The organism is Fictibacillus arsenicus (assembly GCF_001999465.1).
GTDB lineage: Bacteria > Bacillota > Bacilli > Bacillales > Fictibacillaceae > Fictibacillus > Fictibacillus arsenicus.
In genome coordinates this window covers 173,015-230,685 of the sequence record NZ_MQMF01000003.1, presented here as the reverse complement: position 1 = coordinate 230,685, position 57,671 = coordinate 173,015, and the positions used below count along the sequence as shown (strand labels likewise).

Sequence of the window (57,671 nt, the reverse complement as noted above, 5' to 3'; positions counted from 1 at the left end):
TCTTTCTATTGATGAAGAAATATGGGCTACTAATGGTCGTTATGGGATTGATTTCCCGATTGAAAAGATAGACAAATATAAGAAAGAAGCAGAAAGTAAATTGTGCAATCGTTTAGTAAAGTTAATTCAAGATAAAAAACAGGTGGTAATTGACTTCAGTTTTTGGAATCGCGTAAGAAGGAACAAATATAAACAACTTATTGAAAAGTCAGGCGGTAAATGGAAACTAATTTATTTAAAAGTTCATCCTGATGATTTGCGTAAACGGCTGAAAATACGAAATAAACGTTTTGATGCAAATGCCTTCCCAATAACAGAAGAACTTTTAACTTCCTACCTTAATGGTTTTGAAGTACCAAAAGGGGAAGGAGAAATTGTGATTGAAAATTAGGCTTATCAAATAATTAATGGGATGAGAAAAAGACCAAACAAGAATCTGGTCTTTTTTCTCTTCCAAAAGAGAATCCTTTAAGTTAATTGGCAACCTTTATTTATCATATTAAAAATATCGCAACAATGGTTGTAACGACTAAGCCGATTGTAACAGGCTTCAGGTTTCTTCTTGCAAGCTCAAATGGATCTACACCGCATATTGCGGCTGCAGGAATTAATGCCCATGGCACCAAAGTTCCTCCGCCAACCCAAATTGCTGCAATCTGTCCTAATGCTGTTAAAGTTGCAGCACCAGCTCCGATTGCTGTGCCAAAGATATTAGCTACAGAGCCAGCTAATGAAATACCCGAAAAACCTGACCCATCCAGTCCAGTAATTGCACCGACTGCTGTTAATGTAACAGCTCCAATCTCTTTACTTAATGGAACAACAGAAGCAAGCGCTAAGCCTAGATCGTTAACAATACCATGTGAAGTTTTCGGTAGGACTTCACCTATTATTTTTGTGAAACCAGAATCACCTAAATAAAAGAATGCAGCGATGGGTATTACAGGGCCGAAGACTTTGAAACCAAATTGAAAACCGTCAATCATGTAGGAAGTTGTCTTTTCGAGTCCCTTATTTTTATGGCTGACCATTGTAATTAGTATAAGGATAAAAACAGATGTTCCGCCAATTAATGCTGTCGCATCACCACCTTGAAGCTTTAGAATGGACATTGCAGCTACATCAAGTGCGAACATAACTGGGATAAATAGAGCGAAGAATTTTTTCTGACGATCAGATAAAAGATTCTTTTTTTGATCAGACCCAAGTTCTTTTACTGATTCATCTGTCACTCCAGTTGCCGCTGTAAGTTTCCCCGTTTTCATATCCCGTCTTAAAAAATAAAAGGCAGCGACTGTTGTAACTAACCCCATTACAAAAACAAGCGGAATGCTGGCACTGATTACCTCGTTTACTGGAAGTCCCGCTGCATCAGCTGTTAATTTAGGAGCTGCTTGAATGATAAAATCACCCGATAAAGCTATACCATGCCCAAATAGGTTCATAGCCATCGCTACTCCAAGTGCAGGCAGACCTACTCGAATGGCTACAGGAAGAAGAACTGCACCCATGAGCGCAACTGCGGGCGAAGGCCAGAAAAACCACGAGATTACCATCATTAAAATCCCGATCGTCCAATAAGCAAGTGCAGGAGTGCGAATCAACTTAGAAAATGGCGAGATCATTACATCGTTAATACCTGTTGTAGTTAAAGTTCTGCTCATAGCAACAATAATAGATATAACAAGTATTGTTGGAAGAAGCTCTGTAATAGCATAAATAAAACTATTAAAAATACTGCTGATCGAACCGCTTAACGAACCTGTTGCTGCTATAGCAATTAAGAAAATACCTACAATGCAAATTAGAGTCGTATCACGCCTTTTAACCATAAAACCAATGATTAAGCCTATAAACACAACATAAATCCAATGAAGCGCTGTTAGTTCAACGCCCATTTAAATACCTCCCCTTTGAATGGGTAATTAGCCCTTTCGTAATGTAATACAGAATATGTTGGGAAGGGGAAGTGGTGAGAGCGTTTAAAAAAGCTTATTAATGATTGAGACTGTAAAAAGCTTTCGTTAGATTGGCGACTCGTGAATAAATGGTAAAAACTTTTGGATTTAAGGCTGAAATTTTTGGATAGGAGCAACAAACCTTTGGATTCAGACTCTCAGCTTCTTGATTTATTATTCTTTTAATTCCTTTTTAACGATCTGAAGAGAATGATAGGTGTAATAAGAAATAATAAAAATAAGAAAGGTATAGAATAAGTTCCAGATTAAATTCTCTGATAGCAGCTGTTTAATATCTAAATATTTTAATACGTTATTAAACAGGTCCAAGAAAAACACATGGATAATATAAATGCCAAGCGCATTACCGCCAACTTTTGTAATCCACACTCCTTTACCAATCTTTTTATTATTCAGAGCAAAGAAGAATAGAAAAGCAGTAACAAGAATCGTTGAAAAAAAGTATTCACCATGGCTGCCATCTAACACTTTATCTAACAAATATCCTTCCATCACTTGAATGACCGTACAGATAATCGCTAAACCGAGATAGGTTATCCCGCTTATTTTCCTTAGTTTTTTCAAATGTATATTAATTGAGAAAACCACTCCTAATGTTGTATAAAACAAACCAAAGAAAAGAGCATCGCGTGTAGTGCTGACAGGCAATTCAAAGAACATCGTATATGCCTGCCCTAAAAGACCAAATAAGTTTAAAACAATACTTAGGACAAACAAAACACCTATTTTTTTAAATTTAATGAATAAGTAAACAATGATGGTGCTCCAAATTAACGCCGTTAGGAACCAAAGCTGATACCCGCTAGTTCCTTTGCCATAATAAAATAAATTTAATAACGTAAATTTATCAAAGTATTTATTAAGATCTTCCAGATTATCATTGCCTTTTAGAAGTATCAGAAGAACATCATATATAGCATAAAAGACCAGCCAGACGAGATAGATTTTCGTCAGCTTCATGATATAGCTTTTTAAATATAAAAAGGATGACTCCTTTTGTATCATTTTCTGTGCAAAGAAATAACCTGAAGCAGCAAAGAAAAAGGGTACAGCGAACCTGGCGATATTATCAATAATAAAATAGCCTGTAAAACCATCTAACGGAAAAATATGAATAATTACGACTGCCAATATGGCAAAAAACTTAATAAAGTCTATTGAATAAATGCGATCCATCCATTTAATTCCTCCTACTACTTACGGTGAACTTTATCATTATTCACCAAACCTCCTATCTTCAAAATCCTCACAGTTATAAAAATAGTAAATAGTGACACATTTTAGCAGTTACTGTAAAATAATGACTATCATATTTTTATAAATTCTAAGAGATAACGACTGTTATCTCTTTTCTTTTTCATACATACATTCAACAAAGGGGTTATAAGGGGGATACATAATGGATGAGCCTAGATTTATCAGGGATTTAAATGCGCTGAAAAAAGGCGGATATATCAAAGAAAAAGACTACCTGACAGTAGTGGATGGATATCGTAGATATGCAGATGATCTAAAAATAAAGGAAACTTTAATAAAAGCTGAACCGATAAATCATAAACCCGTTCAGCCAAAACCAGTAAAACCAGTTGTTAAGCCAAAAACTAAAGTTGAATTAACACCTGAGCAGAAAAGAGAAAAGAACATAACTTCATTAATGGCAGCTGGTGTTATCCTCCTATTGTTAGGCGGATTAACACTTGCAACAAGTAATTGGGAAGTATTCAGTTCACTTACTAAAACAATGCTTGTAGGCGGAATCGCTATTTTATTTGGAGGTTTGGGAGCACTTTCGGAAAAAGTGCTAAAGATAAGAAAAACAGCTTTTACTTTTTTTGTTTTGTTTGCATTGTTCATTCCGATTACAATTTTGTCTGCTGGATATTTTGAGTTGTTTGGCAGCTGGCTTAGTTTTTACGGAGAAGGAAGATATGTTCTAGGAGTCCTCACAACCGTATTATGTGTTCCGGTCTATTTTGGATTCGGCCGCTATTTTCATTCAAAACTGTTTAGCTGGATTACTTTTATTGCGAGTTCGATAGGATACGCTTATGTATTATTAGCTATTGGCCTTACAAAGCATGCCTTCTATTTTGCTTACGCTTTTGGTAATGTCGGATTTATCGCACTTTATCACATGAACCGATCGAAACAGCAAATTGTATTTATCAAGACACTGCCAGTCTTTATTCAAGCAAACTTGATTTTATCGACTGTATTAATTCTTGTTTTATTCAATAATCAGCTTTACCAAAGCTTTAATATTATCCTGACAGCTATTCTTTATTTAGCAATGAGAATGGTTAATCAGAGGAAAGAATACGAATTTATATTCATTGGATTCATTTCGTATGGACTGTTTCAGCTAATACAAAATTCTTTCCTATTAGATTACAGCCTATTATTGGTCGTCATGATCCCGATTGTTTTACTATTTGTAGGCAAGTTTTCGGATAATCATCTAACCAATTACTATCAATTGGCAAATGCAGCAATATCGGTACTTGCATTCATTTTTATTACCGTTAACGGAGTTTTGTTATCCATTGGTGACGGCAGCATTTGGCTCTTTTTAGGGTACTTAGTTCTTTCCGGAAACTTTATTTATTTAAGCTATCATACTGCATTTTCTTTCTTTAAATACTTAGCACCTTTTTATGTAATTTGTACATTTATGGAATTGTATCATTTGATAGAGAGTTCTTTAAGTGAATACTGGGGGTTAGCAATTGGAATATCCTCTGCTTTAACATATGGAGTAGGGCAGTTCCTCAAACCACTGCAAAGATCTAGCCTGATCGTCGGAGGGGGAGGTATACTTCTAAGTTTTCTATTTACCTCTTTAATTCAACTTTATTTACAGACAGCTATTATATCCTTGCTTTTGGTAGGTTTGGCACTGCGCCATTTCTTTATCGAAAGTGGTCAAAAGAAAAGAATTTCAGCTTGGTTAACTTCTGTGTTTCTATTTAGTTCAGTATTTTATGCAGGAATGGAATTTTTGCAGGAGTCTAAGCTTTCTTTATCGATCGGATTAGGGAGTATCATATTGCTTGGTTTGTACATTTGGAAAAAAAATCATGTAATACTTTCTGAAGTTTTTATTTCTGTTGCAGTGATTTCTGCGATTGTTAATTTCATTGTTGCACCTTTTGTTGGTAGCTTAACTTGGGTTAAATTGTCCTCTTCACTACTAATAATGGCAGCATTGTGGTTTGCTACACAGCATTTCAAAGTCAAAGCCGGTTATGCTGGTATACAGTTTGGTTTATTTTTCGCATTGCTTTATATAGCAGATTTAGCAGGACTTTCGTTAACAGATAGAAGCTCGGTTTATATTTATATAGGAATTGCTTTTCTTTTATTTGTAAGCGGCGAACTTTTTAAAGGGGTAGAAGCAAGCTGTGAATACCCGGTTAAAGCAGTTTCTCATTTTTTCTTAATATTAACAATTGGTTTTTCGGTATTGGTGTCACAAGACGTATTGCCGTTTACACTTTTAGCCATTCTTTATGGGATGTATATGATCCGAACGTTACAAGAATATGAATTTAGATTTTACTTTTATTCAGGTTTAACAATGCTCGCTGTAGCTTTTCATTATTTTATATTCGAATGGCTGCCACATGAGGGGCAAGTTATCTTTAGTGTCCTGCTCGCTGGATTATATTTCATTTTGAAACCGCATTGGAAAGACAGAATTGTTATTTATATTGTTCCGTTTTCTCTGTTCTTTCTTGGTGAATACATGCTAAGCAGAGGACTTAATCCTGCATACTTATTTTTACATGCAGGTGTTCTTATCGGATTTATCCTTTTCTATCAATCTTTGAAGGGCTATTGGAAGTATGCCACTTCTATCATTCTCGTTTATTTAATGGTCGACATAGAAGAAATGTTTATATTGTATGCGATTCAACCAGGAAACAAAGCATTGATTTGGTTTACCGCGGGATTAATCACCTCTTTGGCCGGACTGTTCTACAATAAAAAGTTACTTTCAAAAATGCCTAAGTTTTCAATGGATGTGTTTGCGGTATTTGGAGTCATTTATGTTTCTGCTGGACTTACTTTATCACAAGGATTCCTATCTACGGCGGGACTATTATTGCTCACGATCCTATTTTATCTTCACACTAGACGATTAGTAGAATTTGAAACGCTAAAGAAAGTACTGCTGACCATTTCAAGTTTGTTTGCAATGTTTGCGTATTATTCCTTTATCGATCAATTCGAGGTGCCTGGAATCATACAAGCTGAACTTAATGTTTTACCTTGGATTTTATTAAGTTATGTGATAACAAGAAAGACCTGGAACCTTTCTGATAAGATGGCAGCGTCCGTTCAATACTCTTTGCTAGGGCTTATTGCTGCTTTATTAATGATTGATGCCATGCAAAGCTATAAAGTAATGGATGCAATCATTCTTGGTACTTTGTCATTTGTGAGTATTATTTATGGTTTTATATCCAGACAAAAAAGCTATTTTTTTATAGGGATGGTTGTTCTATTATTGAACGTCTTAATTCAGACACGTCCTTATTGGGGCAATATGCCATGGTGGGTGTATCTGCTGTTAACAGGTATATTGCTTATAGGTTTTGCTAGTTTCAATGAGTTCAAGAAGCAGAAAGGAATCGAGACACCTCCGTTAAAAGAAGTTCTTTTAAAGAGATGGAATCATTGGTTTGGGGAATGGAAATAACTCGAAAGTTTATCAGAATAAAGTAATAATCAAATTAAGAAATATAAATAGATTAGTAAAAAAGGAGATGTTTTTTCATGTGTGGGATTTGGTACTAAATTGGATGAAAGAGACTTAAAGCTTCCACTAGTATTAGAAAAAATGAAGCAAGCGATCTTACGTGACTTAACGGAAGATCCAAATATATTAGCTTTCTTTTATGGTGGGTCTGTTGCTAAAGGAAATGAGGATCTATATTCAGACTTGGATCTACGTATTGTAGTGAAAGATGAACACTTTGAAAAGTATAGAAGAAACAAAAAAGAAAGAGCAAGAAGGTGGGGAGAGGTTTTATTTTACGAAGATTTCCCCTGGGCTGCCCATTCCGTTGCTCATTACACTTATTTTGTTAAAGTTGATTCCTTTTATTATAAGAAAGATGATCTAAAACCGTCTCTGTATATTAAAGAGGAAACCAAAATCATTTATGATCCTCATAAAATTGTGGGAAGAGTCGTTCAGGAGTCCCAATCAATTTCCTATCAATTAACAGAAGAAGATTTTGAGATATGGCGAGGGAAATTTTTTGCCCATATGCATGAAGTTTATAGAAGAGTAAAGAGAGATGAATTATATTACGCCTTAAGCTCTTTAGATATGATGCGGTGGTCGATTGCAGCCGGATGGGATATGGAAGCAGATAGGAACCCTAACCAAATGGGAGTTTGGTCTAAATATGAAGGGAAAAGAAGCGATTTTGGCCATGCGCAACTTTCCCTTTTGGAAAGCTGGCATAGCGACCGGAATCCCGCACGAATATTGGCTGTAATCACATTAATCATCCCAGAATTTAAGAGGCTGCATTCAAGTCTTTGCAATAAACTATCTTTAGAAGAAGATGATGCATGGGTTGATGAAATTATCAAAAAAGTCATCTGACATACGTATTCAAAGAGGATAACGAACAGCGTTATCCTCTTTTTTTATTTAGCTCTTTTCTAAAAGATTGTTGCTTTTAATTATTTTGTTCAATCCCTTCACTGACAAGTTGATTGGAGTGGAAGTTGCGTGCCTACCACATGAAAAGCTTCTTGCTAGGCATGCGACGAGGAAGCTCACATCGGTAGCACTTACTTGTAGACGCAGGAGCAAGGATACTTCCATATCGCGGTCAGGTGAGACCACTCAAAGGCGCAAAGCGGCGAGGGGGCTCACCGCACGCCCCGCGGAAAGCGAAGCAACCTGGAACGGAAATCAACTACTTACAAGAGCAACAAAGTTTGCGAAAACTCCCTTTTTATATTGAGTATTACCATCAACCGTTTTTCAAGTACAGGTTATGGGTATTATAAAAATATTTACTTCTTAAATTCTTAATACATAAGGGGAATCGATCAAATGACAAATTTACCAGATCAACGTATCACTTTACACGGATTTAATAACCTTACAAAGTCATTAAGTTTCAATATGTACGATGTTTGTTTTACAAAAACACGGGAAGAGCGGGAAGCTTATATAGAATATATTGATGAACAATATAACGCGGAAAGACTAACAAATATACTTCAGACTGTTTCTGACACAATAGGTGCTCACGTGCTGAACGTAGCAAAGCAAGATTATGTTCCTCAAGGAGCTAGTGTTACCCTCCTTGTCTCTGAAGGCCCGGTCGTTGAGGTACCAACAGATTCATTTGATGATTCTGCAACTGCGATGCCTGAATCTGTTGTTATGCAACTGGACAAAAGTCACCTTACTGTCCATACGTATCCAGAATTTCATCCAGAAGAAGGGATTAGTACATTTCGTGCAGACATTGATGTATCCACTTGTGGTGAAATTTCACCTTTGAAGGCATTAAATCATCTTATTAATTCTTTTGATACGGATATTGTTACAATGGATTACCGGGTACGCGGCTTTACGAGAGACATAAAGGGGCACAAATTATTTATTGATCATGATATTAACTCCATACAGAATTATCTTTCAGAAGATATTAAAAACATGTATGACATGATAGATACCAATATCTATCAAGAGAATATCTTTCATACAAAATGCCGATTAAAAGAATTTGATTTAAACAACTACCTATTCGGCTACACAAAAGACACACTAGATTCAAGAAGTGTTGAGGAAATATCAGATCGCATTAAATCAGAAATGGATGAAATTTTTTATGGAAGAAATATAAAAAAATAGTCTGAATGTATACTTAGGACTCCTGATTTTTTTACAGGAGTCTTTTTTTGTCCATGAACTTTATGAACAAAAAGCTCATTATGCAGTTAAACTTCTTTTTTAAATAAAGCGTGTTAGGATTATAAAAAGAGAAATGAAAGCGCTACCAAAAGGAGGATACATATGAAAAAAGTAAATTGGAAAAATTGGCTCTTAGCAGGAATTCTTATTCCTTCATTAGCAGCATGCAGTACGTCAGGAACAAGCAGCAATAATGCTGGAGATTCAGATTACCCTAAAAAATCTATTACCGTTGTTGCTCCATCTGGTGCTGGAGGCGGATGGGATTTAACTGCACGCTCCCTTACTAAGGTACTTGGGGAAACTAAATTAGTTGACCAAACTATGACAGTTGAAAACAAGCCAGGCGGCGGTGGTGCGGTTTACTTAGCCGAATACGCCACACAGCATAAAAAAGATGATTATAAACTTTATGTAAATTCACCTCCTATCTTGATTAATAACCTCAAGAAAGAAGGAAACAGCCCATATGGCTATAAAAACACAACGCCGCTCGCTCAATTAACAAAAGATTTTGGAGCCATTGTAGTAAAAGAAGACTCAAAATATAACAGTTTAAAAGAGCTTATGGATGCTGTTAAAAAAGATCCTAAATCAGTTACTGCAGCAGGCGGATCTGCACCTGGATCAATGGATCATCTGGTAGCTGTACTGCCAGCTTATAAATCTGGAGTAGATCCTAAAACAGTAAAATACGTTTCCTATGATGGAGGCGGGGAAGCTATTGCAGCTTTATTAGGCGGCAATGCAGATTACATCGCTACAGATGCTTCCGCCGTAGGTGAATATTTAAAAGCGGGTAAAGTTAAGGTTCTTGGTATATCTTCTACTGAGAGATTAAAAGGAGATTTAGCAGAAGTTCCAACTTTTAAAGAAGAAGGTATTGACGCTGATTTTACGATATGGAGGGGTATCTTCGGTCCGAAAGAAATGTCTGACAGCGCAAAAGATTACTGGGCTAAAACCCTTAAAGATTTGAATGATAGCAAAAAGTGGCAAGCAGAGCTTGAACGTAACGGCTGGGAAGCTGAATTTAAAGATGCTGAAGAGTTCACATCATTCCTTGAGGATCAAGAAAAGCAGGTTGAAGACTTATTAAAATCACTAGGCATGAACAAATAGGATGAAATCGGAGGAGTAAAAACTACTTCTCCGTTTTTATTAATACGTGTAAAAGGAGCGGGGTAAATGAGGACAGGAAGTTTTGACCGTTATGCAAGTGTGCTTTTTGCTTTAATTGGCGCTGCTTTTCTATTTGAAAGCAGAAATATAGCTAAGAGTGCCTATGGAAGTGAAGTAGGACCAAATGTCTTTCCATTTTTGCTTGGACTCATCCTAATTTTATTAAGTGTAAAACTGTTTTTGGAGTCATTTAAATCTGTTCAGAATAATAACAATGATCGTGAAAAATTAATGGTAAAAAGATTTCTGATCATACTTATCGCGAGTATTTTATATGCAGCTTTTCTTGAAACAATCGGTTATCTGATCAGTACATTCGTGTTTCTTTTTGTTTCTTTTCAGACAATGGAAAAAGGCGGATGGGTTAAAAATGCGCTAATTGCAGGTGTTTTCTCATTTTGTGTCTATTATTTATTTGTGGTTGTTTTAAAAGGCTCTTTGCCTGGACTGCCGATATGGTTTAGTTAGGAGGAAAAAGTATGGGCGTAATGGATTTTCTAATGCAAGGGTTTCAAACAGCAATTCAACCTGAAAACTTATTCTTTGCCTTTATAGGTGTTTTGATCGGGACAGCGGTTGGAGTACTTCCGGGTATCGGTCCAATGAGTGGAGTTGCTCTGCTCATACCCGTGACTGCAACTCTAACTGGCGGAATGGAACCGTCGGCAGCCGCTACCAGTTCTATTATTTTATTGGCAGGGGTTTATTATGGAGCAATGTATGGGGGTTCGACCACATCCATCTTGCTTAATACACCTGGTGAGTCATCTTCTGTTGTAACAACGCTGGACGGGTATCAAATGGCAAAACAGGGGCGTGCAGGATCAGCATTGTCAATTGCAGCCATCGGATCATTCGCAGCAGGTATTGTCTCCATTATTGGGTTAGCATTACTTGCGAACCCTCTCTCTGAAATGGCATTGAAATTTGGACCTGCAGAGTATTTTTCGCTAATGCTGTTAGGACTAGCTGCAGTTAGCGGTCTTGCAGGAGGGTCAATAACAAAAGCCTGGATGATGACAGTAACGGGACTGCTTCTCGCTACAATTGGTATTGATGCTGTTTCTGGTGTAGCACGTTTCACCTACGAAATCCCGGTACTTTTTGGGGGACTTGAATTTTTAACTGTAGCTGTAGGATTGTTTGCTTTAGGTGAAGTTTTCAAAACCATTCTTCATAAAGAAGATGATCAAGAAAGAGTTGCTAAAGTCGGGAGAGTTATCCCCTCTAGAACAGATCTTAAAGAGAGTGCAGGACCTATTGCACGCGGATCAATTCTTGGTTTTTTCATTGGTGTCCTCCCTGGTGCAGGTGCAACACTAGCTTCTTTCTTTTCTTACATTGCTGAAAAAAAATTAAGCAAAACTCCAGAAAAATTTGGGAAAGGTGCAATTGCTGGAGTCGCAGCTCCAGAGTCCGCGAACAACGCAGCTTCTGGAGGAGCTATGATACCGCTGCTTACCCTTGGTATTCCAGGTTCTGGAACTACCGCTATCTTAATGGGTGCCCTTATTATGTACAATGTGCAGCCAGGTCCATTATTGTTCAGTGACCATCCTGATGTAGCTTGGGGACTCATAGCAAGTATGTTTATTGGAAATTTAATGCTTTTAATTTTAAACATGCCTCTCGTAAAGGTATTTGCAAAAATTATTGAAACACCTCCTAAATATCTGCTGCCAATTATTATTGCTATATCGGTTTTCGGCGTTTATGCGGTGCAAGTAACAACTTTTGATCTTTATTTATTAATTGGATTTGGATTAGCGGGGTATTTATTAGCAAAAAACGATTATCCGCTCGCACCTCTTGTACTTGGCCTTGTATTAGGACCTATGATTGAGAATAATATGAGACGTGCATTAACAACATCAAATGGAGACTTTATGGTTTTTATCGAGAATCCGATCTCAGCTATTTTTCTTGTCTGTTCCGTATTATGGATCTTAATACCTTTCTTGCTTAAGTTAAAAGGAAAAAATGTAGTTGTTAATGTAGAAGGATAAAACATAAGTGAAAGAGAAGACTTTCTAAATCAGAAAGTCTTTTCTATTTTCAGGGGGAAACAAATTGAAACTGCAAACAAAGTTAATACTCATCAGCTGCTCCCTCATCTTTATAGTGGTCGTTATCTTAGCTGTTCTTTTTCAGGCGATGTTTGTAAATACAATAAAAGATCAGATCGGTCATAGAGCGCTAAGTGTTGCAAATACGGTAAGCAGCAATCCATTAGTAATCAATGCATTTGAAGATGAAGATCCTTCTAAAACAATACAGCCGTATGCTGAAAAAATAAGAAAGAAAACAGGCGCTCAATATGTCGTTGTTGGAAACAAAGAAGGAATCCGGTATTCTCATCCTCTTCCAGAACGTATTGGAAAAAAGATGGTAGGAGGCGATAATGAATTCGCCTTGTCAGGAGAACCAAGTATTACAGAAGCAATCGGATCTCTTGGGCCAGCAGTGAGAGGCAAATCGCCAATAATAAACGATGAGGGAAATATCATCGGACTCGTATCAGTCGGATTCTTGACTACTAGTATAAATGAAATTATCTGGCCCTATAAATTAAAAATTTTACTTATTGGGATGTTCACTCTTCTTTTAGGAATTATCGGGTCCATATTAATAGCAAAAGGAGTTAAAAAAGCAACGCACGGTTTGGAACCAAAAGAAATAGGTTTATTGTATAAAGAAAAAATTGCTATTCTCGAAGCCATCAGAGAAGGAGTAATCGCAATCAACCGTGATGGTGATATAACGATGATTAATCATACAGCATTACAAATGCTTGAAAGAGATAAAGACGATTTAATAGGCTGCAATATATTAAAAGTCATTCCAAACTCTAGACTCTTGGATGTTATATCAAATGGGAGCAGTGAGTTTGATGAACAAATGAAGCTTGGAAACAGCAATGTTGTAGCAAATCGTGTTCCTATTACGGATGATAGAGGTAATGTAATAGGTGCAGTAGCGACTTTTCGAAACAAAAACGAACTTTATAGACTTAATGAAGAACTGGCACAAGTTAAAGGATATAGCGAAGGCTTACGGGCTCAGACTCACGAATTTTCAAATAAATTGTATTTAATCTCGGGATTAATACAATTGGAGTCCTACCAGGAAGCTCTAGATGTAATATCAAAGGAATCAGAAGTACACCAGAGCTTTGCTAAGTTCATCATGAAAAGAATTTCTGATCCTTACATTGGAGGTTTGCTGATCGGAAAGTTTAATCGCTCAATCGAACTTAAAGTTCCCTTTTCAATTGATCCATCTAGTACGTTTAAAGATATTCCTGAAACATTAGATAGACAATTACTTGTAACGATTATTGGGAATTTGGTGGATAATGCAATGGATGCTGCTGTTAAAAGCAGAGAAAATAAAAGTGGCGTTAAGATAAGCCTTTCGGATATGGGAAATCAATTATTAATTGAGATTGAGGATGACGGAGAAGGAATTCTACCTTCAATCGCTAATATGTTATACCAAAAGGGATTTTCCACAAAAGGGCCAGACCGGGGTTATGGTTTATATTTGGTTCATCAATCTGTGGACCAATTAAATGGTGAGATTTTTTATGAAAGAACAACAGAGAACTCGACCCTTTTTACAGTTATTATCCCGAAAGAATAGAGGTTAACAAATATCATGCGTTCATGGGAAGTATTTATTGTAGAAGACGACATCCGAATTGCTGAGATTAACCGCAGATTTGTAGAAAAGATTGATGGTTTTTCCGTATGCGGCATTGCACTTAATGAAGAAGAAGCAAAAGAACAAATATCGATTCTTAAACCTGATCTAGTAATTTTAGACATCTATTTTCCAGATATGAATGGATTAGACTTATTACGCTGGATACGGAGCAAATTTCGTGGGATAGAAGTCATAATGGTAACAGCAGCTACAGAAGCTGAAACATTAAAAAATGCATTAGAAGATGGTATCTTTGACTATATTGTAAAGCCTGTTATTTTCCAAAGATTTAAAGAAACCTTATTAAAATTTCATGAATATAAATTTTCCATTCAGCAAATAGCGGCTTCAAATGAGTTAAACCAAAGTATAATAGATTCTATCTTAAAAAGAGAAAAGACTGAGAGTGAAGTTTCATTCTTACCTAAAGGAATTGATCGAATTACATTAGATAAGGTCATATCAATTCTAACGTGTCATAAAATCGGCTACACAGCAGAAGAACTTGGGCAGCTGGTTGGAGCAAGCCGTACAACCGCTAGAAGGTATTTAGAATACTTAGTCTCAGAACAAAAAGTCTCTGCAGACATTTCATATGGTGGCGTAGGCAGGCCAGAAAGAATCTATAAATATAGTAAATAAATCAATTGATATACGTACAGAAGCAATTTCTCATTAGAGGGGTTGCTTTCATTATGTTATAAAACTCGTAACAAATCGTGCATTTCATGTATAATAACTGTTATAGATTCAAAGTTGAAAGAGAGTGAAAAGAATGGGTCGTAAGTGGAATAACATTAAAGAGAAAAAAGCATCAAAAGACGCGAATACAAGTAGAATTTACGCTAAATTCGGCCGTGAAATCTACGTTGCAGCAAAACAAGGTGAGCCTGATCCTGAATCAAATCAGTCATTAAAAGTTGTTCTTGAACGAGCAAAAACTTACAGTGTTCCTAAAACAATTATTGACCGTGCTATTGAAAAAGCAAAAGGCGGCTCAGATGAAAATTATGATGAGCTCCGATATGAAGGCTTCGGTCCTAATGGTTCAATGGTGATCGTGGATACACTTACTAATAATGTTAATCGCACGGTTGCTGAAGTACGTTCAGCTTTCAATAAAAACGGCGGAAACATGGGAGTTTCCGGTGCTGTAGCTTATATGTTTGATGCAACTGCTGTAATTGGGCTTGAAGGCAAAACAGCAGATGAGGTACTTGAGTTATTGATGGAAGCTGATTTAGATGTGCGTGATGTCATAGAAGAAGATGATGCTGTTATTGTTTATGCAGAACCTGATCAATTTCATGCTGTCCAAGAGGTATTTAAGAATGCTGGCATAACTGAATTTTCAGTTGCAGAGCTTACAATGCTTGCACAGAACGATATGACACTTCCTGAAGACGCACAAGTTCAGTTTGAGAAGCTGATCGACGCTTTAGAAGATCTTGAAGATGTTCAGCAGGTCTATCATAACGTTGATTTAGGAGAATAATTAGATGGAACTGACTCTAAAAGGAAAGAAATATATCCTTTCAGAGTCAGTTTTTTCTTTTTTTATGGTTCATATTAACGGATAAACCTTAGGAGAAACCCGATTCTGAGCGTAGAATAAACTTTTTAAGCGTAGATAGATAATTTTGAGCGCAGATTGAGTATTTTGAGCGCACCTGTATTAAATAAAAGAACACGTACCGTAAATAGTTGGAAAACGATTCTTTTCTAAAAGATTGTTGCTTTTGACTATTTCTATCTCATCGTTTGCAAGTTGATTGGAGCGCAAGGGGCGAGACTCCTACGGGACGAGCGGTTAGGTGGAGACTCCTAATGGAGCAAAGCGGCAGGAGGCTCACCGCACGCCCCGTGGAAAGCGAGCAGCCTGGAGCAGAAATCAACTACTTTCAAAAAGCAACAAAGAATGCGAAAACAGCCTAGAAAAAGACAGCAACCGCTATTTTGGTTGCTGTCTTATTAGTAACATACAAATTGTAATGATAATAAAACCTATTAATGCTAGGAGGGGGATTGTAATAAAGCCGAGCCAGTTAATATATAGTCCCGAACAAGGCACCCCTGAAGAACACGTTTCAAAAGCTTTTAGTGCAGGTATTTTTTGCAGTGCATAATGATAGCCAGAAACAAACGCTCCGAGGATTGATAACGGCAAGATGTACCGGTTTATGCTAAGATCTCGATGATAAAAAGCAATTCCTAACAGAATAACCATTGGGTACATAAGAATCCTCTGATACCAGCAAAACGTGCAGGGTACAAAATGGAGTACTTCACTAAAAAATAAACTTCCGAGAGTTGCAATTACAGATGCTAGCCAGGCGATCAATAAGGGTTTATTCGTCACCTTTATTTACTCTCCTTCGCCGCTTCTTCAACCATTTTCTGAAGATCCCCGAATGAATTTCCTTCGAACTTTTTACCATTAACGAAAAGGGTAGGTGTTCCTGTTACTCCAAGGTCATTTACAAGAGACTCATCGGTTTCCACTGCATTTTCACTCGCATCTTTTTCGAAATTCGCACTAACCTTTTTTACATTTTCATCTGTCGTAACTTCACTCAAAGTATCATTTAAGAACTTCTCTGTGAATACATCTTTCCGCTCTAGACTTTGATCCTCGGGCTGCTTTTCATACAGCAGTTTATGAAAATTCCAAAAAGTCTCGTTTCCTAACTCTTTATAAACCGTTTCACCAAAAAGGGCTGATCTTTCTGAATCAACATTTATAAAAGGATAGTTTAAGAAGTAGAATTTAACTTTCCCGGTCTGAATGAGCTCTTGATCGATTAAAGGGAAGAAGGATTCATTAAAGCTTTTGCAGATCGGACACTTGTAATCTCCAAACTCAATAATATTAACGAGTGCATTTTCATCTCCTAAGTAAGGCTGGTTTTCATATGAGATAGCAGATTCCTCAGTATTTTTATTAAAGCTCCCTGTCAACATAAAAACAGCTAGTCCGATTGTAAAAATTCCAATTATTACAAAAAGCCAGACGTGTGAATTACTCTTCTTTGATCCTTTAACATTGGTATTTTTCTTTTTTTGTTTCCCCATTGTTCACCTCTAAGTATGTAATTTTACTAAATAAAAAGAAGTTATTTTTATCGTAAATAATATAGCACATTCATATGAAAAAAACGTAATTATATAGCTTATGCCCCTCAAAAAAATCGAAAGGAACAAAATTCAATCTCATAAAAATATTGGGAAATAAAACCTGTATCCAAATCGAATTTTCGGCAGTATAATTTTCTAGAAAATATACTATTACACCTTTGGGGGAACAATGGATGAAACACTTAGTAACACTGCTTTTAGCACTTAGTTTGAGCTTTGGAATTTTACCGGTATCAGTTTTTGCTATTGAGCAAAATGATCAAGATTTTGAAGTGTACTTAAAAGAGATAGGTTGGGAAAAACAGGACTTTATCGATTTCATTGAAAGTAAAGAATGGTACTTAGAAGATTTTGAATCGGTTGATGAGCTAGGAATGCCTCTAAATGAAGAAGGAGTAGAATCCGTCTTAAAGGATTTTGATTTAAGCCGGGAAGAGTTAAATGATTTACTCGTTGAATGGGGTGACATTGAAGAAGGACAAGACGTTCTAGACAGTCCTTACTTTTTATTCAATGAAGATCTTGAAACTTCTGTTGATTTTTATTTAAACGGATGGGAAGGGACACCCATTGATGATGAAAATCTTCAGCAGCTTCTTGAAGAGTTCAACCTTGAATCAGTAGAAGCACTTGAAGAACTATTGAAAGAGAATGATGATTCTCTTGAAAGCTATGAATACATTGAAGATCTTCAATGGGCAGTTGATTTTTACATCAATGGTGATGAATATATGGAAGATGAATTTGCAGATTTATTTACCGATATTGATCTGACTGATGAAGAGATGGAAAAGCTTTTTGCACATCTTGAAACCTTAAACTGGGAAGATGAAGCTTTCCTTGACAGCATGATGCTTCTTGGGGAAAGAATGATGGCTTTTGAAGAGTTCCAAACAGCAGATGAACTCTCAGCTGAACAGATTGCAGAGATGCTAGCTATTTTTACAGAAATGAAGCAGCTTTTACAGATTGAAACAAAATATTATCTTGTTGTAGATGGTGTAAAGCAGCCAGTATCTTTAGATACATTAATGACAATGGAATCAACAAACGGTAATGACCTAGTTATGGAGATCTATAACACAAACGGTGAATTACTTCTTGATCTAGTTTTAACAGCTGACATGTTTGGCTCTGAACTTATCCAGGAGACAGGTAAAGATATTCAGGAAGCCGAGAAAATTGTTACTGAAGCTCCAATGACGGCTAAACCACCTGTTAAAACAATAAAGGGCGGAGAACTGCCAAAAACCGCTACAAATCATATTGAAAACACTTTTGCTGGATTAGCAATTGCTGCTGCCGGTATCTTTTTCTTTAGACGAATGCGCGTTAAAGGAATCTAATCCATGAAAGATACAGAAAAGAAAAGAAGCAAACTCCGGTTCATTCTTCTGACATTCTCTGTTGCATTATTCTTGATTGGAATATGGTTCAGCACCACGAATGCTTTTAAGTTCGTGAAAGGTTATATAATTTTCAAAACAGATCAGGAAATAGCAGCTAAATATCAGTCAAATCCTGCTCAAAAAGAAAGAGAACAGGAAACAAATGATGCGTTGTATCCTGTACGTCCAAAAAAGGGTGAAAATATAGGGGAATTGATTATACCTAAGTTAGGAGCATCACTTCCAATTGTTCACGGTACGGATGAAGAAGAACTGGAAAAAGGCGTAGGACACTTTTCAAAAAGCGTTTTGCCTGGTGAAGAAGACAATTCTGTATTATCTGGACATAGGGATACAGTATTTAGAAAACTAGGTAATGTTGGAAAAGGGGACATATTAGTAGTCGAAACGGAAGCGGGAACATTCACGTACAAGGTAAAGAACGTAAGAGTCGTAGACAAAGACGACCGTACCGTAATCGTTCCTAAACCACGAGCAACATTAACGGTCTCAACATGCTATCCGTTTGACTATATTGGAGATTCACCTGAGCGGTATATATTGGTCGCTAATTTAACATCAAAGCAATTGAATAAGTAAAAAATTCTTTAACAGCTGAAGATTACATTCAGCTGTTTTTTTGTGAATTTTATAAACTGCTGTTTAACATCCTTATAAAAAAGGTATGTTTACAAAATAATGTATGAATGGTCTAAAAGTATACCCGTCTGTTAAACATACTTAGAATATCAACATGAAAGCCGGTGGTGGAACTATGAAAAAAAGCGCCGTAATTATTGTAATTGGTTTAGTAGTATTATTAGCAGGTGCATTGTTAGTCAAATCTTTTAGTACAGAGGAAGTCGAAGTAACTGCTCTTGGTGACTCATTAGCATATGGGTTAGGTGACACTGAGGATAACGGCTATATAGGGGATGTAGAAGATAGATATGAAGAAGAGACAGATAAAAGGTTAGTTGTAAACGATTATGGTGTACCGAACGATACAAGCACCGACTTGGTTAAAAGGTTAAAAAATAAAGAAATTGCTGAGACGGCAAAGAACTCAGACTTTATTTTTATTAATATAGGTACAAACGATTTTATAAAAAGTACTGATCGTTTAACTAAATTTGATAAGGAAGAACTTCAAACCAATCAAGAAATTTATAAGAATAATTTAAACCAAATTATTAAAAAGGTTCAAGAAAAGGATTTAACCAAAACCATTTATATTTTAGGTATATATAATCCAAAAGTAAAATATGCAGATATGTCAGTAGTCAATGAAGCGATATTAAATTGGAACCGCTCAACCATCCAAGTTACGAAAGATCATCAAAATGTTGCATTTATAAGGACGGATGACCTCTTTATTAACAAAAATAAAAAAGATTATTTCTCAGATAATCTGCATCCAAATGAGAAAGGATATGCGCTGATTGGAAAGAGAGTATTCGACACAATCAAACTGAATTCAAACTATAAATAGACAAATTTAGGGTTTCTTTTTTAAAATGTTTGCCGTATAATTCTTGTTAACTTAAAAAGCTCGTATAATCGCAGGGATATGGCCTGCAAGTTTCTACCAAACCCCCGCAAATGGGTTTGACTACGAGTGACGCAAACATTTCCGAACATCCTCAACTTGAGGGTGTATTGGGTTATTTCTATTCCGTTTATTAGACCGGAAGATTGCTTCACTCATTTAGAGAGAAGCGGTCTTCCTTTTTTTTTGTATTTCAAATAAATCTAAGAGGTGGAAACATGAATTTTTTAGAAAAGAAAATCTGTGAAGAAGGGGTAGTTTTATCTCCAACTGTTTTGAAGGTAGATTCTTTCTTAAATCATCAGATAGATCCATTGTTCATGCAGCAAATCGGCCGTGAAATTGCTGAAAGATTTAAAGCAGATAGAATATCAAAAATATTAACGATTGAATCCTCTGGTATAGCTCCAGCTGTTTTTGCCGGGTTAGAATTGGATGTTCCAGTTGTATTCGCACGTAAAAAGAAATCATTAACATTAACAGATGGACTGATTACTTCAAAAGTCTATTCTTTTACGAAGCAGGAAGAAAACGAAATCTCAGTTGCAACCAAGTTGCTTAGTGCAGGTGAGCGTGTATTAATCATTGATGATTTCTTAGCTCATGGAGAAGCGGCTCTTGGATTAGCAGAACTCGTTAACAAAGCGGGAGCACTTATCCGCGGTTTCGGGATTGTGATCGAAAAGTCATTCCAGGATGGACGGCAAAAGCTTGTTGATAAAGGCTACCGGGTTGAATCAATTGCAAGAATTAGTGAGATGAATGCAAGTGGTATCACATTCTTAAAAAGCGAGGTAACTTCATTATGAAAAAAGGAAAAGTGTTTTCACTTGGAATACAGCATGTTCTTGCCATGTATGCTGGTGCAATTATCGTTCCCCTCATTGTTGGCGGAGCTCTTAAACTATCAGCTGAACAACTTGCTTATCTGGTAGCCATTGATCTATTAACTTGTGGTTTAGCAACACTTCTGCAGGTTTGGAATAATCGCTTCTTTGGTGTAGGACTCCCTGTTGTATTAGGGTGTACATTTACCGCAGTTGGACCGATGATCGCGATAGGCGGGCAATATGGAATGAGTGCGATTTATGGAGCGATCATTGCAGCAGGACTATTCGTTGTGATATTTGCTAGTGCATTTGGTAAAATTCTTAAACTGTTTCCTCCAATTGTAACTGGATCAGTGGTTACCATTATCGGAATCACATTAATTCCAGTAGCTATTAAAGACATGGCAGGCGGCGCAGGCAGCCAAAACTTCGGTTCACCTCAAAATCTGTTTCTTTCTTTTGGTGTGCTAGGGTTCATTCTGCTGCTTTATCGTTTCTCAAAAGGATTTGTTCGATCTGTTTCCATATTGATCGGATTGTTTGCAGGAACGTTTGCAGCGGCTGCTATGGGTTTAGTAAATTTTGCTCCAGTAATGGAAGCTTCATGGGTTCATATGCCCAAACCTTTCTTTTTCGGAATGCCAACCTTTGAAATCAGTGCAATCATCACGATGATCCTTGTTGCCATTGTAAGTCTCATAGAATCTACAGGTGTATTTATGGCACTCGGTAAAATTTGCGCTCGAAATCTGACTCCAAAAGATTTAACAAAAGGATATCGCGGTGAGGGACTTGCTATTATCCTTGGGGGAATATTCAATGCTTTTCCTTATACAACGTATTCTCAAAATGTAGGTCTTGTTCAGTTGTCCGGTGTTAAAACAAAGCAAGTGATTTACGTTGCTAGCGGTATGTTAGTGTTCTTAGGATTCATACCAAAAGTTGCTGCACTAACTACCCTAATTCCAACTCCCGTAATGGGCGGGGCAATGGTAGCAATGTTTGGAATGGTCTTTGCTTCAGGGATTAAAATGCTGAGTGAAGTGAACCTGGCTAAACAAGAAAATCTTCTTATTATCGCTTGTTCAGTAGGAATGGGCTTAGGGGTAACAGTTGAACCAGAACTATTCAGCAAGCTGCCAGAAAGCATTCAGATCTTAACAGCGAACGGTATTGTATCTGGAAGCTTAATGGCGATCGTGTTAAATTTGTTATTTAACGCAAGAACGAAAAAAATTACTGTACCAAAGCTTCAAAAAAACCAAAGAGACACTGTAAATTCACAGCAAACTATTTAATAAATAATTTTACAGACTATTAAACGTTCCATTTACCGGAACGTTTTTTTGTTGTTTAAAAATTACTCTATAGGAGATGAGATTGTACGGCACATTTTTTACATGGAATACATATGTTAATAAAGTAAAACAAGCTATTTATTAATATAGGAAGTGGAAAATTGGTTAATAAGAAAAATAAAAGAAAGAAGAAAACAGTTAATAAAAGATTTGATTCGGCTGGTGATTATGTTCCTTCTGGCGCGAACGAACTAACTGAAGGTTTTTATGTTACTACGGGAGACTATATTCCAACTGGCGGGTATATGCCTACCGGAGACTATGAGCAATACGGTTTTTATGTGCCAACAGGGGATTATATTCCAACTGGCGGATATGTTCCTACCGGTGACTATGAATTTAATGGCATATATATACCAACTGGTGATTTTCAATTAGACTCTTATGTTACTTCTGGAGATTTTATGCTGAATGAAGGAGAAGAATCTTCTGATATTCTTAAAGGGGCTTTAGCAGAAAACTTATTTGAAGAAATTCATATTAAACCTGTATTCACTTTAAAGAATAACCCTGATAAACTCAGTTCACCAAAGGGTTATATGATTCCTCCAATTATTCTATTTTAAAAACCGCTCTGACAAAAATGATTATACACCCCATTGAAAGGACTATAATCCTTGATTACCATAAGTTTATGTATGATTGTAAAAGATGAAGAGAATTCTATAGCTAGATGCCTAGAATCAGTACACGATTTAGTTGATGAAATAATAATAGTTGATACAGGTTCTGTTGATCAGACTAAACATATAGCAAGACATTATACGGAACAAATTTATGATTTTAAATGGGTAGATGACTTTAGTTCTGCCCGTAATTATTCTTTTAAATTAGCTACAAAACAATATATTATGTGGCTGGATGCTGATGATGTTATAAGTAAACCAAACAGGAAACTACTAAAACAACTGAAAGATCATTTAGATCCAGTAGTAAATTCGGTTACGATGAGGTACCTTGTGAATATAGACAAGTCTGGTAATCCTTCATTCATAATCAAGAGGAATAGATTAGTTAAATCCAGTTGTCAATTTAAATGGAAGGGTGCTGTTCATGAATATTTGGAAGTAAGCGGTCCGATATTGCACAGTGATATAAGTATCCATCATTTTAAAAACAAAACAGACAACTCGACGCGTAATTTACAGATTTATGAGAAACAAATAAATAAAGGCACAGTATTTTCACCGAGAGATCTCTTTTATTATGCCAATGAACTCCGGCGTCATAATGAACTTCATAAAGCAATTAAATACTATACCTTATTTTTAAATCACAAAGTAGCCTGGAAAGAGGATAAAATTGCCTCTTGCGGAAGACTGGCTGATTGTTATCACCTTTTAGATGACCAAGAAAAAGAGAGAGAGATTATCTATAAATCTTTTGAGTATGATAGTCCTCGTGCAGACTTTTGCTGCAGGCTGGGAAATCTATTCTTAGGAAAAAATCAAGTGAATGAAGCTATCTATTGGTACAAATATGCCTCTAGGCTAACTTGGGATAAAAATTGTATGGGATTTTATCATGTTCCTTCATGGACTTGGCTGCCACATACAAAACTCTCTATTTGTTATTACAAAAAAGGGGATTTTAAAAAAGCTTATAAACATAATAAACTTGCTTTAGAATATCTACCTTATGATTCAGGATTAATTAATAATCAAAAGTTGATCAAAAACAAACTAAAGAACTTAACGTAAAAAAACAGACCGTATAAACAGTCTGTTTTTACTTTTTACTAATCTTAATAATTTGTCCTGCATAAATTTTATCTGATGTAAACTTGTTAATCTTCATGATTTTCTTTAAAGGGATATCATATCTCATAGAAATCTGTCCTAGAGTATCTCCTAAATTCACATGGTGAAGTTTGTATTTCTTCTCAAGCACTTCTTTGTAATTAATTAGTTCTCCTTTGTCTCCGTTGGCTATTCTAGAGCTTATGATTCCTCGTTTCACTAAGACTTTAATCATTTCTTTTGCTCTATAATAATAGGAGTGTGGTTTTATAGCTTTCATTCCATTGTTTTTGATAGTCTCTCTTTGTTTCGTGTTTTTTAAATAATATTTTACTTTTTCAATTGTTTCTTCAGGTGAGGAAGATACGATTAAATCCCGGCCTGGTGAAAACTTTTCTCTAACGGCTTCAGTATCAGAAGTTAAGAGACACCCTCCAGAACCAAGTACTTCAAATGTTCTTTGGGATAATTGGTCTGTACAATTTTGCAGCCCAATAACGATTTTGGATGAGCTATATACTTTTCTAGCTTTTGTGTAGCTAAGATATCCATGTATCCAATCAGATGGGATAGGTACACCTAACTGCTCTCCTAGTCTTTCCCAATGGTTCCCCCAAAAATCAACTCGAATATTATTTTCTATTAACGGCATTATCAGATTTTTAAATGATTCAGAACGGAATACATCAGGATTTTGTTTTATAAATTCAGGGTAAGCATTTGCAACAACTGCGATATTTGCACTGTATTTGCTGTATGGTTCAGTATGGTAGTGAACATTTGAATGGTAACCAAAATCCAAGTGTGACGCTTTTATCCCTAATTTCTCATACGTTTCACACAAAGATGGAGTAACGGTAAAAACAAAATCCGGCTGCATCGTACATATTAAAGGTAATGTGAAGTTCTTTGTATGGAGCGGGTCTTCCGTTGACCAATATACTAACGGGATATGAGCAGATCTAGCAGCATCACGTATCCAAGGTTGTTTCTCTCTTGAATGCTCTGGTGTCCAACCCATAGAGAGAATCAAATCAGGTTCATATTTAGATATCATATCTAAAATATTCTCTTTGCTGACAGGTCCTGAAATAATAACCGTGTGACCTAGCTCCTTTAAACCATTAGGTAAACCGTGAATCCACATAGGATGACTTTCAAGGAAAAGAATTTTCATAGAATCGCCTTTCTGTTTTATCAAGTAGTTATCCATATGTATAAAAAGGAAGGCTTGTCGCGGCATAAACCTAGAAATAAAAGATTTAAAGAAGTTATCGTTTTAGATTAACAAGGAAATAGGTGGGAGAAGGAAAAACAAGAAAGGTGCAATTTAGACAAATAAAAAAGAACGGTTACTATCATAGCTGTATCCAGCTCCAGATATCCGTTCTTAATGTTTGATCCGATTCAGTTTTTCTGTTGCGTTCCACTGATATTAAGGTACGCCTTTATTATTTATTTTCTCTTTTTCGCAGAACGGTTATAAACCCGTCTAAAATGTCATGACTGACAGAAAACCCTTTTCGTTTATAGAATTCGAGCGCATCATTGTTGCCATTAGATACATAGATGAAGTAATCTTCCACATCGTCAAATTGCTTTATCCATTCCATAGACATATTAAAAAGCTTAGAACCAATTCCATATTGTCTGTAATCTTCTTTAATATAAAATTGGGAAAGACAGGCTACATTATCTTTATCTACAGAAGACATATCAAAGAATGTGGCAAACTCATTGGAGTATGTCTCTTTGGGTGAGATGTTCGCATATACGTATGCCACGATCTCATTATTATCTTTTACTGCTACAATATAATTGTGTTTAGCTTTCTGAACTGATGGCACCATACGGGTATCAAAATTCATACTATCAAACAGTTCAGGTTTTATGTATGCTTTTGATTTTTGAAAGACCATAAGTTCATTACAAAGATCTCTTAAACTATCAATCATATTTTCAGGTAAGATTTCATATTGCAAGTTCATCCTGTTCACTCCTTTTTAATGAAAAACTCTTCATCGATTAGCCTTTACGATTTAATTTTATTACATTATGTATCCAAAACAAGTATGTATTGAGTAAGTCCGTAAACACTGAGTAAGAGGAATTCCACGGATAATGAAGGAACGTTCCGGCAATGGGGCTTTTTTCATAGCATAAATATAGTAGATATTGCAATTGATAGTTACATTGGATGATATTAGAAAAAAAGGAGGAATGGTATCATTACTTTGGGTCTGAAGATTCAGACTCAAATCATAAAGAGGGGTTAGAGGATATGAATAAAAATCATAAGAAGTTTGTTTCATTTTCATTAGCTTTGAGTCTTTTATCTATGCCGGTTGCCGAGAATGTATTAGCTAAAAAGCCAGCTACACATACAACAATAGTAAACCTTCGCATCATGGAGACGACAGATATTCATACTAATCTTCTTAACTTTGATTACTATAAAAACGCTGCTTCAGAAAAAGTAGGACTTGCTAAAACGGCTACACTTGTAAATGAAGCTAGAGCAGAATACAAAGGTAAAAACAGTATTTTAGTTGATAACGGGGACCTTATTCAAGGTACACCGCTTGGTACATATAAAGCAAAGATTGAACCGCTAAAAGAAGGAGAAGTTCACCCCGCGATTGCTGCAATGAATTTAATGGGCTATGACATGGCGACTCTAGGAAATCATGAATTCAACTATGGTCTGGAGTATTTAGATGAAACTTATGACGATGCTAACTTTCCGTTTGTAAATGCAAATGTTTATGTTGATGACCATGACAATGATCCGACAAACGATGTAAATAAATATACTCCATACAAAATCGTTAATAAGAAAGTAACGGATGAAAGCGGGAAAACAAAAGTAATTAAGATTGGCTACATTGGTTTTGTACCGCCTCAAATCAATGAATGGGATAAATCTCACCTGGATGGCAAAGTAATTACAAAAAATATTATAGAGTCTGCTGAAAGATTTATTCCAGAGATGAAAGAAGAAGGAGCAGACATTATTATTGCGCAAGCTCACTCTGGATTTAACGGAAACGATTCAAATACAGAAGATGTTGTATACGCGTTAAGCAAGGTTAAAGGTATCAACGCCATTACTTTCTCTCATACTCACAAAGTGTTTCCCGCTATAGATGAAAAGAATCTTGATGCATTGTTCAAGGATTCAACCGGAAAAGTGCTGCCTGGTGTAGATAATGAAAGTGGAACGATCAACGGAGTACCAGCTGTACAAGCAGGTTACGGCGGAGGCTCGTTAGGATTAATCGACTTAACTCTTGAAAAAGAAATAGGAAAGTGGAAAGTAACTAATTCACAATCCTCTGTAAGAAATGTTGAGAAGGTTAGAGCCGACGAAACGATTGTAAAAGCTATTACTGAAGTTCATGAAAAAACAATTAAATATGTAAACACTCCAATAGGAACGACAACAGATGACATTCACAGCTTCTTTGCTCTCGTTCAAGACGATCCTTCTGTACAAGTAGTAACAAATGCTCAAAAGTGGTACGTGGAAAAGTACATTTCTCTTAACAAACCAGAATATAAAGATCTTCCTATTCTTTCAGTCGGCGCGCCTTTTAAGGCGGGTAGAAACGGTGTAGATGAATATACTGAAATTCAAAAAGGTGATCTGACCATTAGAAGTGCCGGTGATTTATACCTTTATGACAATACACTTAAAGCCCTTAAAGTTAAAGGATCAGCAGTAAAAGAGTGGCTAGAAATGTCTGCAGGTAAGTTTAATCAAATCACTATAAACAAAACCGAAGAACAAGAGCTGCTTAATGCTGGATTCCCTGTTTATAACTTTGATGTGATCGATGGAGTTAACTATCAAATCGATGTTACACAACCTGCTAAATATGATAAAGATGGCAAGGTAATCAATTCCGGAAGCAGTCGTATCAAAAACCTTTTTTACAATGGACAACCAATCGATCCAAACCAGGACTTTATCGTGGTAACCAATAACTACCGTGCTGGAGGAGGCGGAAACTTCCCTGGAGTAAAAGGCAGCGAATACGTCGTTGATTCTGCAGATGAAAACCGTCAAATCTTAATGGATTATATTTCAGAAGTAAAAGAAATTACACCAACTGCTGATAACAACTGGTCGATTTCTCCAATCGGAGGAAGTGCAAATGTGACTTTTGTTTCTTCACCTAACGGTAAAAACTATCTTGGTGAAGGCGGTAAGATCACGTATACCAATAAGCTGGATGCAAAAGGGTTTGGTATTTATAAAATTGATTTAAATTAAACGATGAAAAGAGAACCGGTAAGAATGGTTCTCTTTATTTTTTATATAAAAGATAAGGCAAAAATATTTTTTTCTAGTTTTATTATGCTTATAATTCGATATAAGAACATATGTTCGATATAATATGAATATAAAAGCAAAGGAGTTGATTGGGATGCGTAAAAAGAAATGCACCATGAGTATTCCTGAAATTATTAAAATGTACGAAAGTGGAAGCAGAACGGTAGAAATAGCCGAGCAAGCGAATGTGTCAGCAAGATATATTAATTCTGTCCTACAAAGTAATGATGTAACAAGAAGACCACGAGGAAGTTGGTTAAGGCAATACACAATAAATGAAAATTACTTTAAAAAAGTTGGCTAAACAACGACAAAAAATTCTTAAATTTATTTAATGCATTAACCGAAGATAAATCCCTATAAGAAAAAATAAAATAAGAAGTTAAATAAAAGAGAAGTAGAAAAGGAAAAAAGTCTACTTCTTTTTTTAGTAGACATAATATCTATTATAGGCAGCTATGTAAAATGTATAAGAAATAATCTCAAAACTAAAGATTACTTAAGATAGTGAGACGAAATTTGAAAAATATAGTTTTTATAATTTTTTATATTAATGTTGTTTCAATAATTATAAATCATTTAAATTAAGTTCATTTTATTATCCAGTTATGTGTTTTGAATATCTTAATTTGTATTAAATGATTTGCTTTTATTCTCTTCATTTATCTTGTTACTTCGCATTTGTATCATTCCAAAGTTTTTTACATTGATTTATCCCTTGCTAACAAAATTATTAGACCAATTATCATAAAAACATGCACTAAATACCTTTATATTGAATAGGATTCGTTGTATAATACTTTAATTCCGATAAGTTTTATAGGATTAGGAGGGTTATTTTGGCACATTCATCAGTTGACACACAGATATCTCAATCAAGTAAACGGCATTATACAACAGTTGTTACTGAATTAAGTCCTTTGCAAAAACCATGGGCTGCCCTAGGAATTCTGTCCGCATTGATTTTGTTATTCTTTATTGTTAATACGGCTAATTGGACTCAGGGAATTCTGTTCATCATAGGTATTTTGCTAGGAAATGCATTATTATATGCACGTTTTGGATTTACTTCAGCATTTAGACGTCTAGTATCCGTTGGTAATGTTCAAGGACTGCAAGCACATATGGTTATGCTGGCAGTTGCATCTGTATTATTTGCTGTGATATTAAGTACAGGGTTTAGTTTTACGGGAGCTGCACCTGAAGGAAATGTATCACCAGTAGGAATCAGTATTCTTTTTGGTGCTTTCCTGTTTGGAATCGGGATGCAGCTTGGTAATGGCTGTGCTTCAGGAACATTGTATTCTTTAGGCGGCGGATCTTCTTCAATGATTCTAACCTTGATTTCTTTTATTGCAGGTTCTGTTATAGGGGCGTATCATTTTACTTTCTGGATGGGATTACCTTCCCTCCCGCCAATCGCATTTAACCAGATACCTGGATTTGGTTATCTGGGTGCATTGGTATTTCAGTTAGCATTGTTTGGCCTTATCTATTGGATCACGATTCAAATTGCTAAAAAGAAAAATCCGCCTATGATGAAACCACTTCCGACAACTGTTGGGTGGAAAAAAATATTGCGCGGTTCTTGGCCGCTGTTTACAGCTGCTATCGTGTTAGCTGTATTAAATGCTGTAACTTTAGCGGTAAAAGGAAGTCCTTGGGGTATTACTTCAGCATTTGCACTATGGGGTTCAAAAGCATTGATGGCAACTGGAGTTGATGTTTCAAGCTGGGGGTATTTCGCTGGAAGCAAAGGTGATGCTTTAACAAAAAGTGTGCTGACAGATGCTACGAGCGTAATGAACTTCGGAATTATTTTAGGAGCATTTATATCTGCTGCTTTTCAAGGAACATTTAAACCAGGAAAGATTAAACCAGGGATTGCAGGAGCTTCTATTATTGGCGGTTTATTGATGGGCTACGGTGCACGTTTAGCATTTGGCTGCAACATCGGTGCTTATTTTAGCGGAATTGCTTCTTTCAGCCTTCACGGCTGGGTTTGGGGAATTATGGCGATGGCAGGAACATTTTTAGCCCTATTTATTCGTCCGTTATTTGGATTAAAAAATCCAAAATCAAATGATTCTGTATGTTAAATATGAAAAAAGCTAGTGGCTGGGATTTAAATCTCCGCTCCACTAGCTTTTATTTATGTACCTGCTTAATTCTCTAGTATTAAACAGCAAGGATCCTAATTCGCTCATAATTCTTTTTGGTTCATCTCGATTGGGTACGTTTTTACTAAGTGCGGAAATAGCGAAGGTATGCCCTGGTAAATAGAATAATCCTACATTATGTTCAACACCTGGTACATAACCTGTTTTGTGCGCCATTTCCCAAATCGGAATCATTCCGATAATACCGTCATTTTCAGGAAGAAGACTTGGCAGTAAATCATTCATCTTTTGTTGCTTCATAATTTCTATCATCTTACGGCAAACACTCATGGATACGATATTGCCCATAGCTATATCTCTTAAAAAATGATTCATTTCCTTTGCTGTTATTAAATTTGATTCATTATGTTTCCTCGATGGTTTAATTTGAAGTTTATGACGAAATTGAGTCTGCTTAAAGCCCCAAATTGTCATGTATAGCTGGATGTTTTCAACTCCTAATATATCGATTAAAAGGTTGGTTGCTGTATTATCACTTTCAATGATCATCAGTACCACTAAATCATGAATAGTCCATTCCGTTCCTGGAGTAAGGTTCTTTAAAATACCATCACCAGAAACCATGTCTTCTGATCGTACTCGAATCTTATCAGATAGTGAACGTTTCCCTTCAGACACTTGAGCAAGTACTGCTGACATGATAGGGATTTTAATGATGCTAGCCGCATAGAATTCTTCATCATGATTATAGACAAATTCTTCTTCTGTTTCGAAGTAATAAATCGAAATCCCATAAGTACCTTTTCCCGACGAAATCAAACGCAAAAGATCGTTCTCTATCTGTTTCAGCATGTCCGCTCCCTCCTTCCCCAAAAATGTTGATATTATGAAATTCGCTTTATCTTATTGAAATGCCTTCCTTCAAGAACTAATTAAGACAGTCAGTCACAGTACAATCCTCATTATGTGGAAATTAACTAATAATACAAAAAGCACCGTCTGAAGGTGCTTTTTGCCATGGTCATACTTAACTTAATACATTGAAATATCTGGCTTCTGGGTGCGCAAATACAATCGCAGATACAGAGGCTTCTGGTTCCATCATGCAGCCATCTGTCAACTGAATGCCAATATCTTCAGGTTGAATCAGCTTGAATAACTTTTGCTGATCTTCAAGCTCAGGGCATGCAGGATAACCGAATGAAAACCGCTGCCCCTGATAGCGTGCTGAAAAACGCTCTCTCATAGTAAAATCAACCGAATCAGGAAACCCCCAGCGGTCACGCATTTGCTGATGAACAAGCTCAGCGAAACCTTCTGCTGTTTCAAGTGCCAATGCTTGAAGTGCGTGACTTTCTAAAAAACGGCCTTGTTCTTTTATTTCAGCTGCAAGCTCTCTTATACCTGTACCTGCAGTTACAGAAAAGAAGCCAACATAATCCATTTCCCCGCTGTCTTTTGATTTAAGGTAATCTGCTATACAGAGATATGGCTCTTTAGTCTGTCGTGGGAAATCAAACTTCTCAATGATTGTTCGATGATCAACAGGATCGTAAATCAAAACACTGTCTCCATCTGATTGTGCCGGAAAGAATTGATACATCGCAGAAGGATTAATTAAATCTTTTTCTTTTGCCTCAGTTAACAGCGTATCAACGATTGACTTAATATGAAGAGTTTTCTCATCTTTTTCCTCAAGTAATCTCGATATCTTTCCTTTTATGCCAAGGTGATGACCTAAAAGCATCTGCAAATTAATATATGGCTGTATGTGAGACAAGGAATAGTTTCTTAAAATATGCCTTCTTGTATCACTTGGTATAAAAACTGGTGCTTTTTGTGATACGTTTGATCTTACTTTAATAGCTGTTGCAGTTGCTGTACCACCATCGGATCGTCCAGTATCTAATGCTATCGTTCTCTTTCTTTCACTAAAAGCAGAGGCGAGCTTCTCATGATCCTCAGGAGTTTGAAGTTGATTTGCAAGTGATAAGCCTTCCATCGCATCTTTCGCGTAAAGAACCATCCCATCATATTCTTTTGAGATTTTCGTATCGGTAAATTTTCTAGATAAAGCAGCGCCTCCAACTAAAATCGGTGTGGAAATACTCGCTTCACGCATGTCATTTGCAGTTAAAAACATTTGTTGAGCTGATTTTACCAGCAATCCTGACAACCCGATAATATCTGGTTTATTGTTCTTTACAGCCTCAATCAATTCAAGCGGTGTAACTTTAATACCTAAATCGATAACCTGGAATCCGTTGTTGCTTAATATAATGTCTACGAGGTTTTTCCCAATATCATGAACATCACCCTTCACAGTCGCAAGCAATACCTTACCTTTAGATGATGAAGTATCATTACTCTCCATGTATGGTTCTAAAAATGCTACGGACGCTTTCATTACTTCTGCACTTTGAAGAACTTCAGCAACGATAAGCTGGTTTTCGTTAAATAATCTGCCTACTTCTTTCATGCCATCCATGAGCGGTCCGTTTATAATTTTTAGAGGTGCAGGGTATTTCTTTAATGCCAATTCTAAATCAGGAATTAGCCCTTCCTTAGTTCCTTCTAAAATGTAGTATTGCAGCCGCTCTTCTAACGTCATGTCAGGCAGCTTCGATATCGTTTCTTTCTTTTTCCCTCGATAAAATTCAGTAAAAATTGCCAATGCCTCATCTGTTGTTTTAAATAATAGGTTTTCCGCCATATCAATCTCTTCTTTAGAAATAGAAGCAAATCGTTCGAGTTTCTCTGTGTTCACGATCGCATAATCCAGTCCCGCTTGTGTGCAGTGATAGAGATATACGGCATTCAATACTTCACGGCCTACCGGTGGAAGTCCAAATGACACGTTGCTCACTCCGAGAATGGTGAGGCAATGAGGAAAACTCTCTTTTATCAGCCTAATTCCTTCAACAGTTGCATTTGCTGAACCGATATACTGTTCGTCACCAGTTCCTACTGGAAAAACGAGGGGGTCAAATATGATATCTGAAGGCAAGACTTTATATTTTTCCACCAAAAGCTGATACGAATTTGTTGCAATTTCAAGCTTTCGTTCTGCTGAAACACCCATTCCTTTTTCATCAATGGTTCCTACTACAACTGCTGCTCCATACTTATGCAGAAGCGGAATCACTTTTTCAAATCGTTCTTCTCCGTCTTCAAGGTTAATAGAATTAATGATAGCTTTACCTTGTGAATATTTTAAAGCTAGCTCGATAACATCTTCATCAGTTGAATCGATTACAAAAGGAATCTTTACCTTCTTAACCGCTTCCTTCATGAACTCTTCCATGTCACTTTTTTCATCTCTGTCTGGATCTGCCAAGCAGACATCCAGTACATGTGCGCCGCCTTTTACTTGAGCTCTTGCGATTTCAGCAGCTTCCTCAAACTTCTTCTCCGCAATAAGCCTTTTAAATTTTCTTGAGCCAATTACATTCGTACGCTCACCGACCATAATCGGCCGTAACGTTGGATCATCATAAATGAAAGGTTCAATTCCTGAGACCATATGCGTTTCACTCGTTTGAATCGATCGTGGTAAATAATTCTTCATTACATTTGCTAATGCTTCTATATGATTAGGTGTTGTGCCGCAGCAGCCTCCTACAATATTCAGCCAGCCTTTTTCTGCAAATCCTGATAATTTAGCTGCTAAGGAATCTGGAGTCTCATGATAATTTCCTTCTTCATCAGGCAGCCCTGCATTCGGATAGCAGCTGACTGCAGTTGTTGATAGATTAGAAAGCGAGCGAATATGGTCCTGCATGAATTCAGGTCCAGTCGCACAGTTTAAACCAACTGCTAAAGGATTCATATGTTTTAATGAAATATAGAACGCTTCTATCGATTGACCAGCTAATGTTGTTCCCATCGGTTCAATCGTTCCTGATACCATAAGAGGAACTCGTTTTCCTGTTTGCTCAATCGCTTGTTCGATACCTAAAAAACCCGCTTTTACGTTCAGCATATCCTGGCTTGTTTCTAATAGCAGCAGGTCAGCTCCGCCGTCGATTAGTCCTCTTGCTTGCTCTGCATAAGCATCTCTTAACGCATCAAATGTAGTTCCGCCAGTAACGCTTAATGTTTTTGTAGTTGGACCCATTGAACCGGCAACATAACGCGGCCATTCTTCGGTAGAAACTGCATCAGCTGCTTTTCTCGCAATTTCCGCTCCTAACTTATTAATCTCATAAGCTCGTACGCTAAGATCATACTCGTCTAAAACAAGATTAGTTCCTCCAAAGGTATTCGTTTCAATGATATCTGCGCCGGCTTGGAGATATGTTAAGTGAATTGATTCAATAACATCTGGTGCTGTAACATTTAAATATTCATTACACCCTTCATACGCCTCGCCGCCAAAATCTTCTGCTGTGAGATTTGCTTCTTGAAGCATCGTCCCCATTGCGCCATCCATAATTAATATTTTCTTTTTCAGCTGACCTTCTATTGATGTTTTAGGCATTCTGCGACCTCCTTGCTAACAGGGATGGATGATTCGTTCTTGCATAATTAGCTAATTCAACAGTGAGTTCATAACGCATAAATGGAGTAATGAGATAAATTCCATTAAAAAGATCCATAGCTGTATCCAAAAGTGACTTGGCTATGTTTAAACCTACAACACTTGCTTGTTTAGGATTTTCTTTATATTTTCCCATTTGTTCTCGTACATCGTCAGATAATTTTATCCCTGGCACTTCATGATGAAGAAATTCAGCATTTTGTGAACTTGTTAACGGCATGATTCCTATATAGATCGGTTTATCAATGTGTTTGGTAGCTTCATAGGTTTCAATTAGCTTTTCCTCTGAAAACACAGGCTGACTTATAAAATAATCCGCACCATATTCAATCTTCTTTTCTAAACGTTCAACTGCTTTATCAATTAACCTGATGTTTGGATTAAAAGCTGCTCCCACACTAAAGGAAGTCTTTTCTCCAAGTTCTTTTCCCGATAATGACAATCCTTGATTAAACTGCTTAATGAGTTTGATTAGTTCAAATGAAGTGACATCATAAACTGATGATGCACCAGGAAAATCACCGACACTTGCTGGATCTCCAGTTACAGCTAAAATTTCACGGATTCCATGTGTATGAAGCCCCATTAAGTGTGATTGAAGCCCGATTAAGTTCCGGTCGCGGCACGTAATATGAACGAGCGGGCGAAGGTTTAATTCTGACTGAACAACTGAACTTAATGCGGAATTGCATATTCGCGGGGACGCTAGAGAATTATCAGCCATTGTAAGAGCGTCGATTCCCGCTTTTTTTAAAGCCTTTGCACCCTCCATAAAACGAGAGGTATCAAGCTTGCGAGGCGGGTCTAGTTCCACGATAATGGATTGTTTCTTCTTTACTTCTTCAAAAAGCGGAACATAATTAGACTTTGAAGCTGACTGAATAACAATATCTCTTTTTCTTTGTTTTACTTCTTTTTCTTTTACAGGCTGCAGATTCTTAAGCTCGGTTGAGAAAGCACGTATGTGTGCAGGCGTCGTACCGCAGCAGCCTCCTAGAACACTGACACCTTGCTTTCTGAACAAATGAGCACATTCTTTAAAATATTCAGCATCACTTTCATATTGGAACTTTCCATCTGAATATGAAGGAAGCGAGGCGTTCGGAAAAGCAGATAAAAATGCTCCTTTAGGAATCGGTACTTCCTCTAGTGTCTTCAGCATGTGATAAGGACCTAACCGGCAATTTAATCCCACCACATCCGAACCAATTTCCTCAAGACGCAACAAAGCTTCCGAAATTGGAGTTCGGTCTTGCAGAAAGCCTATTTCCTGAAGAGAAACTTGAGCAATGATTGGAAGAGACGTTTCATTTCTAGCAATCTCTAATACAGTTTCAAGTTCTTGCAGATCGTAATACGTTTCCAGCTGTATACCGTCTACGTTTTCCATGAGTAAACAATAGAGCTGTTCACGAAAACTGCGTTTAATTTCATCAAGTGAAATACTGTTTGGTTTAATACCGCGAATCCCGCCAATGGTTCCTAAGACATATTGGTTTTTAGCAGCTCTTCTTGCATTTTGAACAGCTGCTTTGTTAATTTCTTTTACTTGATCTTGGAGGCCATAACGTTCTAGCTTTGAATAATTGGCTGCATACGTATTTGTTTGAATAATGTCAGCGCCGGCATTTAGATAAGCCCGGTGAATATTATAGATTTGCTCCGGCTGTGATAGATTTAATTCTTCGTAACAAAAATCCGAGCCGTAAGAATACAGAAGTGTACCCATAGCTCCATCGCCGATTAGTATCTTGTTTTGTTTTAAATCTGTTACTAAGCTCATGTCAGCCTCCTTATATAAAATAAAAAGCCTTCTAGAAAGAAGACTTTTTGAGTGTTTGGTCTTCTTATCTTTACAAGTCCATACGTGGACTCGCAGGAATTAGCACCTTTTCAGCTTTACGCTGCTGGTTGCTGAGGTTTCATAGGGCCACTCCCTCAACCTCTCTTGATAAGGGTTTATTCAATCTGGTTTACTATAAATCTGGGTTATAATTGTCCCGTTTAATAATTTCTTTTTATATACATACCGTTTGTTCACATCATGTAAAAATGCCGGGTCTGCGATCTCAGCCAATAGAGCTTTCCTTTCTATTATCGGAAATTCATTCTTGATGATGGTTCTACATTCAAATAAAAACTCCAAGTAAGATTCATAGTCTTTACTGTATTTTTGCTGAAGCTCTTTTTTAATTGAGATAGACAAGTTCGGACTAGCCCCAGAGGTTGAAACTGAGAGTACAAGCTTACCTCTTTTCACCACGCCCGGAATGATAAAATTGCCTAATTGCGTCTGGTCAGCTACATTAATCAACTTGTTCTTTTTTACATTAATAGCAATCTCAGCATTCACCTCTTTTGAATTCGTCGCTGCGACTACAAGAAAAGCATTCTCGAAATCTTTACTCTTAACCTCTCTTGAAATCCAAGTGAGGCTTTTTTGTTCATGTAATACCTGAATCTCTTTAATTACATCAATACTAATGACAGTTATTACTGCTTTTTCTTTCAGCAGATCTCTTATTTTTCGGTAAGCAACAGGACCGCCTCCTGCTACAACAACTTCTTTACCGGATAGGTCTACGTGTATAGGGTACATAAATACCTCACTTTTAAAAAATTGCAAATTCTTTTTTGTGAAGTGTCTCTTTTATCCGAGTGAGTAACACTTCTCTTAAAATGGGGTGATATCCAAGCGTCTCGCATAGGATCACTTCTAGTTTTGAATATTCCATATATCGTTTTGTAGTAAGCTTCATTTCATTTATTAATAGACCTGAAAACAAAAGATATGGAACAACAACTACTTGATCGTATGAATATTGGCTGTTCCATAATACTTCTTCAAAACTTGGAGCTGAACCGGTGAGAAAACAAGCTTGAATACTTGGTATACCATAATGTTGCTGAAGATTTGATGCGATCTGCTCTAAATCCCGCTTTACATCTGGATCTGTGCTTCCTCTTCCAACCAATAAAATGTATGAGTTCTTACTTAAACTAGAAACACATTTCGTAATTTTTTCCCATAATAAGTGAGAAGCGGCTTCATGTACGCCGAATGCGCGCCCGTACTTAACTTCAATTTGAGGAAAATGGAGTTGTAATTGTCTCAGTTCTTTTGGAATGTCTATCTTTACATGATTAGCTGACAATAAAAATACAGGAACAACAGAGATGCTCGTAGCTCCTTTCTGTATGCATGTTATAAAACCTTGCGGGATGGAAGGTGCAGCAAGTTCTAAAAAACAGATCTCTTTGATTGGAACATTAACGGAAGCCATGGATTCTTTTACAAATTCTTCTGCTTCAATACGGCCTTTTTGCAGTCTTGTACCATGACAGATAAAAAGTAAGGCTTTCATCTAAAGTGCTCCGCTAATAGCAGTCATCTTAACTGATTCTTCTTCATTAAGCTGTTCAAACCACTTAAGTTCCTCCCGGAGTCGAACCACTTCTCCAACAACGATCATGCTCGGATTTTCAATTCTTTCACGCAATACAATATCTTCAATGGTTTCTAATGTTCCTGTTACAGTTCTCTGATTTTCTAACGATCCCCATTGGACTAGTGCCACCGGAGTGTCTTTGTTTTTCCCGTGTTTTGTCAGCTGTTCACAGATATAGGGAAGGTTACCTACACCCATGTAGATCGCTAATGTATCAATTCCTTTGGCTAAACTGTCCCATTTCAACTCTTCTTCTTCACCCTTTTTCCTGTGACCAGTAACAATCGCGTAACTTGAAGAGATGTTTCGATGTGTGACTGGAATACCAGCGTATGCAGGTGCTGCAATTCCTGATGTAATGCCAGGTACTACTTCAAATTCTATACGGCTTTTTGAAAGTGCTTCTGCTTCTTCGCCGCCTCTTCCGAAGACGAATGGATCGCCGCCTTTAAGACGGGTTACTGTTTTTCCTCTTTGAGCGTGCTTTACTAAAAAGCTGTTGATTGTTTCTTGTTTCATGGAATGGTAGTTTGGCAATTTACCGCAATAGATAAGATCGCACTCTGTTTTTGCATGAGCTAAAAGTTCTTTATTCACCAATCGGTCATACAAAATCACGTCTGCTTCCTGAATGCATCGTAAGCCTTTTACAGTAATTAACCCTGGATCACCTGGGCCGGCTCCGACAAGATAAACTTTTCCCATCATCATCACTCCTTAAGGATTAAGTATATTTTCCCTTTCATATAATACAAATCCATTGCCGCTGCGGATTTTTTTCTTTTCGTAGAGTGAAATCTCTTCAAAATCTGGCTGTTTTAAAAAATACTTTTCAAGTTCAACATCTACGAGCTGAAATGCTTGTTCATCTGTTGTAGCAGCTATTACAACAGGAATAATTTCTGATTTCAAGCTCACTTCAAACCGATATAAATACATAGGAAGACCTCCCTTCACGAAACTTTTTCTTCTAATTGCTCTGAAATTCGATCTAGCTCTATTTGAAGAGGTTCAAGTCCTACCCTGTTGATATAATCGAAAAAAGTTTCAAGAGGAAGCTTCGTTTCTTTAAAATGGTCTAGAAAACGAATTAGTACTTCATCAAGAAAATCAGCATGGAATTTTCCTTTCAGCTTTTCATTAAACTTTCCTCCATCATCAAGCGTTCCGCCAACGTAAATCTCAAAAGCTTGCACCATCTTTTTCTCTTTCGTTTTTAACAGTACGCCTTGCAGACCGATATCTGCGATTTGACGCTGTCCGCAAGAGTTAGGACAGCCGACCATATGAATCCTTATCGGTACGTCAAGTGTGATTCTCTGATCCAGGCTTTCAGCGATTCGGCGCATTCTTTCTTTCGTTTCAACCAGTGCTAAATTGCAATATTCAATACCCGTGCAGGAAACAGAATGCCCTATAAAAGAAAGAGGCTGTGTCGTGATTCGTTTAAAGATATCTTCTTGCAGCAGCGATTCAACGTTTTGATGTTTCACGTTAGGAATTATTAAGTTTTGAGAATTTACCGTTCGGATCTCACCGTTTCCGTATAACTTTGCTATTTCTGCAAGCTTCAGTACTTCATCCGCATCTAATCGTCCAACTGGCACATTAAAGCCAATATAGCTTAATCCTTCTTGCTTTTGAGGATGAACACCATAGAAATATCCGCCGTTCCAGCCTTGAAGTGCATCTCTGCCTTTAGAAGGAAGCTGTCCTGTATATTCTAAGAGTTTCTCTTTGAATTTTTCTGGTCCCCAGTCTGCCATTAAAAATTTAAGTCGCGCGAAGTGGCGTTTTTCCCTATAGCCGTAATCACGGAAAATGGTAGTAATCGCAATAGCCACTTCTTTTACCTGATGCGGTTCTATAAAGACATCAAGCGGCTGCGCTAAGAACGGCCTCGACGATAATCCACCGCCAATCTTAATATGAAAACCAGGAATCTCTTTATCATCAACTTCTTTATAAGCTGGAGTAAAAGCTACACAATTTATCTCCGCATGCGCACTGTTGTTCACATTAGAACTGATGGACATTTTATATTTTCTCGGCAGATTAGAAAAATCTTCATTGTGCTGAAAGAATTCATACACTTCTTTTACAATCTCTGATGTATCAAATAGTTCTTGAGGATCTATCCCGGCAATCGGATTCCCCATAATATTTCTCGTAATATCACCGCATGCCCCAGCACTTGATAGCCCTGTTGCTTCTAAACGTCTAAAAATATCCGGGATTTGTTCAATGGTCAGCCAGTGAAACTGGATGGCTTGTCGTGTCGTGATATCAAATACGCCTCTTCCATAATCTTTGCAAATGTGAGCAAGCGTTTTTATTTGTTCGTAGCTTAATATGCCAGAGGGTACATTGACCCTCATCATGAAGTATCCATCTTCTTTAGGTCTCTGCAAATACAGACCCGCCCATTTAAAATTGTCCCACTCTTCTTTTGGTATAGATGCGAAGCCGTTTTTTGCGTAATGAGGGATATCTTCAAATATTTTTAACCCGTCTTTCACAAGCTTCTTTTGCTCCGTTTTATTGAGCTTCGGATTATCAGCCCACGCTTTTTCATAAGCCATGTTCTCAGTCTCCTTTTTAGATGAGTTTTTTCTTTTGCAAATAAGCCAAAATAGCATCTACACTCTCACTTACATTCTTTTCATTTGTGTGAATCGTAAGAGAAGGAGACACCGGTTCCTCATATGGGGAATCGATTCCAGTGAAATCAGTAATCTCCCCTTTGCGAGCTTTGCTGTAAAGCCCTTTCGGATCTCGTTTTTCACATTCTTCTATCGGGCATGAAACAAAGATCTCAATGAATTCTTCTTCTGAAACGATTTCTTTTGCTCTTTCACGGTCTTGTATAAAAGGTGAGATGAATGCTGTCAAAACCACTGTTCCGTTATCAACAAAAAGCTTAGAAACTTCTGAAATTCTGCGTATGTTTTCCGTCCTGTCTTCATCCGAAAACGATAGATCACGGTTTAATCCGTTTCTGATGTTGTCACCGTCAAGCACATAGTTTCGGATGTTTCGTTCATATAGGACTTTTGCAAGTGCATTAGCAATGGTGGACTTTCCTGATCCGGATAGTCCTGTAAACCACAGGACAAAACTAGAATGGTTGTTTAGCTTTCTTCGATCTTCTTTTGTAATGGAACTATCGTGCCAGACGGTATTGTGCTGTGTATTCATTTGCATCTCCTTTAAGCTGGTTTTCTTCATGTCGTCTTAATCCATTGATCAACACTTCAACGACTTCCTTCCGGCTGAATGTACTTGGAGGCAATTCCCCATTTCTTAGAAGTTCTCTTACTTTCGTTCCAGATAAAATTACATGATGTTCACTGGAATGCGGACACGTTTTAGAAGAAGCCATGGCCTCACATTTTGTGCAATAGAAGCTGTGTTCAAAGAAGAGTGTGGTGATACCGATCTCATTGGCGGTAAACTGTGAAAAGATCTCCTGAGCTTCATACGTCCCGTAATAACTGCCTACACCAGCATGATCACGGCCAACAATAAAATGTGTACAGCCATAATTCTTTCTCACTAGTGCGTGAAAAATAGCTTCACGCGGTCCGGCATAACGCATGGCTGCAGGAAATACTGCAAGGAACACACGGTCGCTCGGATAATAGTTTTCAATGAGTACGCGATAGCTTTTCATCCTTACATCTGCCGGTATATCGTCTGACTTTGTTTCCCCGACTAGCGGGTTTAAAAAGAGTCCATCAACCGTCTCAAGAGCCGTTTTTTGAATATATTCGTGCGCACGGTGCACTGGATTTCTTGTTTGAAAACCAACAACTGTTTTCCAGCCTAAACTGCTAAACTTCTTTCTAGTTTCACGTGGGTCAAGGTGGTAGTTCTTAAAAGATTTTTTTTCAAGCCGTTTAACGAGCGTGATGTCCCCGCCCACATAAACCGTCGGCCGCTCCAGCAGCTTCTTTACGCCTGGATGTTTTATGTCAGAAGTTTTATAGACTTTCTCTGCTTCAATATGCTTATCTGGGAAATAGATATCACCAACCTGCAAGATCCCGTATGTCTCGCCATCAAACGTAAGCCTGACGTCTTCTCCTGTACTAAGAGATTGTGCGGTTTCATGAGTTACTGGCAATGTAATCGGGAGACTCCAAACCGTTCCATCACTCAGCCTGATACGTTCTAAGACAGATTGATAGTCTGCTTGGTTTAGGAACCCGGTTAATGGGCTGTATGCTCCGATAGCTATTAATTCAAGGTCACTAAGTGCTGTTAAATCAAGCTCAATTTCTTTTTGTATGTGCTCATACGGTGTATCCGGTCTAAACTGATTAATTAATGTTCCTCCGTGTGGTTGTAAAGTTGCCATACTGTATCTCCTCCAATTTTTCCTTAGTCTTCATGAAGACCGCATTCTAGTTTCCCAGTTCCTGACCAGCGGCCGGAACGGAGGTCATCTGCGTTTATTGCTGCTTTTGTACAAGGGGTACAACCGATACTTGGATACCCATTATCGTGAAGTGTGTTATACGGCAGATTATGCTTATGGGCGTATCGCCAAATGTCTTTCCACGTCCAGTGAATGAGCGGGCAGATCTTAATACTGCGGAAACGCTCATCTTTGTTAATAAACTGAGTTTGTTGTCTCGTAGGCGACTGTTCACGGCGCAACCCGGAAAGCCATGCTTTTACGCCTTTGAGCTCTTCTTCTAAAGGAATTATTTTTCTAATGGTGCAGCAATGATTTGAATTCACCTTCCAAAGTTCTTCACCATGCTTAATTGCCTGTTCTTCAAGTGTTAAGGCGGGCGTCTTAAGCTTAATACGCAGCCATGGATACCTTTTCTTTGCAGCATTAATCACCTCGTATGTTTCCTGGAAGTGCAGCTGCGTATCCAAAAAGACTACTTGAGCATCACGTTTGATTTGGGTTACAAGATCCACTAATACACTTCCTTCGATTCCAAAGCTGCACGCATATACGAGATCATCGCCATACATTTCATACGCCCATTTCAGAACATCTAATGCACCTTTCTCAGGGTTGTCGCTATTAAACTCTTGAATGTTGTTATTCCAAGTTTGATAGGTCAGCAATTTTTTACCTCCTTCATGAAAAACAAATAGACCAACAAAAAAAGCGGCTTTAACGTTATAAGGAGCATGCCCCTATACGTTAAAAACCGCCTCTAGTTTTCTAGTCAGCGCTATTTGATTCTTACCTTCTCGTTTTTTTCGAGTTGAATTACTTTTCCATCCTGCACGATTAAAGTTATGGACCCAAATTTGATGTTGCTCAGCATTTTTTGAAGCTGAGGAAGAAAATCGTTTTCACTCTTTTCGTTCGCCACTCCACTGGCCTCCCTTTTTTTCACAAAATATCTCTAAATTAAAATAAAAAAACCTTCCCATTTCGGAAAGATAGTGGAGGTAAACGTATTACCTTATCTTCCAAAATGTAAAAACATTCTGCTGGAGTTAGCACCTTACGATTCGCAGGTTGCCGGGTTTCATCGGGCCAGTTCCCTTCACCACTCTGGATAAGTGTTTAATTTTTAAAATCATATCACATCTGAAACGGATATCAAGCCCTATTTTTTTATTTTCTATTTTTTCTGAAAAAAATTAAACCTGCAGTTGACAATTTGTCTTCCTGGAACATATAGTAATAACTAAAATTTCATCCGAATCGCTGATCGGAAAAACCGAAGGCTCTTAACATAACTTGTTAAGGGCCTTTTTATTTTGAGGAGGAATTTGATGAAAAAGTTAATCGTTCTAGCGCTTATTGGACTTATGGCACAGCTGATCGACGGCTCACTCGGAATGGCATATGGGGTTACTTCGACTTCCCTGCTCTTGGTAGCGGGGATTGCGCCGGCAGCAGCATCCGCCTCTGTCCACCTTGCTGAAGTTGTGACAACAGCAGCATCTGGAGTTTCCCATATTAAGTTTGGAAACGTTGATAAGCAGGTGGTTCTCCGCTTAATTCTGCCGGGTTCGATCGGTGCATTTTTAGGCGCTTGTTTTTTAAGCAGCCTTCCAGGAGATATTGTGAAACCATATGTTTCTCTATTTCTTATTATTCTTGGAATCTATATTTTGTTTCGTTTTCTCTATAAACTTGGAGAAAGAAAGACGGCTCCCTCTGTAAACTCTTTTTCAAAAAAACAGCTAATGCCCCTTGGCTTACTTGCTGGATTTCTAGATGCGACAGGTGGTGGTGGATGGGGTCCTGTAACAACTCCTGTCCTTATGGCAAAAGATATGAAAACTAGAAAAGTTATAGGTTCCGTTGATACGAGTGAATTTGCTGTAGCCGTTTCCGCATCTTTCGGATTCTTTATTTCTCTAGGCTGGGAGCAAGTTGAATGGCTTTGGGTTGGTGCCCTCATGGCAGGGGGTATTGTTGCAGCCCCAATTGCAGCATGGCTAGTTCGAATCTTTCCATCACACATTTTAGGGGTTTTAGTTGGCGGCTTGATCATTATAACCAATGTTAGGACATTGCTTATGACCTTTGGTTTCTCGTCAAACGTTATGTTTGCCATTTATTTTGTTCTAGCGGCATTTTGGGCAGTAGGTATTATCTATACAGTAAAAAGCTTTCCGAAAAAAAGTACTGAAGAAAATAAAAATCCAAAATTTTTAAAAAATTCTGTTGACTATTGATTGTGAGGTATGTATTATAGTCCTTAATTCAATATTCAATCTTCTTATCCAGAGAGGCGGAGGGACTGACCCTATGAAGCCCGGCAACCAGCAGAGATGCATGGTGCTAATTTCAGCAGAACAACTAACGTTCTGAAAGATGAGACTTCGATCGTGTGAAATCATCGGGACCTCTTCTTTTGGAAGAGGTCTTTTTTTATTGGATAAGTTGAATCTGAAATTTATATTGGATAACAAAAAAATTTAAACATTGAGGAGAGATTTGAAAATGAGCGAACAAAAAAGAGAGTACGGTTTTGAAACAATTTCATTGCATGAAGGACAGAAAGTAGATCCTGCTACAGGTGCACGAGCGGTACCTATTTATCAGACAACATCGTATCAGTTTAACAGCACAGAACACGCAGCAAATTTGTTTGCTTTAAAAGAATTCGGAAATATCTATAGCCGTTTAATGAACCCAACACAAGATGCGTTTGAACAGACTATCGCTAAATTAGAAGGCGGTGTAGGAGCGCTTGCTGTCGCTTCTGGGCAAGCTGCCATTACAAATGCTATTTTCAATATCACTGGCTCAGGTGATGAAATTGTTGCCTCTACTTCTCTATACGGAGGAACTTATAATCTCTTCTCTGTGACATTGCCAAAACTCGGCATCGAGACACGGTTTGCTGACATCGATAATCTTCAATCGTTTAAAGACGCGATCACAGAAAAAACAAAAGCAGTATATGTTGAAACAATCGGGAATCCCAAAATTGATGTAGCAGATATTGAAGGTCTTGCTAATATTGCTCATGAAGCGGGTGTCCCTCTTATTGTTGATAACACGCTTGCTACACCTTATCTTTGCCGACCGATCGAGCATGGTGCAGATATCGTCGTACACTCCGCAACAAAATTCATTGGCGGCCACGGTACATCAGTTGGCGGTGTAATCATTGATTCCGGAAAATTTGATTGGAACAACGGAAAGTTCCCTGGCTTAACTGAACCGGATCCGAGCTACAAAGGCATCGTTTATACCGAAGCATTCGGTCCGCTTGCTTATATTTTGAAAGCTCGAGTTCAATTGCTTCGTGATTTAGGATCATCCATTTCTCCGTTCAATTCATTTTTGTTTATTCAAGGCTTAGAAACTTTGTCATTGCGTTTAGAAAGACACGTTGAAAACACACTTAAAGTAGCACAGTTCTTGGAAAGCCATCCTTCTGTAGACTGGGTGAATTATGCAGGTCTCCCTAGCAGTCCATATTATGAACTTGCACAAAAATACCTGCCTAAAGGAGCTGGAGCGATTCTAACTTTCGGTGTTAAAGGCGGAGTAGAAGAAGGAAAAAAATTAATTGAGAATGTAAGCATCTTCTCTCATTTAGCTAACGTAGGAGATTCAAAGTCCTTGATCATCCATCCTGCCAGTACAACCCATCAGCAATTATCTGAAGAAGAACAAAGAAAATCAGGGGTGTCACCTGAATTAATCCGTCTATCCATTGGTATTGAAACAGTAGATGATCTTATTTATGATCTTGATCATGCATTAAAAGCAATCGCACTTTCTCCAAGCGGATTGTAAAAACAAAACAACAAACTCAGAGCATATTCGTAAATGCTCTGAGTTTTATTTATATAAAAAACTGTTAAATTATATGATGGAGTCCATTTTTTTATGTGATAGGTTGGTATTTTTATATGATTAGTCTAAAAAAATAGGTGATCCTTCGTTTTGGGCAAATAACGCATGATTCTTAGTTAAAAGATCAAGTAATATTTTCGTTTAACCATAATGTGGATGCTGCTATAAACTTTTCAGCAGCTGGTGAAAGATTTTTAAAGGATATCGAACCTATACCAATGGAAGAAATAGCTCGTTCACCTGAAAGGGGTATTTTTTTTACACCTTCAGGCAGATTATGTAAGGCAATTTCTGGCAGGATGGCCACACCTAGCGAGTTTTTCACCATAGAGATAATTGCCTGCTCATCATCTAAACGAAAAGCAATTTCAGGAGAATGTTTATTTGGTTTGAAAATGTTATGTATGATTTTAAGGGTGGAATTTTGAAGTATCAGCTTCTCATTCTTCAGTGCATTTGTCTTTATAGCTTTTTCAGCGCTTAGGTGGTGGTTCTCCGGCACAACACAGCAAAATGCTTCGCGCTTTAAATGAAGAACCTCAAAGTCAGCAGCAGGCAGCATTAAAAACCCGAAATCTATAATCCCCTGAGAAATCCATAGAGAGATTTCCTCCTGTTTCCCTTCCACAACTTCTACTTTTATATGCGGGTATTGATCCATGAATTTCTTCAATATTCCTGGAAGCCATTCAACTGAAATAGATGAAAAGGTCCCAATTCTAACAGTCCCAATTTCAAGTCCTCTTATCTCCCCAGCCTCCTGGAGCATTTTTTTGCTTAGTGTCAGAATATCCCTAATATATAACAACATTCTTTCACCATTCACTGTTAGCCTGATGCCTGCTTTATTACGTGTTAATAACGAAAAACCCAGCTCTTTTTCCAAGCTGGCAATGGCATGACTTACCCCGGATTGAGATATATTTAATGCTTCACTTGCTTTTGTTAAGCTACCAAGTTCTACTACTGTATGAAATATTTCATATTTGCCAATCGACAAATTCATCCCTCTTTATATTAGTTTTACTCATACTATAACATATATAATGAAGGATTTTCATCATTTTACGACATTAAACGATGAATTCCGCCTTTTGAAGGTTTAGTTCGATTATTTTTGTGGATGCTATTCGGCCTAAAAATTTCCATCAAGCATAATGAAAACAAGATATAAAGCTATTAACCATATAATAATGGCTGATCCCTTATTAATAAGGTTTTGAAAGTAACCAGATGTATCTATTTTCCCTACAGTTCTTCCTGTCAGTGCAAGACCAATAAACCAAATCCAAGACACTGAGATACAGGACAAGGTGAAAACTAGTTTATCCGCACCTGAATAAGCTATGGAACTTGTTCCAATCACACCAATCGTATCTAAAATAGCATGAGGGTTTAACAACGAAACAGTAGCAGCAAATATGATCTGCCTTTTGGGTGTCATACATGGTGTCGAAGCTTGTGTATGTGTTTTGCTAGACCAAATGGACCACCCCATATACAATAAAAATAGAATACCAGCTGCCATAACTCCTAGTTTAAGAGCATGTATGGTAGATACAAGCGCAGAAATACCTGAAACAGCTAGAATGATTAATAAAGTATCACACATTCCTGCGGTTACAACCGCGGGTAAACTCCGCAATATGTTTGGCTGCTGTGCCCCCTGATTAAAAATAAAAACATTCTGTACACCTAAAGGTAATATTAGCCCAAACGCTAAAATAATTCCGTGCAGCAAGGCATTATCCAAATCATATCCACTCCTTACACTCAAATGGAGGTTAAAAAATGTATACTAGTCAAATACGATCAAAAAATCATGACCGAAAAAATGTGAACACAACTCTTAGTCAGTCCCTTTATAAAGAGATTAAGCTACTAGCCAAAAAGCTGGATCGCCCCGCAAATGAACTGATCGAAGAAGGTATGGTCCATGTACTGAATCAGTACAAAAATAAATAAAATACTCATCAGCGCTCAGGGTTTATTATGAGCGTTTTCTTTTTACGCTTTAAAGTAAGTCTTAATTTCAAACGAATTGGACAAAAAGATTAATAGAGATTTTACCCTAGTCTGTAATGGATGTGATATTTTGAATCCTTATGTTGAAGTCGTTATGAGATCAATGATCGCCTTTACCTCTCTTTTTATAGCTGCAAGAGTTCTAGGAAAGCATACCGTTTCAAGGATGACCATATTTGATTTTATTGCGGTTGTTACGCTTGGTTCGGTTACGGCAAACCTTGCATTCGCCATGGAAATTGAAACCCGTTATATTTTTATCGTCTTTACGATTTTTGTGTTCCTTATCTATCTGTCTGCTTTTATTTCATTAAAAAGCGAAAAAGCCCGAAAACTAGTCGCAGGGGACCCTACTGTCGTAATCGAAAACGGAAAAATACTTGAGCACAATATGAAAAAAATGCGTTATACGCTGGATTATTTAAATCAACAGCTCCGCCAAAAAGACATATTTTCGATTGATGAAGTGCAGTATGCTCTTGTTGAGAATAATGGTTTGCTCTCTGTTAAGAAAATGGAACAGCACTTAAATGTTACTCGAAAGGACTTACATATTTATAAATCCGAAATAAAACTGCCCGTGGAACTCATTATGGATGGTGAAATTTTAAAGAATAATCTGACAGAAAATAATATCTCTTTGGACTGGGTTCATGAGGAATTAAGATTACGTAAACTCACTGTTGGCGATGTTGTATATGCTTTGCTCACCAGCAGCAATAAGCTTTACATAGATACTCATGACGACGATCTACAGTCCCCTTTAGATGTAGAGTAAGGAGAGAAACAAAAAGGGAAATACACAAAAAGAGACTTAATTACAAGTCTCTTTATTATAGTTAACATAATGTAATTACAGTAAATAATTCTACTTTCTTTTCCAATTTTCATTAATAAACGCATCTCTTCCAGAAGTCTCACGCTCTTCCTTATATGCGTCTGGATTCTTTTTATAGAAATCTTGATGATACTCTTCTGCCCTATAAAAATCACTTGCAGCCAATATCTCTGTTACGATTGGTTTTTTAAACCTTCCACTCTCTTCAAGCTTCTTACGTGACTCCTCAGCTAGCTCTTTTTGTTCCTCAGTGTGATAGAAGATTGCAGTACGATACTGGCTGCCGCGGTCAATAAACTGCCCCTCATCATCTGTCGGATCAATTTGCGGCCAATATAAATCTAATAATTTTTGATAAGGGAAAATTTCAGGATCAAATGTGATCTGAACAGCTTCACGATGTCCTGTTTCACCCGTTTTTATTTGTTCATAAGTTGGATTCACCACTTGTCCACCCGAATAGCCAGATACGATTCCATGGATTCCTGGCAGTTCATCAAATGGTTTAACCATACACCAAAAACAACCGCCAGCAAATGTTGCAAGTTCTTTATTGCTCAAAGTAAACTCCCCCTAAAAAACTTTAACTGTTAAAGAGATTTTAACGTTATTTTATTAAAAATAACAGTGTTTTACCTTTAGTGGTTCATAGGATAACCTTTTCCACTCATAAACTGTAACCACTAATGTAAAGTGCGGTGGTCGATATGGACATGCGAAAACTTGAAAAAGAAATTTTCAGACGATGCAATGAGTTGCTTTCCCTGCAGAAACCTGATGGGACATGGCGTTTTTGTTTTGAAAATTCATTGATCACAGATGCTTACATGCTCATTTTATTAAGAAACATTGAATATAGAAATGAGAAATTAATCAAACAGATTACCAACCGTATTCTATCACAGCAATCAGAAGATGGATTATGGCGAGTCTACCCTGATGAGGAACCAGCTAACCTTTCTGCTACAATACAAGCCTATACCGCACTTCTCTATTCCCAGCATTTTAAATCAAATGATGACAAGCTTCAATCCGCAAAACAATTTATTATTCAAAATGGCGGATTAAAGGAAGCGGATCTCCTGACCAAAGTCTTTCTCGCGATGAACGGATTATACGAATGGCCGGACGTTCCAATCGATCCCGCTATCCTTTTTTCCCTGCCAATGACTGCTCCGATAAATCAGTATGACATCAGCAGCTATGCAAGAGCTCATTTTGCTCCGGTTTTATTAATGGCTGATGAAAAAAAGAAACTTACATCTAAATACACGCCAGATTTTTCCGACCTATACATTGGCGAAAATGAAGGTTATCATCTCGAAGAATGGGTAAACTTGTTTTCTCTCTTAAACATAAGAGATTCTTATCTCCATTTAAAAAAAGAGAAAATCCTTTCTTATATTCAACATCACATTGAACCCGATGGGACTCTGTTAAGTTATAGCATGACAACGATCTTTATGATTTATGGTCTCTTGACTGCAGGATATGAGCTTAATTCAACTGTTATCCAAAATGCCTTGAGCGGCTTATTGAAAATGTTTTGTGAAACGGATGGAACTTTGCATCTTCAAAACTCACCTTCAACTACTTGGGACACATCACTTATTTTATACACATTACTGGAAGCGGGAGTTCCCATTCATAATTCTGCCATTATAAAAGGAGCACAGTTTCTACTCATTCAGCAACACACGAAATACGGGGATTGGTCTGTTCATAATCCTCATGCAGCTCCAGGAGGCTGGGGATTCTCAATAGGAAACACTATTCACCCTGACATCGATGATACACAGGCAGCCCTTCGAACGATCGCTCATTTCTATCAAACGAATACAGTTTACCAAACTAGTTATGATCGAGGTCTTAACTGGTTGTTATCCATGCAAAATGATGATGGCGGCTGGGCAGCTTTTGAGAAAAACACGAATCGTTTCTTAATTGGTAATCTCCCTATTAAACATGCAAAAGATGCTCTTATAGATCCTTCAACACCTGATTTAACAGGAAGAACAATAGAGTTTTTAGGAAAGTTCCATGGATTAAATCATCATCATCACTCTGTAAAAAAAGCTGTGAATTGGTTATGGGAGAACCAGGAACAAGAGGGTTCATGGTACGGCCGCTGGGGAGTTTGTTACCTATATGGAACATGGGCTGCGATTACGGGTTTAATAGCATGTGGCGTTAGCCCGCAAAATAAGAGAATTCAAAAGGCAAAACGATGGCTGTTAAGTATTCAAAATGAAGATGGCGGCTGGGGAGAATCGTGTGAAAGTGATAAGAAGAGAAGGTTTGTCGGCTTAAGGCAAAGTACTCCTTCTCAAACCGCCTGGGCTTTAAATGCGCTTACTGTAATTTCTGATCAGCCAACAGCTGAAATGGATCTAGCAGCGAAGTGGCTGATGAACCATAAAAAGACCGACTACCCAACGGGAGCCGGTCTTCCTGGAGCTTTTTATATTAATTATCATAGTTATAATAAAATCTGGCCGTTATTAGTGTTGGTTAATTACTATAAAAAATTTGTAAGATAAACCTCTGATTCCAAAGCATTAACTATAAATTAGTTCGTCTTTTTCACTAAAACCTAGCGTCTCTGCATTTGATGCGTGAATTTCCTGGAAAAGTTCTGGATTTTCCACTAATGACACGCCATAAGAAGGAATCATCTCTTTTATTTTCGGTTTCCACTCATTCAAATGCTGCGGGAAGCATTTTTCTAATACTTCAAGCATTACGTGAACTGCGGTAGAAGCACCCGGCGAAGCACCAAGCAAAGCAGCTATAGAGCCATCAGCAGCACTGACAACTTCTGTTCCAAATTGGAGTGTTCCTTTACCGGCAGGAGTATCTTTAATAACTTGCACACGCTGACCTGCCACTACTATATCCCAATCCTTGCTTTTGGCGTTCGGAATAAATTCGCGCAGCTCGTCCATCCGCTTCTCATTCGACAACAGCACTTGCTGAATCAGATATTTTGTCAATGACATCTCTTTTGCACCTGCTGCAAGCATTGTAAGAAGATTATTTGGTTTTACTGAACCAATCAAATCCAAATTCGAACCCGTTTTTAGGAATTTAGGTGAAAAACCGGCAAACGGTCCAAAAAGCAATGATTTTTTATTATCAATAAATCTTGTATCCAGATGCGGAACTGACATTGGCGGAGCACCAACCTTAGCCTTGCCGTATACTTTAGCATGATGCTGCTCTACTACTTCCGGATTGTTACATACCAAAAATAGACCGCTTACTGGAAATCCTCCAATATGTTTTGATTCAGGTATACCAGTTTTTTGAAGGATTGGCAGACTCGCACCCCCAGCACCGATAAAGACGAATCTTGAACTATGATATTCGGTTTCACCGCTATCCATATTGTGCACTTTCACTTCCCAAGAGCCGTCACTAGTACGTTTAATATTTTTAACACTATGCTTATAGTTGACTTCAACTTTCTCGGTCTTTAAGTGTTCGAACAACATGCGAGTTAATGCACCAAAGTTAACATCTGTACCAGAGTCAATCTTTGTTGCAGCTATCGGCTCATTTAAATTACGGCCTTCCATGATAAGCGGGAACCATTCGATTAATTTTTCAGTGTCTTGCGAAAATTGCATTCCTTGGAACAAGGGATTAGTTGAAAGCGCTTTAAAACGTTTTTTCAAAAATTCTATATTTTGTTCCCCTTGTACCAAACTTATATGCGGTAGTGACATAATAAAGTCTTGCGGATTCTGAATAAGATTGCTTTTTACAAGATAAGACCAAAACTGCATGGAAAGCTGAAACTGTTCGTTAATTTTTATTGCTTTGCTAACATCTATAGATCCGTCCGGTTTTTCGCTTGTGTAGTTAAGCTCGCAAAGTGCAGCATGTCCTGTACCTGCATTGTTCCATTCGTTCGAACTTTCTTCACCTGCGCTAGGAAGCTTTTCAAATACTTTGATTTCCCATTCTGGAGCTAATTCTTTCAATAAGGATCCTAAAGTCGCGCTCATGACTCCGGCACCAATTAAGATAACGTCTGTTTTTTTCTGTACGCTGCTCATGATAACCTTCCTTATAACCTATATTTGCGAGTAACCGCTATGCTCTTAATATTACAAAATACAAGACGCCACCTGGAAAGACGTCTATTTTAATTCGTCTATTAAAGACTCTTATAATCATTTATAGAATAAAATTTCTACCCTTTCTGATAATTATAAACTATTTGAATCTAGTATGAAAGAGTGAAATTGTTCACAATGTTCTAACGATGGACACAACAGTTTATATCAAGTAAAATTACCAATGATTAAAGACATTAACAGTCCGTTTTATTTTATTCTTATAGTTTTTTCATTTAATGACAGGCTTGATTCAATTTTCAGGATAAAATGTAATAAAAAAATCGTCCAGGCATCCCTAGACGATTATTTCTATAATTTGTTTTATGTTTTATGCTGCCGCTTATTATTTTTCTAACACTTTCAATGACTCTCTTATAAATGCTGGAATGTCATCCGGTTGACGGCTTGTAACTAAATTCCCTCCACAAACCACAACTTCCTCATCTTTCACAGTAGCTCCTGCGTTCTTCAAATCAACGTGAATTGACTTATATCCCGTGATGTTTCTGCCTTGTAAGACTTCTGCGGAGATCAGCAGTTGTGGACCATGACAGATTGCTAACACCGGTTTGCCTTCAGCTGCAAAGTGCTTCGTAAACGTTACGAACTTGTCATCGCCCCTTAAAATGTCAGGTGAGAATCCTCCAGGGATAAACAATGCGTCAAAGTCTTCAGGAGAAACTTCACCGATAGAAGCGTTAGTCGTTACTTGTGCTTCTTTTTGCTTCCCTTCTAATGTTGCACCTGTTTCTGATCCGATAACGATAACTTCATGGCCTGCTTCTCTAAATGCATTGGCAGGTTCCGTATATTCCACATCTTCAAACATATTTGCTAATACCGTTGCAATTCTAGCCATTTCTCAACCACTCCTCTTTTTGTGTATACAATTGTTGTATTACCATTGAGGAAGGAAACTAAACCCTTTTTTACGTTAAGGCTTTAAAATAATGAAACAATATATATATGTATCATCAAAATAGCAGCTATTAAACTTATAATTGTTGCGATGTGATTCTCCGTCTTCGTACCTGTTTTCGTATACAGGGGAAAACGAACTCGAAAAGGCAGCGGGTAAAATAGCTGAACTCCTCTCGATGTTGCAGCGTCCAGAATGATATGGCTGATCACCCCTGCTGCCAATCCCATACTTAAACTCCCTTCATAGGCCCAGTCGATCCAGTTTGGGAGCATCATCACCAATAAAATCATAATCCAGCTATGTGTGACTGTACGGTGCCCGAATGTTTTAGAAATGGTTTTTGATAGAAAACTTGTCTTTTTGCCCAAGTAAGACCCTGGATGACACAAGTCAGGCAGCAGACTTCCCAACACGGCAGCCCCAAAAAAGGTAAGTTCATGATGCAGTGTATCTGGCGGGAGGTCTGCAGCAGTCTTATAAAGTGCAGCTGCCGCAACTCCGCCTAGCAAATGTGTATTGCTTTTCATTATGTATCTCTCTTTTCTCTAAGTTGCTATATCATTTATGATAGAAAGAAGAAAAAGAGCAGCAGGAATGCTACTCTTTTGAACTATCTGTGGAAATCAATGACTTTAGTCTTGTAATTTCACCTGTTTCACCTGTATCTACTACAAAGGAGCCGTTATTATATCTGTCTGCAGATTTAAAGTTTTCAGATGATATTGTTTCTTGCTTGCCGCTCGCTGTATCAAGAACAAATTGTTTCTCTTCTTCAGTCACTAGTTTCATACCCACAATGCGGTGAGGATTAGATTTTAATTCTCTTACCATCACAAGTCCTCGTTTTGCACGGGACGTTTTATCAAACTCTGTGATCTTCATTTTTTTCATTGCACCGCGCTGAGTTGCAACGAGAACCTGAGCGGTTTCTGGACTTTCTGGTAGTGCAAACCCGCTTACTAAGTGGTCTCCAGCTTTTAAATTAATTCCTTTTACCCCTGCAGCACGCTGGCCTACAAGACTGATTTCTTCTTCATGGAACCATAACCCATATCCGAAATGTGTTGCGATAAACACATCTTGATTTCCATTAGTTAAAGACACATCAACTACTTCATCTTCGCCTTTTAGTTTAACGGCCATCAATGTACGATTATATCGTGTTGCTTTATATTGGCTGAGCTCTGTTTTCTTAGCCATCCCTTGTTTTGTAAAGAAAATGAGGAATTGGTCTTCCTTAAATTCTTTTACAGGGAATGCTTTAATCAGTTTCTCATCCTTATCTAAACCAACGATACTCGCAAGATGCTGCCCCATGTCTTTCCAGCGGATCTCAGGCATCTCATATACTGGAAGGTAAATATAATTACCTTTATTCGTAAACATAAGCATCGTATCTGTCGTGTTTAGCTGAGATACAAGTAAGAGTGAATCCGTATCCTTCATTCCTGGCGGTTCACCGTTAGAAGCACTGTAAGAACGAACGCTTGAACGTTTGATATAGCCGTCTTCAGTTACCATTACCATTACGTCTTCAGAAGGGATCATTACTTCCATATCGATCTTGATTTCCTGAATCTCAGCTTCGATCTGTGTACGGCGAGGATCAGCGAATTTCTTCTTCACATCGGAAAGTTCTTTTTTAATAACACTGTATAACTTCTTGTCGCTATCTAGAATTGAACGAAGATATGCAATCTTTTTTTCAAGTTCTTCAGCTTCATTCTGAAGTGTTGTAATATCCGTATTCGTTAAACGGTATAACTGCAACGTAACGATTGCTTCAGCTTGTGCTTCGGTAAACTGAAACTTCTCGATGATGTTGTCTTTTGCATTTCGCTTATCTTTTGATGCACGGATTGTCTCGATTACTTCATCTAAAATCGAAATTGCTTTAATTAAACCTTCCACGATATGTGAACGTTCTTCAGCTTTTCGGAGATCATATTTCGTGCGTCGTGTTACCACTTCAATCTGATGCTGAATGTATGCGTTCAATATAGCTTTTAGGCCCATTAATTTTGGCGTCTTGTTATGAATCGCTACCATGTTGTAGTTATACGAAACTTGAAGATCTGTATTTTTAAAGAAATAATTCAATACCCCTTCTGCATTACCATCCTTGCGAAGTTCAATAACAATTCTTAATCCAGTACGGTCCGTCTCATCACGGATTTCGGCAACACCGTCGACTTTTTTGTCTAATCGAAGTTCGTCCATACGCTTTACAAGGTTTGCTTTGTTCACTTCAAAAGGAACTTCAGTGATGACAATCTGCTGACGTCCGCCCTTTAAGCTCTCAATCTCGGTTTTGGCACGAATAACGAAGCGGCCCTTTCCTGTTTCAAAAGCTTTCTTGATGCCATCTACACCTTGAACGATTCCGCCAGTCGGGAAATCAGGTCCTTTCATAACGGTCATAAGTTCATCGAGTGAAACATCGGGCTTATCAATTTGCATTGTAACAGCGTCTATAACTTCTCCAAGGTGGTGCGGCGGGATTTCAGTCGCATAACCTGCTGATATCCCCGTTGAGCCGTTTACAAGTAAATTTGGATACATAGAAGGCAGCACAATCGGTTCTTCTGTCGTATCATCAAAGTTAGGTGCAAATTCTACGGTTTCTTTATCGATATCTCTTAATAGTTCAGATGCGATCGCGGAAAGTCTTGCTTCTGTATAACGCATTGCAGCTGCCGGGTCTCCATCGATACTACCGTTGTTTCCGTGCATCTGGATCAGAACGTTTCTCACTTTCCAGTCCTGGCTCATTCGCACCATCGCTTCATAAACAGAAGAATCACCATGCGGGTGATAGTTACCGATTACGTTACCGACTGTCTTAGCCGATTTTCTGTATGGTTTTTCGTTTGTGTTTCCTTCCGCGTACATCGCATATAAAATACGGCGCTGTACGGGCTTTAATCCATCTCTTGCATCAGGTAATGCACGCTCCTGAATAATGTATTTACTATACCTTCCGAAGCGGTCGCCGATTACGTCTTCTAACGGCAGCTCTCTAAATTTCTCAAGCAGTGACAATCTTTAAACCTCCTCAGAATGCAGACAAGTTCTCGTTATCTAGTATGTTCGTTTCTTCATTTAAGCCAAAGGCCACATGTTCTTCAATCCATTTACGGCGCGGTTCAACTTTGTCTCCCATAAGGACAGAGACGCGTTTTTCGGCTCTTGCTGCGTCATCAA

Annotated in this window: 51 protein-coding genes and 4 riboswitches (2 of these 55 running past the window's edge); of the genes, 25 read left to right on the top strand and 26 right to left on the bottom strand. The window is 37.6% G+C overall.

Annotation, left to right across the window (positions count from 1 at the left end; all coding sequences use genetic code 11):
* Positions 1 to 391, top strand: partial view of a P-loop nucleotide/nucleoside kinase family protein gene (locus UN64_RS15135; protein WP_077364245.1) — the 3' portion only. It extends 137 nt beyond the left edge of the window; only the last 391 of its 528 coding nucleotides appear in the window; the start codon falls outside the window, past its left edge; it ends in the stop codon at positions 389 to 391.
* A gap of 103 nt (positions 392 to 494) precedes the next feature.
* On the opposite strand, the gene UN64_RS15130 is transcribed toward UN64_RS15135, so the two are convergent.
* Entirely contained in the window at positions 495 to 1,898 is a 1,404-nt protein-coding gene (locus UN64_RS15130) for a hypothetical protein (RefSeq protein ID WP_077364243.1), read from the bottom strand.
* A gap of 234 nt (positions 1,899 to 2,132) precedes the next feature.
* Positions 2,133 to 3,155 (bottom strand): acyltransferase, encoded by a 1,023-nt coding sequence (locus UN64_RS15125; protein ID WP_077364241.1) that lies wholly within the window; start codon positions 3,153 to 3,155, stop codon positions 2,133 to 2,135.
* Between the two features lie 223 nt (positions 3,156 to 3,378).
* On the opposite strand from UN64_RS15125, the gene UN64_RS15120 reads away from it, so the two are divergent.
* The 9 genes from UN64_RS15120 (at position 3,379) to UN64_RS15080 (ending at position 15,310) form a co-directional block, all read left to right on the top strand.
* On the top strand, positions 3,379 to 6,681 hold the full coding sequence (locus UN64_RS15120) for a hypothetical protein (protein WP_077364239.1): 3,303 nt from the start codon (positions 3,379 to 3,381) through the stop codon (positions 6,679 to 6,681).
* A gap of 81 nt (positions 6,682 to 6,762) precedes the next feature.
* Positions 6,763 to 7,599, top strand: a complete 837-nt coding sequence (locus tag UN64_RS15115; RefSeq protein WP_077364237.1) for a nucleotidyltransferase domain-containing protein — start codon at positions 6,763 to 6,765, stop codon at positions 7,597 to 7,599.
* A 459-nt stretch (positions 7,600 to 8,058) separates the two neighbouring features.
* On the top strand, positions 8,059 to 8,868 hold the full coding sequence (speD, locus tag UN64_RS15110; RefSeq protein ID WP_077364235.1) for an adenosylmethionine decarboxylase: 810 nt from the start codon (positions 8,059 to 8,061) through the stop codon (positions 8,866 to 8,868).
* 162 nt (positions 8,869 to 9,030) lie between these two features.
* Positions 9,031 to 10,050 carry a Bug family tripartite tricarboxylate transporter substrate binding protein gene (locus UN64_RS15105; RefSeq protein ID WP_077364233.1) on the top strand — a complete coding sequence of 340 codons (1,020 nt, stop codon included), beginning with the start codon at positions 9,031 to 9,033 and terminating at the stop codon, positions 10,048 to 10,050.
* Between the two features lie 66 nt (positions 10,051 to 10,116).
* Positions 10,117 to 10,578 carry a tripartite tricarboxylate transporter TctB family protein gene (locus tag UN64_RS15100; protein WP_077364231.1) on the top strand — a complete coding sequence of 154 codons (462 nt, stop codon included), beginning with the start codon at positions 10,117 to 10,119 and terminating at the stop codon, positions 10,576 to 10,578.
* Between the two features lie 11 nt (positions 10,579 to 10,589).
* On the top strand, positions 10,590 to 12,116 hold the full coding sequence (locus UN64_RS15095; RefSeq protein ID WP_077364229.1) for a tripartite tricarboxylate transporter permease: 1,527 nt from the start codon (positions 10,590 to 10,592) through the stop codon (positions 12,114 to 12,116).
* Between the two features lie 64 nt (positions 12,117 to 12,180).
* Positions 12,181 to 13,752 (top strand): ATP-binding protein, encoded by a 1,572-nt coding sequence (locus UN64_RS15090; protein WP_077364227.1) that lies wholly within the window; start codon positions 12,181 to 12,183, stop codon positions 13,750 to 13,752.
* Between the two features lie 15 nt (positions 13,753 to 13,767).
* A complete protein-coding gene (locus UN64_RS15085) occupies positions 13,768 to 14,457 on the top strand; it encodes a response regulator (protein ID WP_077364225.1) in 690 nt (229 codons plus the stop codon).
* A gap of 133 nt (positions 14,458 to 14,590) precedes the next feature.
* A complete protein-coding gene (locus UN64_RS15080; protein WP_077364223.1) occupies positions 14,591 to 15,310 on the top strand; it encodes a YebC/PmpR family DNA-binding transcriptional regulator in 720 nt (239 codons plus the stop codon).
* Positions 15,311 to 15,766: 456 nt separating this feature from the next.
* On the opposite strand, the gene UN64_RS15075 is transcribed toward UN64_RS15080, so the two are convergent.
* Together UN64_RS15075 and UN64_RS15070 are read right to left on the bottom strand one after the other, a co-directional pair.
* Positions 15,767 to 16,174, bottom strand: a complete 408-nt coding sequence (locus UN64_RS15075; RefSeq protein ID WP_077364221.1) for a disulfide oxidoreductase — start codon at positions 16,172 to 16,174, stop codon at positions 15,767 to 15,769.
* 2 nt (positions 16,175 to 16,176) lie between these two features.
* The gene (locus UN64_RS15070) at positions 16,177 to 16,887 is read right to left on the bottom strand and encodes a DsbA family protein (protein ID WP_077364219.1); all 711 of its coding nucleotides are present in this window, start codon (positions 16,885 to 16,887) and stop codon (positions 16,177 to 16,179) included.
* A 236-nt stretch (positions 16,888 to 17,123) separates the two neighbouring features.
* On the opposite strand from UN64_RS15070, the gene UN64_RS15065 reads away from it, so the two are divergent.
* From UN64_RS15065 to UN64_RS15035, 7 genes are all read left to right on the top strand, one after another.
* Positions 17,124 to 18,296: a processed acidic surface protein gene (locus tag UN64_RS15065; protein ID WP_077364217.1), complete on the top strand. Its 1,173-nt coding sequence runs from the start codon at positions 17,124 to 17,126 to the stop codon at positions 18,294 to 18,296.
* Positions 18,297 to 18,299: 3 nt separating this feature from the next.
* Positions 18,300 to 18,938, top strand: a complete 639-nt coding sequence (locus tag UN64_RS15060; RefSeq protein WP_077364215.1) for a class D sortase — start codon at positions 18,300 to 18,302, stop codon at positions 18,936 to 18,938.
* Positions 18,939 to 19,092: 154 nt separating this feature from the next.
* Positions 19,093 to 19,830: a GDSL-type esterase/lipase family protein gene (locus UN64_RS15055; protein WP_077364213.1), complete on the top strand. Its 738-nt coding sequence runs from the start codon at positions 19,093 to 19,095 to the stop codon at positions 19,828 to 19,830.
* A gap of 40 nt (positions 19,831 to 19,870) precedes the next feature.
* Positions 19,871 to 19,973: riboswitch (purine riboswitch) on the top strand.
* 132 nt (positions 19,974 to 20,105) lie between these two features.
* Complete coding sequence (locus UN64_RS15050) at positions 20,106 to 20,696, top strand: xanthine phosphoribosyltransferase (RefSeq protein ID WP_077364211.1); 591 nt, start codon at positions 20,106 to 20,108, stop codon at positions 20,694 to 20,696.
* Positions 20,693 to 22,015: a nucleobase:cation symporter-2 family protein gene (locus UN64_RS15045; RefSeq protein WP_077364209.1), complete on the top strand. Its 1,323-nt coding sequence runs from the start codon at positions 20,693 to 20,695 to the stop codon at positions 22,013 to 22,015. Before UN64_RS15050 ends, UN64_RS15045 begins: the two co-directional genes overlap by 4 nt.
* A 161-nt stretch (positions 22,016 to 22,176) precedes the next feature.
* Entirely contained in the window at positions 22,177 to 22,641 is a 465-nt protein-coding gene (locus UN64_RS15040; protein WP_077364207.1) for a hypothetical protein, read from the top strand.
* Between the two features lie 72 nt (positions 22,642 to 22,713).
* Complete coding sequence (locus UN64_RS15035) at positions 22,714 to 23,775, top strand: tetratricopeptide repeat-containing glycosyltransferase family 2 protein (protein ID WP_245802049.1); 1,062 nt, start codon at positions 22,714 to 22,716, stop codon at positions 23,773 to 23,775.
* 28 nt (positions 23,776 to 23,803) lie between these two features.
* Here UN64_RS15035 and UN64_RS15030 read toward each other — a convergent pair whose 3' ends face one another.
* Positions 23,804 to 24,991 (bottom strand): DUF3880 domain-containing protein, encoded by a 1,188-nt coding sequence (locus UN64_RS15030; protein WP_077364203.1) that lies wholly within the window; start codon positions 24,989 to 24,991, stop codon positions 23,804 to 23,806.
* Positions 24,992 to 25,265: 274 nt separating this feature from the next.
* Positions 25,266 to 25,802, bottom strand: a complete 537-nt coding sequence (locus tag UN64_RS15025) for a GNAT family N-acetyltransferase (RefSeq protein ID WP_077364201.1) — start codon at positions 25,800 to 25,802, stop codon at positions 25,266 to 25,268.
* 293 nt (positions 25,803 to 26,095) lie between these two features.
* On the opposite strand from UN64_RS15025, the gene UN64_RS15020 reads away from it, so the two are divergent.
* The 3 genes from UN64_RS15020 to UN64_RS15010 all read left to right on the top strand — a co-directional run bounded on the left by UN64_RS15020 (position 26,096) and on the right by UN64_RS15010 (position 30,249).
* Positions 26,096 to 28,090, top strand: coding sequence for a bifunctional 2',3'-cyclic-nucleotide 2'-phosphodiesterase/3'-nucleotidase (locus UN64_RS15020; RefSeq protein WP_077364199.1), 1,995 nt, complete (start codon positions 26,096 to 26,098; stop codon positions 28,088 to 28,090).
* Positions 28,091 to 28,244: 154 nt separating this feature from the next.
* Positions 28,245 to 28,454, top strand: coding sequence for an endonuclease (locus UN64_RS15015; protein WP_245802048.1), 210 nt, complete (start codon positions 28,245 to 28,247; stop codon positions 28,452 to 28,454).
* Between the two features lie 535 nt (positions 28,455 to 28,989).
* Positions 28,990 to 30,249: a YeeE/YedE family protein gene (locus tag UN64_RS15010; RefSeq protein WP_245802047.1), complete on the top strand. Its 1,260-nt coding sequence runs from the start codon at positions 28,990 to 28,992 to the stop codon at positions 30,247 to 30,249.
* A 42-nt stretch (positions 30,250 to 30,291) separates the two neighbouring features.
* Here UN64_RS15010 and UN64_RS15005 read toward each other — a convergent pair whose 3' ends face one another.
* The 12 genes from UN64_RS15005 to UN64_RS14950 form a co-directional block, all read right to left on the bottom strand.
* A complete protein-coding gene (locus UN64_RS15005; protein WP_077364197.1) occupies positions 30,292 to 31,122 on the bottom strand; it encodes a serine hydrolase in 831 nt (276 codons plus the stop codon).
* Between the two features lie 175 nt (positions 31,123 to 31,297).
* On the bottom strand, positions 31,298 to 34,750 hold the full coding sequence (gene metH / locus UN64_RS15000) for a methionine synthase (protein WP_077364195.1): 3,453 nt from the start codon (positions 34,748 to 34,750) through the stop codon (positions 31,298 to 31,300).
* Complete coding sequence (locus UN64_RS14995; protein ID WP_077364193.1) at positions 34,743 to 36,593, bottom strand: bifunctional homocysteine S-methyltransferase/methylenetetrahydrofolate reductase; 1,851 nt, start codon at positions 36,591 to 36,593, stop codon at positions 34,743 to 34,745. Before UN64_RS14995 ends, metH begins: the two co-directional genes overlap by 8 nt.
* A 61-nt stretch (positions 36,594 to 36,654) precedes the next feature.
* A riboswitch (SAM riboswitch) is annotated at positions 36,655 to 36,768 on the bottom strand.
* A gap of 5 nt (positions 36,769 to 36,773) precedes the next feature.
* Entirely contained in the window at positions 36,774 to 37,409 is a 636-nt protein-coding gene (locus UN64_RS14990; RefSeq protein ID WP_077364191.1) for a precorrin-2 dehydrogenase/sirohydrochlorin ferrochelatase family protein, read from the bottom strand.
* A gap of 13 nt (positions 37,410 to 37,422) precedes the next feature.
* On the bottom strand, positions 37,423 to 38,175 hold the full coding sequence (locus UN64_RS14985; protein ID WP_077364189.1) for a sirohydrochlorin chelatase: 753 nt from the start codon (positions 38,173 to 38,175) through the stop codon (positions 37,423 to 37,425).
* Positions 38,176 to 38,964 (bottom strand): uroporphyrinogen-III C-methyltransferase, encoded by a 789-nt coding sequence (cobA, locus tag UN64_RS14980; protein ID WP_077364187.1) that lies wholly within the window; start codon positions 38,962 to 38,964, stop codon positions 38,176 to 38,178.
* 12 nt (positions 38,965 to 38,976) lie between these two features.
* Complete coding sequence (locus UN64_RS14975; protein ID WP_077364185.1) at positions 38,977 to 39,198, bottom strand: DUF3906 family protein; 222 nt, start codon at positions 39,196 to 39,198, stop codon at positions 38,977 to 38,979.
* A gap of 14 nt (positions 39,199 to 39,212) precedes the next feature.
* Positions 39,213 to 40,841: a nitrite/sulfite reductase gene (locus tag UN64_RS14970; RefSeq protein ID WP_077364183.1), complete on the bottom strand. Its 1,629-nt coding sequence runs from the start codon at positions 40,839 to 40,841 to the stop codon at positions 39,213 to 39,215.
* 16 nt (positions 40,842 to 40,857) lie between these two features.
* The gene (gene cysC, locus UN64_RS14965) at positions 40,858 to 41,457 is read right to left on the bottom strand and encodes an adenylyl-sulfate kinase (protein ID WP_077364181.1); all 600 of its coding nucleotides are present in this window, start codon (positions 41,455 to 41,457) and stop codon (positions 40,858 to 40,860) included.
* The gene (sat, locus tag UN64_RS14960) at positions 41,423 to 42,619 is read right to left on the bottom strand and encodes a sulfate adenylyltransferase (protein ID WP_077364179.1); all 1,197 of its coding nucleotides are present in this window, start codon (positions 42,617 to 42,619) and stop codon (positions 41,423 to 41,425) included. The genes cysC and sat overlap by 35 nt, the downstream gene beginning before the upstream one ends.
* A 23-nt stretch (positions 42,620 to 42,642) precedes the next feature.
* On the bottom strand, positions 42,643 to 43,347 hold the full coding sequence (locus UN64_RS14955) for a phosphoadenylyl-sulfate reductase (RefSeq protein ID WP_077364177.1): 705 nt from the start codon (positions 43,345 to 43,347) through the stop codon (positions 42,643 to 42,645).
* Positions 43,348 to 43,457: 110 nt separating this feature from the next.
* Positions 43,458 to 43,601 carry a YezD family protein gene (locus tag UN64_RS14950; protein WP_226534934.1) on the bottom strand — a complete coding sequence of 48 codons (144 nt, stop codon included), beginning with the start codon at positions 43,599 to 43,601 and terminating at the stop codon, positions 43,458 to 43,460.
* 90 nt (positions 43,602 to 43,691) lie between these two features.
* Positions 43,692 to 43,797, bottom strand: a riboswitch (SAM riboswitch).
* 213 nt (positions 43,798 to 44,010) lie between these two features.
* On the opposite strand from UN64_RS14950, the gene UN64_RS14945 reads away from it, so the two are divergent.
* Both UN64_RS14945 and UN64_RS14940 read left to right on the top strand, forming a co-directional pair.
* Complete coding sequence (locus tag UN64_RS14945; RefSeq protein ID WP_077364175.1) at positions 44,011 to 44,922, top strand: sulfite exporter TauE/SafE family protein; 912 nt, start codon at positions 44,011 to 44,013, stop codon at positions 44,920 to 44,922.
* Positions 44,923 to 44,963: 41 nt separating this feature from the next.
* A riboswitch (SAM riboswitch) is annotated at positions 44,964 to 45,068 on the top strand.
* A 122-nt stretch (positions 45,069 to 45,190) separates the two neighbouring features.
* Entirely contained in the window at positions 45,191 to 46,498 is a 1,308-nt protein-coding gene (locus UN64_RS14940) for a homocysteine synthase (RefSeq protein WP_077364173.1), read from the top strand.
* 184 nt (positions 46,499 to 46,682) lie between these two features.
* Here the strand turns inward: UN64_RS14940 and UN64_RS14935 are convergent, their stop codons facing one another.
* Both UN64_RS14935 and UN64_RS14930 read right to left on the bottom strand, forming a co-directional pair.
* On the bottom strand, positions 46,683 to 47,558 hold the full coding sequence (locus UN64_RS14935) for a LysR family transcriptional regulator (protein ID WP_171978933.1): 876 nt from the start codon (positions 47,556 to 47,558) through the stop codon (positions 46,683 to 46,685).
* 135 nt (positions 47,559 to 47,693) lie between these two features.
* Positions 47,694 to 48,311: a LysE/ArgO family amino acid transporter gene (locus UN64_RS14930; RefSeq protein WP_077364169.1), complete on the bottom strand. Its 618-nt coding sequence runs from the start codon at positions 48,309 to 48,311 to the stop codon at positions 47,694 to 47,696.
* 38 nt (positions 48,312 to 48,349) lie between these two features.
* Here UN64_RS14930 and UN64_RS20970 point away from each other — a divergent pair, with 38 nt between their 5' ends.
* Positions 48,350 to 48,523 (top strand): hypothetical protein, encoded by a 174-nt coding sequence (locus UN64_RS20970; protein WP_171978932.1) that lies wholly within the window; start codon positions 48,350 to 48,352, stop codon positions 48,521 to 48,523.
* A 127-nt stretch (positions 48,524 to 48,650) separates the two neighbouring features.
* The gene (locus UN64_RS14925; RefSeq protein WP_369073185.1) at positions 48,651 to 49,361 is read left to right on the top strand and encodes a DUF421 domain-containing protein; all 711 of its coding nucleotides are present in this window, start codon (positions 48,651 to 48,653) and stop codon (positions 49,359 to 49,361) included.
* A gap of 90 nt (positions 49,362 to 49,451) precedes the next feature.
* Here the strand turns inward: UN64_RS14925 and msrA are convergent, their stop codons facing one another.
* Entirely contained in the window at positions 49,452 to 49,982 is a 531-nt protein-coding gene (gene msrA, locus UN64_RS14920) for a peptide-methionine (S)-S-oxide reductase MsrA (protein WP_077364167.1), read from the bottom strand.
* A gap of 146 nt (positions 49,983 to 50,128) precedes the next feature.
* Here msrA and UN64_RS14915 point away from each other — a divergent pair, with 146 nt between their 5' ends.
* Positions 50,129 to 51,961: a terpene cyclase/mutase family protein gene (locus tag UN64_RS14915; RefSeq protein ID WP_077364164.1), complete on the top strand. Its 1,833-nt coding sequence runs from the start codon at positions 50,129 to 50,131 to the stop codon at positions 51,959 to 51,961.
* Between the two features lie 18 nt (positions 51,962 to 51,979).
* Here UN64_RS14915 and UN64_RS14910 read toward each other — a convergent pair whose 3' ends face one another.
* The 5 genes from UN64_RS14910 to parE all read right to left on the bottom strand — a co-directional run.
* Positions 51,980 to 53,482 (bottom strand): malate:quinone oxidoreductase, encoded by a 1,503-nt coding sequence (locus UN64_RS14910; protein ID WP_077364162.1) that lies wholly within the window; start codon positions 53,480 to 53,482, stop codon positions 51,980 to 51,982.
* 406 nt (positions 53,483 to 53,888) lie between these two features.
* A complete protein-coding gene (locus tag UN64_RS14905; RefSeq protein WP_077364159.1) occupies positions 53,889 to 54,404 on the bottom strand; it encodes a type 1 glutamine amidotransferase domain-containing protein in 516 nt (171 codons plus the stop codon).
* Positions 54,405 to 54,487: 83 nt separating this feature from the next.
* On the bottom strand, positions 54,488 to 54,994 hold the full coding sequence (locus UN64_RS14900) for a metal-dependent hydrolase (RefSeq protein WP_077364157.1): 507 nt from the start codon (positions 54,992 to 54,994) through the stop codon (positions 54,488 to 54,490).
* A gap of 70 nt (positions 54,995 to 55,064) precedes the next feature.
* A complete protein-coding gene (parC, locus tag UN64_RS14895) occupies positions 55,065 to 57,509 on the bottom strand; it encodes a DNA topoisomerase IV subunit A (RefSeq protein ID WP_077364155.1) in 2,445 nt (814 codons plus the stop codon).
* A 13-nt stretch (positions 57,510 to 57,522) separates the two neighbouring features.
* Positions 57,523 to 57,671, bottom strand: partial view of a DNA topoisomerase IV subunit B gene (gene parE / locus UN64_RS14890; RefSeq protein ID WP_077364153.1) — the 3' portion only. Its footprint extends 1,810 nt past the window's final position; 149 of the gene's 1,959 nt are visible here — the last part of the coding sequence; its start codon lies beyond the right edge, outside the window — the gene reads right to left on this strand; the stop codon is at positions 57,523 to 57,525.

Coding starts and splice junctions, on each gene's coding strand:
- UN64_RS15130 (WP_077364243.1), bottom strand. CDS start 1,898: ATGGGCGTTGAACTAACAGCGCTTCATTGGATTTATGTTGTGTTTATA.
- UN64_RS15125 (WP_077364241.1), bottom strand. CDS start 3,155: ATGGATCGCATTTATTCAATAGACTTTATTAAGTTTTTTGCCATATTG.
- UN64_RS15120 (WP_077364239.1), top strand. CDS start 3,379: ATGGATGAGCCTAGATTTATCAGGGATTTAAATGCGCTGAAAAAAGGC.
- speD (WP_077364235.1), top strand. CDS start 8,059: ATGACAAATTTACCAGATCAACGTATCACTTTACACGGATTTAATAAC.
- UN64_RS15105 (WP_077364233.1), top strand. CDS start 9,031: ATGAAAAAAGTAAATTGGAAAAATTGGCTCTTAGCAGGAATTCTTATT.
- UN64_RS15100 (WP_077364231.1), top strand. CDS start 10,117: ATGAGGACAGGAAGTTTTGACCGTTATGCAAGTGTGCTTTTTGCTTTA.
- UN64_RS15095 (WP_077364229.1), top strand. CDS start 10,590: ATGGGCGTAATGGATTTTCTAATGCAAGGGTTTCAAACAGCAATTCAA.
- UN64_RS15085 (WP_077364225.1), top strand. CDS start 13,768: ATGCGTTCATGGGAAGTATTTATTGTAGAAGACGACATCCGAATTGCT.
- UN64_RS15080 (WP_077364223.1), top strand. CDS start 14,591: ATGGGTCGTAAGTGGAATAACATTAAAGAGAAAAAAGCATCAAAAGAC.
- UN64_RS15070 (WP_077364219.1), bottom strand. CDS start 16,887: ATGGGGAAACAAAAAAAGAAAAATACCAATGTTAAAGGATCAAAGAAG.
- UN64_RS15065 (WP_077364217.1), top strand. CDS start 17,124: ATGAAACACTTAGTAACACTGCTTTTAGCACTTAGTTTGAGCTTTGGA.
- UN64_RS15060 (WP_077364215.1), top strand. CDS start 18,300: ATGAAAGATACAGAAAAGAAAAGAAGCAAACTCCGGTTCATTCTTCTG.
- UN64_RS15055 (WP_077364213.1), top strand. CDS start 19,093: ATGAAAGCCGGTGGTGGAACTATGAAAAAAAGCGCCGTAATTATTGTA.
- UN64_RS15050 (WP_077364211.1), top strand. CDS start 20,106: ATGAATTTTTTAGAAAAGAAAATCTGTGAAGAAGGGGTAGTTTTATCT.
- UN64_RS15045 (WP_077364209.1), top strand. CDS start 20,693: ATGAAAAAAGGAAAAGTGTTTTCACTTGGAATACAGCATGTTCTTGCC.
- UN64_RS15035 (WP_245802049.1), top strand. CDS start 22,714: ATGATTGTAAAAGATGAAGAGAATTCTATAGCTAGATGCCTAGAATCA.
- UN64_RS15030 (WP_077364203.1), bottom strand. CDS start 24,991: ATGAAAATTCTTTTCCTTGAAAGTCATCCTATGTGGATTCACGGTTTA.
- UN64_RS15025 (WP_077364201.1), bottom strand. CDS start 25,802: ATGAACTTGCAATATGAAATCTTACCTGAAAATATGATTGATAGTTTA.
- UN64_RS15020 (WP_077364199.1), top strand. CDS start 26,096: ATGAATAAAAATCATAAGAAGTTTGTTTCATTTTCATTAGCTTTGAGT.
- UN64_RS15015 (WP_245802048.1), top strand. CDS start 28,245: ATGCGTAAAAAGAAATGCACCATGAGTATTCCTGAAATTATTAAAATG.
- UN64_RS15005 (WP_077364197.1), bottom strand. CDS start 31,122: ATGCTGAAACAGATAGAGAACGATCTTTTGCGTTTGATTTCGTCGGGA.
- metH (WP_077364195.1), bottom strand. CDS start 34,750: ATGCCTAAAACATCAATAGAAGGTCAGCTGAAAAAGAAAATATTAATT.
- UN64_RS14995 (WP_077364193.1), bottom strand. CDS start 36,593: ATGAGCTTAGTAACAGATTTAAAACAAAACAAGATACTAATCGGCGAT.
- UN64_RS14990 (WP_077364191.1), bottom strand. CDS start 37,409: ATGTACCCTATACACGTAGACCTATCCGGTAAAGAAGTTGTTGTAGCA.
- UN64_RS14985 (WP_077364189.1), bottom strand. CDS start 38,175: ATGAAAGCCTTACTTTTTATCTGTCATGGTACAAGACTGCAAAAAGGC.
- cobA (WP_077364187.1), bottom strand. CDS start 38,964: ATGGGAAAAGTTTATCTTGTCGGAGCCGGCCCAGGTGATCCAGGGTTA.
- UN64_RS14975 (WP_077364185.1), bottom strand. CDS start 39,198: ATGTATTTATATCGGTTTGAAGTGAGCTTGAAATCAGAAATTATTCCT.
- UN64_RS14970 (WP_077364183.1), bottom strand. CDS start 40,841: ATGGCTTATGAAAAAGCGTGGGCTGATAATCCGAAGCTCAATAAAACG.
- cysC (WP_077364181.1), bottom strand. CDS start 41,457: ATGAATACACAGCACAATACCGTCTGGCACGATAGTTCCATTACAAAA.
- sat (WP_077364179.1), bottom strand. CDS start 42,619: ATGGCAACTTTACAACCACACGGAGGAACATTAATTAATCAGTTTAGA.
- UN64_RS14945 (WP_077364175.1), top strand. CDS start 44,011: ATGAAAAAGTTAATCGTTCTAGCGCTTATTGGACTTATGGCACAGCTG.
- UN64_RS14940 (WP_077364173.1), top strand. CDS start 45,191: ATGAGCGAACAAAAAAGAGAGTACGGTTTTGAAACAATTTCATTGCAT.
- UN64_RS20970 (WP_171978932.1), top strand. CDS start 48,350: ATGTATACTAGTCAAATACGATCAAAAAATCATGACCGAAAAAATGTG.
- UN64_RS14915 (WP_077364164.1), top strand. CDS start 50,129: ATGGACATGCGAAAACTTGAAAAAGAAATTTTCAGACGATGCAATGAG.
- UN64_RS14910 (WP_077364162.1), bottom strand. CDS start 53,482: ATGAGCAGCGTACAGAAAAAAACAGACGTTATCTTAATTGGTGCCGGA.
- UN64_RS14905 (WP_077364159.1), bottom strand. CDS start 54,404: ATGGCTAGAATTGCAACGGTATTAGCAAATATGTTTGAAGATGTGGAA.
- UN64_RS14900 (WP_077364157.1), bottom strand. CDS start 54,994: ATGAAAAGCAATACACATTTGCTAGGCGGAGTTGCGGCAGCTGCACTT.